The sequence below is a fragment of the Thermus kawarayensis JCM 12314 genome, from assembly GCF_055393575.1.
Window position 1 is genome coordinate 1,016,221 of the sequence record NZ_AP043756.1, and the last position, 53,809, is coordinate 1,070,029.

General features: G+C 69.1%; 56 protein-coding genes and 1 pseudogene (1 of these 57 cut by a window edge). 24 read left to right on the top strand and 33 right to left on the bottom strand.

Annotated features, from left to right (window positions below; all coding sequences use genetic code 11):
- Positions 1–694 carry the 3' portion of a PIG-L deacetylase family protein gene (locus ACZ5RK_RS05860; RefSeq protein WP_464910024.1) on the top strand. 386 nt of this gene lie to the left of the window's left edge, so only the last 694 of its 1,080 coding nucleotides appear in the window; its start codon lies off the left edge, out of view; it ends in the stop codon at positions 692–694.
- Here the strand turns inward: ACZ5RK_RS05860 and scpB are convergent.
- Both scpB and ACZ5RK_RS05870 read right to left on the bottom strand, forming a co-directional pair.
- Entirely contained in the window at positions 641–1,168 is a 528-nt protein-coding gene (scpB, locus tag ACZ5RK_RS05865; RefSeq protein WP_464910025.1) for an SMC-Scp complex subunit ScpB, read from the bottom strand. The genes ACZ5RK_RS05860 and scpB overlap by 54 nt on opposite strands.
- 3 nt (positions 1,169–1,171) lie before the next feature.
- Positions 1,172–1,759: an L-threonylcarbamoyladenylate synthase gene (locus ACZ5RK_RS05870; protein ID WP_464910026.1), complete on the bottom strand. Its 588-nt coding sequence runs from the start codon at positions 1,757–1,759 to the stop codon at positions 1,172–1,174.
- Between ACZ5RK_RS05870 and pilC the strand changes: the two genes are divergently transcribed.
- A complete protein-coding gene (gene pilC / locus ACZ5RK_RS05875) occupies positions 1,758–2,978 on the top strand; it encodes a type IV pilus assembly protein PilC (RefSeq protein ID WP_054647603.1) in 1,221 nt (406 codons plus the stop codon). The genes ACZ5RK_RS05870 and pilC overlap by 2 nt on opposite strands.
- Here pilC and ACZ5RK_RS05880 read toward each other — a convergent pair.
- Positions 2,953–3,405: an EVE domain-containing protein gene (locus ACZ5RK_RS05880; RefSeq protein WP_464910027.1), complete on the bottom strand. Its 453-nt coding sequence runs from the start codon at positions 3,403–3,405 to the stop codon at positions 2,953–2,955. The genes pilC and ACZ5RK_RS05880 overlap by 26 nt on opposite strands.
- Positions 3,406–3,474: 69 nt before the next feature.
- On the opposite strand from ACZ5RK_RS05880, the gene ACZ5RK_RS05885 reads away from it, so the two are divergent.
- The 3 genes and pseudogenes from ACZ5RK_RS05885 (at position 3,475) to ACZ5RK_RS05895 (ending at position 6,316) form a co-directional block, all read left to right on the top strand.
- Positions 3,475–3,939: a hypothetical protein gene (locus ACZ5RK_RS05885; RefSeq protein ID WP_464910028.1), complete on the top strand. Its 465-nt coding sequence runs from the start codon at positions 3,475–3,477 to the stop codon at positions 3,937–3,939.
- A gap of 20 nt (positions 3,940–3,959) precedes the next feature.
- Positions 3,960–5,321 carry an FAD-binding oxidoreductase gene (locus tag ACZ5RK_RS05890; RefSeq protein ID WP_464910029.1) on the top strand — a complete coding sequence of 454 codons (1,362 nt, stop codon included), beginning with the start codon at positions 3,960–3,962 and terminating at the stop codon, positions 5,319–5,321.
- Positions 5,322–5,368: 47 nt separating this feature from the next.
- A pseudogene (locus tag ACZ5RK_RS05895) lies at positions 5,369–6,316 on the top strand (GGDEF domain-containing protein).
- Here ACZ5RK_RS05895 and ACZ5RK_RS05900 read toward each other — a convergent pair.
- From ACZ5RK_RS05900 to ACZ5RK_RS05940, 9 genes are all read right to left on the bottom strand, one after another.
- Positions 6,308–7,387 carry a prephenate dehydrogenase/arogenate dehydrogenase family protein gene (locus tag ACZ5RK_RS05900; RefSeq protein ID WP_464910030.1) on the bottom strand — a complete coding sequence of 360 codons (1,080 nt, stop codon included), beginning with the start codon at positions 7,385–7,387 and terminating at the stop codon, positions 6,308–6,310. The pseudogene ACZ5RK_RS05895 and the gene ACZ5RK_RS05900 overlap by 9 nt on opposite strands.
- Complete coding sequence (aroF, locus tag ACZ5RK_RS05905) at positions 7,384–8,418, bottom strand: 3-deoxy-7-phosphoheptulonate synthase (RefSeq protein ID WP_464910031.1); 1,035 nt, start codon at positions 8,416–8,418, stop codon at positions 7,384–7,386. The genes ACZ5RK_RS05900 and aroF overlap by 4 nt, the downstream gene beginning before the upstream one ends.
- A 133-nt stretch (positions 8,419–8,551) precedes the next feature.
- Positions 8,552–9,334 (bottom strand): VOC family protein, encoded by a 783-nt coding sequence (locus ACZ5RK_RS05910; RefSeq protein ID WP_464910032.1) that lies wholly within the window; start codon positions 9,332–9,334, stop codon positions 8,552–8,554.
- Positions 9,331–9,867: a YceI family protein gene (locus ACZ5RK_RS05915; protein ID WP_464910033.1), complete on the bottom strand. Its 537-nt coding sequence runs from the start codon at positions 9,865–9,867 to the stop codon at positions 9,331–9,333. The genes ACZ5RK_RS05910 and ACZ5RK_RS05915 overlap by 4 nt, the downstream gene beginning before the upstream one ends.
- A gap of 65 nt (positions 9,868–9,932) precedes the next feature.
- A complete protein-coding gene (locus ACZ5RK_RS05920; protein ID WP_464910034.1) occupies positions 9,933–10,748 on the bottom strand; it encodes a menaquinone biosynthetic enzyme MqnA/MqnD family protein in 816 nt (271 codons plus the stop codon).
- Positions 10,749–10,788: 40 nt separating this feature from the next.
- Positions 10,789–11,895 carry an aminofutalosine synthase MqnE gene (mqnE, locus tag ACZ5RK_RS05925; RefSeq protein ID WP_464910035.1) on the bottom strand — a complete coding sequence of 369 codons (1,107 nt, stop codon included), beginning with the start codon at positions 11,893–11,895 and terminating at the stop codon, positions 10,789–10,791.
- Between the two features lie 10 nt (positions 11,896–11,905).
- Positions 11,906–12,571 carry a hypothetical protein gene (locus tag ACZ5RK_RS05930; protein ID WP_464910036.1) on the bottom strand — a complete coding sequence of 222 codons (666 nt, stop codon included), beginning with the start codon at positions 12,569–12,571 and terminating at the stop codon, positions 11,906–11,908.
- Positions 12,572–13,018, bottom strand: coding sequence for a YqhA family protein (locus ACZ5RK_RS05935; protein ID WP_054647239.1), 447 nt, complete (start codon positions 13,016–13,018; stop codon positions 12,572–12,574).
- A 9-nt stretch (positions 13,019–13,027) separates the two neighbouring features.
- Positions 13,028–14,062, bottom strand: coding sequence for a substrate-binding domain-containing protein (locus ACZ5RK_RS05940; protein WP_464910037.1), 1,035 nt, complete (start codon positions 14,060–14,062; stop codon positions 13,028–13,030).
- A gap of 75 nt (positions 14,063–14,137) precedes the next feature.
- On the opposite strand from ACZ5RK_RS05940, the gene ACZ5RK_RS05945 reads away from it, so the two are divergent.
- Genes ACZ5RK_RS05945 through purD form a run of 5 tightly spaced genes read left to right on the top strand, consistent with a single transcriptional unit; the run spans position 14,138 to position 18,512 of the window.
- On the top strand, positions 14,138–14,671 hold the full coding sequence (locus ACZ5RK_RS05945) for a glycerol-3-phosphate acyltransferase (RefSeq protein WP_054647240.1): 534 nt from the start codon (positions 14,138–14,140) through the stop codon (positions 14,669–14,671).
- Between the two features lie 9 nt (positions 14,672–14,680).
- The gene (locus ACZ5RK_RS05950; RefSeq protein ID WP_464910038.1) at positions 14,681–15,475 is read left to right on the top strand and encodes a fumarylacetoacetate hydrolase family protein; all 795 of its coding nucleotides are present in this window, start codon (positions 14,681–14,683) and stop codon (positions 15,473–15,475) included.
- Positions 15,469–16,368, top strand: a complete 900-nt coding sequence (locus tag ACZ5RK_RS05955; RefSeq protein WP_464910039.1) for an MBL fold metallo-hydrolase — start codon at positions 15,469–15,471, stop codon at positions 16,366–16,368. The genes ACZ5RK_RS05950 and ACZ5RK_RS05955 overlap by 7 nt, the downstream gene beginning before the upstream one ends.
- Positions 16,369–17,262: a phosphoribosylglycinamide formyltransferase gene (purN, locus tag ACZ5RK_RS05960; RefSeq protein WP_464910040.1), complete on the top strand. Its 894-nt coding sequence runs from the start codon at positions 16,369–16,371 to the stop codon at positions 17,260–17,262.
- A complete protein-coding gene (gene purD, locus ACZ5RK_RS05965) occupies positions 17,259–18,512 on the top strand; it encodes a phosphoribosylamine--glycine ligase (RefSeq protein WP_464910041.1) in 1,254 nt (417 codons plus the stop codon). The genes purN and purD overlap by 4 nt, the downstream gene beginning before the upstream one ends.
- On the opposite strand, the gene ACZ5RK_RS05970 is transcribed toward purD, so the two are convergent.
- The 10 genes from ACZ5RK_RS05970 to ACZ5RK_RS06015 form a co-directional block, all read right to left on the bottom strand.
- On the bottom strand, positions 18,502–20,388 hold the full coding sequence (locus tag ACZ5RK_RS05970) for a 3'-5' exonuclease (RefSeq protein ID WP_464910042.1): 1,887 nt from the start codon (positions 20,386–20,388) through the stop codon (positions 18,502–18,504). The two genes, purD and ACZ5RK_RS05970, sit on opposite strands and share 11 nt — an antisense overlap.
- A complete protein-coding gene (locus tag ACZ5RK_RS05975; protein ID WP_054647787.1) occupies positions 20,385–20,738 on the bottom strand; it encodes a response regulator transcription factor in 354 nt (117 codons plus the stop codon). The genes ACZ5RK_RS05970 and ACZ5RK_RS05975 overlap by 4 nt, the downstream gene beginning before the upstream one ends.
- The gene (locus ACZ5RK_RS05980; protein WP_464910043.1) at positions 20,713–23,199 is read right to left on the bottom strand and encodes an ATP-binding protein; all 2,487 of its coding nucleotides are present in this window, start codon (positions 23,197–23,199) and stop codon (positions 20,713–20,715) included. The genes ACZ5RK_RS05975 and ACZ5RK_RS05980 overlap by 26 nt, the downstream gene beginning before the upstream one ends.
- Positions 23,196–23,372 (bottom strand): hypothetical protein, encoded by a 177-nt coding sequence (locus ACZ5RK_RS05985; protein ID WP_464908423.1) that lies wholly within the window; start codon positions 23,370–23,372, stop codon positions 23,196–23,198. The genes ACZ5RK_RS05980 and ACZ5RK_RS05985 overlap by 4 nt, the downstream gene beginning before the upstream one ends.
- Positions 23,369–25,114: a DUF294 nucleotidyltransferase-like domain-containing protein gene (locus tag ACZ5RK_RS05990; RefSeq protein WP_464908424.1), complete on the bottom strand. Its 1,746-nt coding sequence runs from the start codon at positions 25,112–25,114 to the stop codon at positions 23,369–23,371. The genes ACZ5RK_RS05985 and ACZ5RK_RS05990 overlap by 4 nt, the downstream gene beginning before the upstream one ends.
- Positions 25,074–25,439, bottom strand: coding sequence for a hypothetical protein (locus ACZ5RK_RS05995; RefSeq protein ID WP_464908425.1), 366 nt, complete (start codon positions 25,437–25,439; stop codon positions 25,074–25,076). The genes ACZ5RK_RS05990 and ACZ5RK_RS05995 overlap by 41 nt, the downstream gene beginning before the upstream one ends.
- 58 nt (positions 25,440–25,497) lie before the next feature.
- A complete protein-coding gene (locus tag ACZ5RK_RS06000; protein WP_464908426.1) occupies positions 25,498–27,240 on the bottom strand; it encodes a sodium:solute symporter family protein in 1,743 nt (580 codons plus the stop codon).
- A 9-nt stretch (positions 27,241–27,249) separates the two neighbouring features.
- Positions 27,250–27,498, bottom strand: a complete 249-nt coding sequence (locus ACZ5RK_RS06005) for a DUF4212 domain-containing protein (RefSeq protein WP_464908427.1) — start codon at positions 27,496–27,498, stop codon at positions 27,250–27,252.
- 291 nt (positions 27,499–27,789) lie between these two features.
- Positions 27,790–29,673 (bottom strand): acetate--CoA ligase, encoded by a 1,884-nt coding sequence (locus tag ACZ5RK_RS06010; RefSeq protein ID WP_464908428.1) that lies wholly within the window; start codon positions 29,671–29,673, stop codon positions 27,790–27,792.
- Complete coding sequence (locus ACZ5RK_RS06015) at positions 29,651–32,182, bottom strand: AMP-binding protein (protein ID WP_464908429.1); 2,532 nt, start codon at positions 32,180–32,182, stop codon at positions 29,651–29,653. The genes ACZ5RK_RS06010 and ACZ5RK_RS06015 overlap by 23 nt, the downstream gene beginning before the upstream one ends.
- A 128-nt stretch (positions 32,183–32,310) precedes the next feature.
- Here ACZ5RK_RS06015 and acs point away from each other — a divergent pair, with 128 nt between their 5' ends.
- The gene (gene acs / locus ACZ5RK_RS06020) at positions 32,311–34,257 is read left to right on the top strand and encodes an acetate--CoA ligase (protein ID WP_464908430.1); all 1,947 of its coding nucleotides are present in this window, start codon (positions 32,311–32,313) and stop codon (positions 34,255–34,257) included.
- 32 nt (positions 34,258–34,289) lie between these two features.
- On the opposite strand, the gene ACZ5RK_RS06025 is transcribed toward acs, so the two are convergent.
- The 3 genes from ACZ5RK_RS06025 to ACZ5RK_RS06035 are packed head-to-tail and all read right to left on the bottom strand — an operon-like array spanning position 34,290 to position 36,371.
- Entirely contained in the window at positions 34,290–34,676 is a 387-nt protein-coding gene (locus ACZ5RK_RS06025; RefSeq protein WP_464908431.1) for a nuclear transport factor 2 family protein, read from the bottom strand.
- Between the two features lie 3 nt (positions 34,677–34,679).
- The gene (locus ACZ5RK_RS06030) at positions 34,680–36,224 is read right to left on the bottom strand and encodes an acyl-CoA mutase large subunit family protein (RefSeq protein ID WP_464908432.1); all 1,545 of its coding nucleotides are present in this window, start codon (positions 36,222–36,224) and stop codon (positions 34,680–34,682) included.
- Positions 36,225–36,233: 9 nt separating this feature from the next.
- Positions 36,234–36,371: a hypothetical protein gene (locus ACZ5RK_RS06035; protein ID WP_464908433.1), complete on the bottom strand. Its 138-nt coding sequence runs from the start codon at positions 36,369–36,371 to the stop codon at positions 36,234–36,236.
- 82 nt (positions 36,372–36,453) lie between these two features.
- On the opposite strand from ACZ5RK_RS06035, the gene ACZ5RK_RS06040 reads away from it, so the two are divergent.
- The 9 genes from ACZ5RK_RS06040 to ACZ5RK_RS06080 are packed head-to-tail and all read left to right on the top strand — an operon-like array spanning position 36,454 to position 43,072.
- Positions 36,454–36,759, top strand: coding sequence for a winged helix-turn-helix transcriptional regulator (locus tag ACZ5RK_RS06040; RefSeq protein WP_464908434.1), 306 nt, complete (start codon positions 36,454–36,456; stop codon positions 36,757–36,759).
- Complete coding sequence (minD, locus tag ACZ5RK_RS06045) at positions 36,756–37,568, top strand: septum site-determining protein MinD (RefSeq protein ID WP_464908435.1); 813 nt, start codon at positions 36,756–36,758, stop codon at positions 37,566–37,568. The genes ACZ5RK_RS06040 and minD overlap by 4 nt, the downstream gene beginning before the upstream one ends.
- The gene (minE, locus tag ACZ5RK_RS06050; RefSeq protein ID WP_054647054.1) at positions 37,568–37,789 is read left to right on the top strand and encodes a cell division topological specificity factor MinE; all 222 of its coding nucleotides are present in this window, start codon (positions 37,568–37,570) and stop codon (positions 37,787–37,789) included. Before minD ends, minE begins: the two co-directional genes overlap by 1 nt.
- 10 nt (positions 37,790–37,799) lie before the next feature.
- Positions 37,800–38,879, top strand: a complete 1,080-nt coding sequence (rodA, locus tag ACZ5RK_RS06055; protein ID WP_464908436.1) for a rod shape-determining protein RodA — start codon at positions 37,800–37,802, stop codon at positions 38,877–38,879.
- Positions 38,880–38,907: 28 nt separating this feature from the next.
- Positions 38,908–39,978: an ABC transporter ATP-binding protein gene (locus tag ACZ5RK_RS06060; protein WP_464908437.1), complete on the top strand. Its 1,071-nt coding sequence runs from the start codon at positions 38,908–38,910 to the stop codon at positions 39,976–39,978.
- Positions 39,971–40,831 (top strand): ABC transporter permease, encoded by an 861-nt coding sequence (locus ACZ5RK_RS06065; protein WP_464908438.1) that lies wholly within the window; start codon positions 39,971–39,973, stop codon positions 40,829–40,831. Before ACZ5RK_RS06060 ends, ACZ5RK_RS06065 begins: the two co-directional genes overlap by 8 nt.
- A complete protein-coding gene (locus ACZ5RK_RS06070; protein WP_054647055.1) occupies positions 40,828–41,607 on the top strand; it encodes an ABC transporter permease in 780 nt (259 codons plus the stop codon). The genes ACZ5RK_RS06065 and ACZ5RK_RS06070 overlap by 4 nt, the downstream gene beginning before the upstream one ends.
- Positions 41,604–42,659, top strand: a complete 1,056-nt coding sequence (locus tag ACZ5RK_RS06075) for a polyamine ABC transporter substrate-binding protein (protein WP_464908439.1) — start codon at positions 41,604–41,606, stop codon at positions 42,657–42,659. Before ACZ5RK_RS06070 ends, ACZ5RK_RS06075 begins: the two co-directional genes overlap by 4 nt.
- A 35-nt stretch (positions 42,660–42,694) precedes the next feature.
- Positions 42,695–43,072, top strand: a complete 378-nt coding sequence (locus ACZ5RK_RS06080) for a c-type cytochrome (protein ID WP_464908440.1) — start codon at positions 42,695–42,697, stop codon at positions 43,070–43,072.
- Here the strand turns inward: ACZ5RK_RS06080 and ilvD are convergent.
- Genes ilvD through leuC form a run of 7 tightly spaced genes read right to left on the bottom strand, consistent with a single transcriptional unit; the run spans position 43,069 to position 49,591 of the window.
- Complete coding sequence (gene ilvD, locus ACZ5RK_RS06085; protein ID WP_464908441.1) at positions 43,069–44,736, bottom strand: dihydroxy-acid dehydratase; 1,668 nt, start codon at positions 44,734–44,736, stop codon at positions 43,069–43,071. The two genes, ACZ5RK_RS06080 and ilvD, sit on opposite strands and share 4 nt — an antisense overlap.
- Positions 44,733–45,467, bottom strand: coding sequence for an SDR family NAD(P)-dependent oxidoreductase (locus ACZ5RK_RS06090; RefSeq protein ID WP_464908442.1), 735 nt, complete (start codon positions 45,465–45,467; stop codon positions 44,733–44,735). The genes ilvD and ACZ5RK_RS06090 overlap by 4 nt, the downstream gene beginning before the upstream one ends.
- The gene (locus ACZ5RK_RS06095; RefSeq protein ID WP_054647391.1) at positions 45,464–45,997 is read right to left on the bottom strand and encodes a Uma2 family endonuclease; all 534 of its coding nucleotides are present in this window, start codon (positions 45,995–45,997) and stop codon (positions 45,464–45,466) included. Before ACZ5RK_RS06095 ends, ACZ5RK_RS06090 begins: the two co-directional genes overlap by 4 nt.
- Positions 45,994–46,527 carry a Uma2 family endonuclease gene (locus ACZ5RK_RS06100; protein WP_054647392.1) on the bottom strand — a complete coding sequence of 178 codons (534 nt, stop codon included), beginning with the start codon at positions 46,525–46,527 and terminating at the stop codon, positions 45,994–45,996. Before ACZ5RK_RS06100 ends, ACZ5RK_RS06095 begins: the two co-directional genes overlap by 4 nt.
- A gap of 9 nt (positions 46,528–46,536) precedes the next feature.
- The gene (gene leuB / locus ACZ5RK_RS06105; RefSeq protein ID WP_464908443.1) at positions 46,537–47,574 is read right to left on the bottom strand and encodes a 3-isopropylmalate dehydrogenase; all 1,038 of its coding nucleotides are present in this window, start codon (positions 47,572–47,574) and stop codon (positions 46,537–46,539) included.
- Positions 47,571–48,176 carry a 3-isopropylmalate dehydratase small subunit gene (gene leuD, locus ACZ5RK_RS06110; RefSeq protein WP_054647393.1) on the bottom strand — a complete coding sequence of 202 codons (606 nt, stop codon included), beginning with the start codon at positions 48,174–48,176 and terminating at the stop codon, positions 47,571–47,573. Before leuD ends, leuB begins: the two co-directional genes overlap by 4 nt.
- A 2-nt stretch (positions 48,177–48,178) precedes the next feature.
- Positions 48,179–49,591 carry a 3-isopropylmalate dehydratase large subunit gene (gene leuC, locus ACZ5RK_RS06115; RefSeq protein WP_464908444.1) on the bottom strand — a complete coding sequence of 471 codons (1,413 nt, stop codon included), beginning with the start codon at positions 49,589–49,591 and terminating at the stop codon, positions 48,179–48,181.
- Positions 49,592–49,758: 167 nt separating this feature from the next.
- On the opposite strand from leuC, the gene ACZ5RK_RS06120 reads away from it, so the two are divergent.
- Genes ACZ5RK_RS06120 through greA form a run of 3 tightly spaced genes read left to right on the top strand, consistent with a single transcriptional unit; the run spans position 49,759 to position 52,879 of the window.
- Entirely contained in the window at positions 49,759–51,609 is a 1,851-nt protein-coding gene (locus tag ACZ5RK_RS06120; protein WP_464908445.1) for a chorismate-binding protein, read from the top strand.
- Complete coding sequence (locus ACZ5RK_RS06125; protein ID WP_464908446.1) at positions 51,606–52,352, top strand: aminotransferase class IV; 747 nt, start codon at positions 51,606–51,608, stop codon at positions 52,350–52,352. Before ACZ5RK_RS06120 ends, ACZ5RK_RS06125 begins: the two co-directional genes overlap by 4 nt.
- Positions 52,353–52,408: 56 nt before the next feature.
- Positions 52,409–52,879 carry a transcription elongation factor GreA gene (gene greA, locus ACZ5RK_RS06130; RefSeq protein WP_054647781.1) on the top strand — a complete coding sequence of 157 codons (471 nt, stop codon included), beginning with the start codon at positions 52,409–52,411 and terminating at the stop codon, positions 52,877–52,879.
- On the opposite strand, the gene recO is transcribed toward greA, so the two are convergent.
- Positions 52,866–53,531 carry a DNA repair protein RecO gene (gene recO, locus ACZ5RK_RS06135; protein ID WP_464908447.1) on the bottom strand — a complete coding sequence of 222 codons (666 nt, stop codon included), beginning with the start codon at positions 53,529–53,531 and terminating at the stop codon, positions 52,866–52,868. The two genes, greA and recO, sit on opposite strands and share 14 nt — an antisense overlap.
- A gap of 20 nt (positions 53,532–53,551) precedes the next feature.
- Between recO and ACZ5RK_RS06140 the strand changes: the two genes are divergently transcribed.
- Complete coding sequence (locus ACZ5RK_RS06140; RefSeq protein WP_464908448.1) at positions 53,552–53,779, top strand: hypothetical protein; 228 nt, start codon at positions 53,552–53,554, stop codon at positions 53,777–53,779.
- Positions 53,780–53,809: the final 30 nt, after the last annotated feature.

The window sequence follows — 53,809 nt, forward strand, 5'->3', positions numbered from 1 at the left end:
GCCCTCCCGGGAGGCCATGCGCCGCTTGGCCCTTAGGCGGATGGTGGAGGCCTGGCGGGGATTGGAGGCCCTGGGCCTTCCCCGGGAGAGCGCCTATTTCCTGGGCTTCCCCGACCAGGGCCTCTTTCACCTCTTCACCACCCACTACTACCTGGCCTACGAGAGCCCCTACACGAGCCTCAGGGCCGTGGCCTACCCGGGGTGCTACCGCCCGGGGCTTCCCTACACGGGAAAGGCCTTGGAGGCCACCTTGGTGGAGCTTCTAGAGCGCCTAGACCCCACCCGGATTCTCCTGCCAAGCCCCCTGGACGCCCACCGGGACCACCAGGCCACGGCCTACTTCGGCATGCAGGCGGCGGCTTCTTTGGGCCTCGAGGGCCGCCTGGAGTACTACCTCATCCACGGGGGCTACCAGTACCCCTTGCCCAAGGGCCTCCACCCCAGGCTGCCCCTCTACCCCCCGCCCAGGGGGAGGGGGCTTCCCTGGCAGCGCTTTCCCCTGAGCGAGGAGGAGGTGCGCCTCAAGGAGAAGGCCATCCGCGCCCACAAAAGCCAGATGCGGCTTCTCTCCCGTTTCCTCCTGGCCTTCGTGCGGCAGAACGAGCTCTACAGCCCCCTTCCCGTTCCCGCCAAGGAGGCCCTAGCCCCGGAGGAGGAGGGGTGGGCCATCTTTGAGGGGCGGGAGCTCCTCTAGGCTTTCCAGGCCGAAAACCTCCAGGAAGCGCTGGGTGGTGCCGTAGAGCTTGGGCCTTCCCGGGGCCTCCTTCTCCCCCACCACCCGGATGAACCCCCGTTCCAGAAGGCTTTCCAGAACCCCCTCGGCGCTTTTCCCCCGCATGGCCTCGAGCTCCGCCCGGGTGAGGGGCTGGTGGTAGGCGATGAGGGCCAGGACCTCCAGGGCCGCCTTGGAGAGGCGGGGCGGGGTGGGCTTGAGGACCTTCTCCACCGCCGGGAGGACCTTTTCGTGCACCAAAAGCCGCCACCCCCCCGCCACCCGCTCCAGGGCCACCCCCAGGTGGCCCTCCCGGAGGTCGGCCTCCAGAGCTTTGAGGGCCCTTAGGATGGCCTCTTCCGGGTGGCCCAGGGCCCTGAGCTCCTTTAGGGAAACGGGCCTCCCTGCGGCGAAGAGCACCGCCAGGATTTCCGCCTTCAAGCCGGGCCCTTCCATGGGCTAGGCGAGGTAAGGGAGGAGGGCCTCCTTGGGAATGGCCCCTTCCCGCAGGACCTCCCCCGTGCGCAGGTCCACCACGCTGGAGGCGAGCCCCCCCGCCTCCCCCGGAAAGACGAAGTCCACGGCGAAGGCCCGGGCCTCGGCCTCGGTGCGCACCGGGGGTTCCCCGCTCCGGTTTAGGCTGGTGGCGGCGGCGTGCCCCCCCACGAGCCGGAGAAGCCCCCGCAGGAGGTCATGGGCCGGCATCCTGAGGCCCACGGAGCCGTCCTTGCTGATCCAGGGGGGAATGCCCCTACCCGGCACCACCACGGTAAGCCCCCCGGGCCAGAAGGCCTCGGCCAGGCGGAGGAACCTCTCCTCCAAAGGGCCCAGGTCCGCAAGCCGGAGGGCGCTTTCCAGGTCCGCTACCAGCACCTGGAGGGGCTTGTCCTCCTGCCTGCCCTTTAGGGCGTAGATCCTCTTGCAGGCGGCCTCGTTCTCCATGGGGGCCAGCACCCCCCAGACCGTGTCGGTGGGGAAGGCCACCAAACCCCCTTCCTTAAGGGTCTTCGCCGCCTCGGTGAGCTCCTTCTGGTATACTTCTACCATGCCAGTCTACCAGTATAAGGCCCGCGACCGCCAGGGCCGCCTGGTGGAGGCCACCATTGAGGCCGAGGACCTGCGCACCGCCGCCAGGCTTCTCCGCGACCGGGGTCTTTTCGTGGCCGAGATCAAGGAGCCGGGGCGGGGCCTCCAGGCCGAGGTGCGCCTTCCCGTTTTGGAGAGGGGCCCCGGCCTCCGGGACCTCGCCATCTTCTCCCGGCAGCTCGCCACCATGCTGGGGGCGGGCCTCACCCTCCTCCAGTCCCTGGCCATCCTGGAGCGCCAGACGGAGAACAAGAAGTTCCGGGAGATCCTCAAGGAGGTGCGCGCGGACATAGAAGGGGGCATGGCTTTCTCCGAAGCCCTGGCCAAGCACAAGCTCTTCTCCCGCCTCTACGTGAACCTGGTGCGGGCCGGGGAGACCTCCGGGGGCCTGGATGTCATCCTGGACCGCCTGGCCACCTTCTTGGAGAAGGACCTGGAGCTCAGGGGCAAGATCCGGAGCGCCATGACCTACCCGGTCATCGTCTTCGTCTTCGCCGTGGGCGTGGCCTACTTCCTCCTCACGGGGATCGTGCCCCAGTTCGCCCAGATCCTCACCGACCTGGGCTCGGAGCTTCCCCTCCTCACCCGCTTCCTCATCGCCGTCTCCAACTTCCTGCGGGCGGCCACCCTGCCGCTTCTCCTCCTCTTCGTGCTCCTCTTCTTCGCCTACCGCTGGTACTACCGCACCCCCCAGGGGCGCAGGGTGATTGACCGCATCAAGCTCAGGGTGCCGGTGTTCGGCAACCTCAACCGCAAGACCGCCGTGGCCCGCTTTTCCCGCACCCTGGCCCTCCTCCTCACTAGCGGCGTGAACATCGTGGAATCCCTGGACATCACCAAGGGTACGGCGGGCAACAGCGTGGTGGAGGAGATCGTGGAAGGGGCCAAGCTCAGGATCCAGCAGGGGGATCCCCTGAACCTCACCCTGGCCCAGCACCCCTTCGTCTTCCCCCCCATGGTGAGCTCCATGGTGGCCATCGGCGAGGAGACGGGGGCTTTGGACACCCTGCTTTCCAAGATCGCCGACTTTTACGAGCGGGAGGTGGACGAGGCGGTGGCCAGCCTCACCGCGGCCATAGAGCCCCTCATGATCATCTTCCTGGGCGTCATCGTGGGCATGATCGTGGCTGGGATGTTCCTGCCCCTCTTCAAGATCATCGGGACCCTCTCCGCGCAATAAGCCCCTCCGCCACCTCCGGGGGGACCGGCATCACGGAAAGCCGGTTCCCCCTCTTTACCAGGGGGTGGTCTGGGGGGAAGAGGGCCTTGAGCTCGGCGAGGGGGATGAGGGGCCACCGTTCCAGGAAGGCTACCTCCACCGTGTACCAGCGGGGCTTCTCGGGGGTGGCCTTGGGGTCGTAATAGGGGCTTTCCGGGTCAAACTGGGTGGGGTCGGGGACGAGGGTTCGCACCACCCGGCAAAGCCCGGCGATCCCCGGGGGGGTTGCGCCGGAGTGGTAGAAGAAGCAGAGGTCGCCCTCTTCCATCCGCATCAGGTAGTTCCGGGCCTGGTAGTTCCGGACCCCGTCCCAGACCGCCCTTCCTTCCCGCTTCAGGTCCTCAATGCTGTAGACCTCGGGCTCGGACTTCAAGATCCAGTAGGCCACGCCCCAAGTCTAAAGGGGGGTTTAGCCTGGCGTCATGGGTCCGGGCGGGCTAGGGAGGAAGATGGGGGCATGGGTTCCCTGGTTCCCCTCTTGGCCCTGGCCCTCGCGGCCTGCACGGTGACCGTTTCCTTCGTTCCTCCTACCATCCAGAACCTCTGGACCCAGGACCGCTACTGTACCTACAAAACCACGCGGGTGGACTTCAGCTTTGACTTCTCCGGGGTCCTCACCCGTCTGGACGTCTACCTCCTGGACGACGGCCAGACCCCCCACCAGGCCCGCCCCGGGCAAAAGGTGGCGAGCCTTTCCACCTTTACCGCGGGCCAGGGCCGGGCTACGGGTTACGTGGACGTGGCCCCGAGCCAGATCCAGCAGGGCCTGAGCCCCCAGGGGATCATCGTGGAGCCGGTGGGGAACAAGCGCCTCTGGGTGCAGGGCTTCAACGTGAACGCGCCCTCGGAGTTCGTGAGGAGTTCCGTGGTCATGGTCCCCGACAGCACGGGGGCCTGCGACCCCCTGAACACGGCCCCCTGAACCTCTGCTACCCTGAGGGCGTGCCGGTCCGGCCTGGCCTAACCCGGGAGCTTGCCTCCGAGCTCAAGGCCCTTTTCGGCGGGAGGGTCCTCCTTGCTCCGGCGGAGAGGGCCCCCTACCGCTACGATGCCATCCTGGTGGGGGAGGCCCCCCTGGCCGTGGTCCTGCCCGAAACCCGGGAGGAGGTCCAGGCCCTGGTGCGCCTGGCCCGGGAGCACGGGGTACCCCTGGTTCCCCGGGGGGCGGGAAGCGGCCTCTCGGGAGGGTCGGTGCCCTTAGGGGAGGCCATCGCCGTGGCCTTCACCCGCATGACCCGCCTGCAGGTGGATCCCGTGGCCCAGACCGCCTGGGCCGAGCCCGGGGTCACCACCGCCCGGATCTCCGAGGCGGCGAGGCCCCTTGGCCTCTTCTACCCCCCAGACCCCGCCTCCTACCGCACCAGCACCCTGGGGGGAAACCTGGCGGAAAACGCCGGGGGGCCCCTCTGCTTCAAGTACGGGGTCACGGGGGACTACCTTTTGACGCTGGAGTGGGTGGACGCTTGGGGGGAGGTCCACCTTCTGGACCGCAGGGCCTACGACCTCCCGGGGCTTCTCATCGGCTCCGAGGGCACCTTGGGCCTCATCACCGGGGCCAGGGTGCGGCTTCTTCCCCTGCCCCGGTACCGGGCCACGCTGATGGCGGTCTTTCCCGGGGTGGAGCCCCTGGCCGAGGCGGTTTCCCAGGCGGTGGCCCTGGGGGCCGTCCCGGCCCGCATGGAGTTTCTGGACCCGGTCTGCGCGGGCGCCGTGGAGGACTACCTGAGAATGGGCCTTCCCCGGGACCGGGCCCTTCTCCTGGTGGAGACGGACGGGGACGAGCCGGAGCTTGTGGAGGAGGAGCTTTCCCTGGTGGAGGAAAGCGCCCGGCGCCACGGGGCCCAGGTGGTCCGCGCGGGAAGCGAGGCGGAGGCCGAGGCCCTCTGGCGGGCCAGGCGGGCGGTGAGCCCGGCTTTGGGCCGCATCCGCCCCAAGCGGGTGAACGAGGACATCGCCGTGCCCCGCTCCGCCCTGCCCCAGGTGGTGCGGGAGATCCGGGCCCTGGGGGAGGCCTTTGGCCTCATCGTGGCCCAGTTCGGCCACATCGGGGACGGGAACCTCCACCCCAACATCCTCTTTGACCCCAGAAGGGAGAGCGAGGAGAAGGTCTGGGAGCTCGCCCACGAGATCGCCCGGGTGGCCTTGCGGCACGGGGGGGTGCTTTCCGGGGAGCACGGCATCGGTCTGATGAAGCGGGACTTCCTGCGGGAGGCCTTGGACCCGGAGACCCTCGAGGCCCTGCGCTGGGCGAAGGAGGCCATGGACCCCGTGGGCCTCTTCAACCCGGGCAAGGTCCTTCCCTGAGGTCGGTTTTCACACGGGCTTCACCGCCTGGGGCAGAGAATGGGATCGTGGAAGGGCTTTACCGGGCCCTTTACCTCCTCGCCTGGATAGGCCTTCCCCTGGGCGTGGGTCTTCAGCTCCTGGCCCGCCCTCCTAGGGGCTGGTAGGACTGGGCCTATCCCCTTTTCGGCCTCCTCTTTCTGGCGGCCCTCAGGCAGGGGCCCAAGAGGGCGCCCCGCCTCCTGGTCCACACCCTGGGGGCCTACCTCCTCTTTGAAGCGGCGCGAGCCCGAGAGGCTTGGTGGGTGGTGGGCTTCTGGTCGCCCTCTTTGTACCTGCTTTCCGCCTTCGCCTATCCTCTGCCCTGGGCCCTCCTTGCGGGCGCTTTTTGGGGAGGGGCTTTGGCCCTCTTCCCCCTCTGGGTGGGCCAGGGGCCGGGCCTGGCGTACGGCCATTTCGCCTTGGCCCAGCCTGTACTTCTGGCCCTCACGCTCCTCCTCGCCCGCTTCCGGGAGCTTTACGGCCAGGTGCGCTTCTGGCGGGAACAGGCCCTCACCGACACCCTCACCGGCCTACCCAACCGCCGGGCCCTGGAGATGGCCCTGGAGCGGGAGGCAGCCCGGGTGGAGCGCGGAGAGGAGCCCTTTAGCCTGGTGCTTCTGGACCTGGACGACTTCAAGAAGGTGAACGACGAGAAGGGCCACCCGGAGGGGGACAGGCTTCTTAGGGAGGTGGGGCGTTACCTGGTGGCCCACGTGCGCAAGGGGGACCTGGTGGGGCGGTGGGGGGGCGAGGAGTTCGCCCTCCTCTTGCCCAAAACCCCTGGGGGGCAGGCGGTCCACCTGGTGGGAAGGCTTCGGGAAGGCCTAAGGAAGCTGGGGGTCACGGCGAGCTTCGGGGTGGCCACCTACCGGGGGGACCTTTCGGACCTCTACCGCCGGGCGGACCAGGCCCTCTACCGGGCCAAGGAGAAGGGCAAGGACCAGGTGGCCCGCTCCACGCTGGAGCTAGGGTAGGCGGTAGCCCGCCCCCTTGAGCACCGCCTTCGCCCGCTCCTTTTCCTCCCGGGTGGCGAAGGAAAGCCGGAGGGCCCCCGCCGCCTCCCGGATGGTGAGGACCTCGATGTCCTTGATGTTGACCCCGGCCTCGCCGAGGGCGGTGGCGATCCTGGCGATCTCCCCGGGGCGGTCCGGCACCTGGACCACCAGGTCGTGCATCTCGGGGAGGAGGCTCCGCCGCACGATGGGGAGGCTGTCCCGGGTGCGCTTGGCCTCCTCCGCCGCCTCAAGAAGCCCCTCGGGGTCGTCCAGCAGGCCTTCCAGCTCAAGGAGGACGCCCCGGAGCTCCTCTATGGCCTCCTTCAGGGCCTCCTTGTTCTCCACCACCATGTCCCGGCTCATCCTCGGGGACCCGGAGGCTACCCGGGTGAGGTCGCGAAACCCTCCCGCCGCCAGGAACATGAGGAGGTCCCGGTGGGGGTTTCGCCCCACCATGCGGTTTAGGGCGAGGGCCAGGAGGTAGGGGAGGTGGGAGATGCGGGCCACCAGCTCGTCGTGGAGGAGGGGGGGGACCTCCAGGGGGTAGGCCCCCAGGGCCTCCACCAGCTGGCGCACCCCTTCCTTGGCCCTGGGGCTCGTCCTCTCCGTGGGGGTGAGGACCCAGACGGCGTTCTCCAGGAGCCCGGCGTGGGCGTTTTCCACCCCCGCCCGTTCGCTTCCCGCCATGGGATGCCCCCCCAGGTAGTGGGGGAGGAGGCCTTCCAGCAGGGCCACCACCTTCCCCTTCACGCTTCCCACGTCGGTCCAGAGGCTTTCCGGGTGGGCCAGGGGGGAGAGGGCCTCCCCCAGGGCGGGCAGGGCCCCCACGGGGGCCGCCAGGACCCCTAGGGAAAGCCCCTCTACCCAGGGACCGAGCTCGGTGTGCACCCGGTCCACCGCTCCCAGGAAGAGGGCCTTCTCCAGGGCCACGGGGTCCTGGTCGTAGGCGTGGACCTCCTCGGCCAGGAAGCGCTCCTTGAGCCCCAGGGCCACGCTCCCTCCCAGAAGGCCCACGCCGAAGACGCCCACCTTGCCGAAGAGGGGCCTCATCCCAGGACAGGGGCGGCCAGGGTCTTGTCCAGGGCCGCGGCGAGACGGCGCACCTGGTCCATGAGCCTGGCGAACTCGTGCTCGTGGAGTTGCTGGGCGGCGTCGGAGAGGGCCTTCTCCGGCTCGGGGTGGGTCTCCACGATGAGGCCGTCGGCTCCCGCGGCGAGCCCCGCCAGGGCCAGGGGGAGGACCCACTCCCTCTTGCCCGCCGGGTGGGAGGGGTCCACCCAGACGGGGAGGTGGGTCCAGCTCTTGAGGACGGGCACCGCCGAGACGTCCAGGGTGAAGCGGGTGGCCTTCTCAAAGGTGCGGATGCCCCGCTCCACCAGGATGACCCGCATGTTGCCCCGGGAGAGGATGTACTCTGCGCTCATGAGGAACTCCTCCAGGGCCATGCTCATCCCCCGCTTGAGGAGGACGGGCTTGCCCGCTTCCCCCACCGCCTGGAGGAGGGGAAAGTTCTGAGCGTTTCTGGCCCCGATCTGGAGGACGTCGGCGTACTCGGCCACGAGCTCCACCTGGTCCGGGGAGAGGACCTCGGTGACCACGGGAAGACCGGTCTCCCTCCTGGCCTCGGCCAGGATCTTTAGGCCCTCCACCCCCAGGCCTTGGAAGGCGTAGGGGCTGGTGCGGGGCTTGAAGGCCCCGCCCCGGAGCATGTGGGCCCCGTGGGCCTTCACGTAGCGGGCGGCCCTTAGGGTCTGCTCATGGGACTCCACCCCACAGGGGCCCGCCGCCACCATCACGTGGTCCCCCCCGGTCCGGCCCGTGGGGAAGTCCAAGACGGTGGGGAAGGGTTGGACCTCGAGGCTCGCCAGCTTCCAGGGCTTGGAGATGGGGATGACCTCGGCCACCCCGGGCAGGGCCCGGAAGTGCTCCATGAGCTCGGGGGTGGGCCCCCGGCCGATGGCCCCCACCAGGGTGGTCTCCACTCCTTGGGAGACATGGGGCCGGTAGCCCACCTTCTCAATCTCCCGGACCACCTCCCGAAGCTCTTCCTCCGTGTACCCCCGCTTCATCACGATCAGCATGGCTTCCCTCCCAAAGACTTCGGGCGCCCCCTTTTTGGGGGCGCCCTGGGTGCGGTGAAGACCTACGCGGACCGCAGGGCGCCCCCGGCGGGATAATAAAAGCCGAACTGGCGCCCTAGGGTCCGCATAGTTGCTAAAAGCTTAGGCCAGATGGGCCCCTTTCGTCAAGCACCTCCAGGCTGGCCCCGGTGGGGTCCCGGTAGGCGCCCCGCTCCACGCCCTGGGGGGCGAGGAGGGCGTAGGCCACAAGCCCCGTGGCCCCCGGGGGCGCCCTGCGCCTCCCGGCCCAGGTGTTGGCGCCCACATGGTGGTGGTAGCGGTCCCAGGCGAAGAAGAGGGCCCCGGGGTAGGTGCGGAGGGTCACCTCCATGCCGAGCCTCCCGGCGAAGAAGGCCTCCGCCTCCCGGAGGTCTTCCACGTGCAGGTGGAGGTGCCCGAGGAGGGTTTCCGGGGGGAGGGGGGTGGGCTTGGGGTTCTCGGCGAGGAGCTTTTCCAGGCTCAAAGGCGCCGTGAACATGAGGGGGCCTTTGGGCCACTCCCCTTGCGGGCGGTCCCGGTAGAGCTCGAGGCCGTTGCCCTCGGGGTCGCAAAAATAAAGGGCCTCGGAGACCCCGTGGTCCGCCGCGCCCTCAAAGTGGACCCCCGCCTCCAGCGCCCTGCGGAAGACCCCGGCGAGGGCTTTGCGGTCCGGAAGGAGGAGGGCGAAGTGGTAGAGGCCCACCGAGGGGTGGGGCCTTAGGGGGGCCTGAAGATCGTGGATTAAATCCAAAAAGAAGCCCCGGCCCTCGGGGAAGAGGCGGTAGCGGGGCGGGTCCGCTTCCACCCGTAGTCCCAGGAGGTCCCGGTAGAAGGCCAGGGCGGCTCCCAGGTCCTTGACCCTGAGGCTCAAGGAGAGGAGCCGCCCTTGGGGCTTCATGCGCCCACCCTCTCCTTGGCCGCCACCAGCTCCGTGTCCACGCTGAAGCGCACCTCCTCGCCCACGAGAAGCCCCCCGGCCTCCAGGGGCATGTTCCAGGTGAGGCCGAAGTCCTTGCGGTTCAGCTTCCCCCCAAAGTGGGCCGCCAGGCGCTCGTTGCCCCAGGGGTCCTTCACGGGGCCAGAGGTTTCCACCTCAAAGGCCATGGGCCGGGTCACGCCCCGGAGGGTGAGCTCCCCTTCCACCTGGTAGCGGCCCTCCCCCAGGGGCGTGATTTTCTCGCTTTTGAAGACGATTTCCGGATAGTTCGCCACGTCCAGGAAGTCCGGGGAGCGGAGGTGGTTGTCCCGGTCGGCCACGCCGGTGTGGATGCTCGCCGCGTCCAGGCGGGCCTCCACCTGGATGGGCTTCCCGCTTGGATCGGTCTCCACGTAGCCTTCCTTGAGGTTGAGGGTGCCTTTTACCGTGGCGATCACCATATGCCTCACCGCAAACTCCACGCTGGTGTGGGTGGGGTCAAGGTTCCAACGCATGGGCTTGCCTCCTTGGGCCTAGGGCCCAAGGCTACGCTACCTCAATCGCTATAAAATGTCAAGCGCTATTCGGGATAGTAGGAGGGCCGGAAGGGAAGCCCCAGGGCTTCGGCGAAGGCCTGAAGGCCCAGGCGGTCGGGCTCTTCCAGGTGGTAGCGGAAGTTCCAGAGGTAGTGCTCCATGAGGGCGGGGTGGACCCCAAGCCTCTCGGCCTCCCGCCCGGCCACCTCCCCCAACCGGGCCAGGCCCTCCCGCCTGGCCCGCCTCAGGGCCTGGACCAGGGCCTTGGGGGGCGGGTTCTCCTTCCGGTAGGCCCAGACGGCGAAGACGAAGGGGAGGCGGGTCTTTTGGAACCAAAGGACGGAGAGGTCGGTGACCTGGACCCCGCCCAGGCTTGTGGGGAGGGCGTGGGGGGTTTCGGGGAGCCCCGGGAGGAGGGCGGCGTAGGCCTTTATGGCCTGGTCGCCGATGAGGAGCACCGCATCGTAGGCGGAAAGGAGCTCGAGGCCCCCCCTAGCCTCCTCGTAGCGGGGGTGAATGCCCTGCCTTTCAAGAAGGAACTTGAGGAGGGCCACGCTGGTGGCGCTTTCCGTGGTGAGGGCCACCCGCTTTAGGTCCCTTAGGGGCAGGCGGTGGAAGAGGTTCACGGAGTAGACGGGCCCGAGGACCGCCACGGAAAAGTCCGGCAGGAGGCCCAGGGCCTCCTGGTGCCGGAGGTAGGCGTAGCTGGAGGCCAGGGAAAGGTCCAGCCTTCCCTCCAGAAGCCAGGCGTTGAGGGCGGTGGGGGGGGCGTGGACCACCGAGAACCCCTCCGGCCTTAGGAAGTGGACCAAGGGGGCCACGTTGGCGTAGGGAGGAAAACCCACCCGTAGGGCCCTCATACCCTGTTTCTCCCGAGGCCTACCCCGGGCTGGGGTGGGATCAGGCCCAAAGGCGCACCTCCCGGTAGAGGGCGTCCCGCTCCACGGGGATCCGGCCCGCCATGAGGATGATGCGGGCGAGCTCCCTCTTGGAAAGCCCCTGGGGCGTGGGGCTTCCCGCCATGTGGACGATGCGCTCCTCAATGAGGGTGCCGTCTATGTCCGTCACGCCCCAGTCCAGGGAGACCTGGGCGAGCTCGGGGGTTAAGGTGGCCCAGTAGCCCTTGATGTGGGGGAAGTTGTCCAAATAGAGCCGGGCCACCGCCAGGTTCCTGAGGTCGTCCAGCCCCGTGGTGAACTCCCTCTTGCCGAGCTCCCGGGCGAGCTGGTTCCCGTCGGGCTGGAAGGCCAGGGGGATGAAGCTCATGAACCCCCCCGTCTCGTCCTGGAGGCGGCGCAGGCGGTCCATGTGGTCCAGACGCTCCTCCAGGGTCTCTATGTGCCCGTAGAGCATGGTGGCGTTGGTGGGGATGCCCAGCTCGTGGGCGGTGCGGTGGACCGCAAGCCACCCCTCCGCCGAGACCTTGGCCCGGGCGATCTTCTTGCGCACCCTCTCGGCGAAGATCTCCGCCCCGCCTCCCGGCATGGCGTCCAGGCCCGCTTCCTTCAGGGCCTCTAGAACCTCCCGGTAGGGCAGGCGGGCGATCTTGGAGAAGTGGTGGATCTCCGCCGCCGTCCAGGCCTTGACCTGGACCCCGGGGAAGCTCTCCTTGAGGGCCCGCACCAGGTCCAGGTAGTAGGAGAAGGGCCTCTTGGGGTGGTGGCCTGCGGTCATGTGGATCTCGGTGAGCCCGGGCTGGTAGCGCTCCCTTACCCAGGCCACCACCTCTTCCACCTCCCAGTCCCAGGCCCCCTCCTCGCCAAAGCGCCTCTGGAAGGCGCAGAAGGTGCACCCCACGTAGCAGATGTTGGTCTGGGAGACGCGGATGGAGTGGACGAAGTAGGTCTTGTGCCCGTGCTTCCGCTCCCGCACCAGGTTGGCGAGGCGCATGAGGGTGGGAAGGTCCTTGGTCTCGTAGAGCACGAGGCCGTCCTCAAAGGAAAGCCGCTTCCCCGCAAGCACCTTCTCGGCGATGGGGAGGAGGCGGGGGTCCCGGATCCCTCTCACGCCCTGGAGTCTACTCCCCTTGGAGGCGCCGGACCAGGGCTTCCACCTCCCTTCGCCTTCCCCCCACGCTCCTCTCCGGCAGGAGGTTCCTCAGGTAGCGGTCGGTGAGGAGGAGGTCCACGTAGGGGTAGACCGTGGCCGCCATGACCGCGTCCAGGAGGTCCGAGGGGCGGGGCTTGCGGTGGGGATCGGAGGCCATGCGGGCCAGGAGGTGGGCGAGAAGCCTTACCAAGGGCACTTCCTTAAGCCCGGTGCGCGCCCGCACCTCCCTTAGGGCCAGGGCGTGGGCCTCCCCGTAGGGAAGCCCGCGGAGGGCCTCGGGGAGCCCCTGGAAGGGGGAGAGGTCCGCCGGGACCTCCCAGCTTCCCTCCTCGGAGAGGAGGTCTTCCCGGTAAAGCCCCCTCTCCTGCCTTACCGCCACCTCCGGCCAGGGCCGGACCCAGTAGCCTCCCGAGAGGGCGGTGAAGACCTCCTTGAGGGCGGGAAGCAGGTAGCCCGCCTTCTCCTCAGGACCCCGCTGGGGGTAGAGGGTTTCCAGGACGTGGAAGGGGCTCGGGGGGGCAAGGGCTTTCCCCCTCAGAGCCTGGAAGAGCCTGCCGAAGGCCTCGTGCCCCCTCTGGCCCAGGAGGTGCTTGGCCATGCGGCTGGCGTGGTTTTGGTCCAGGTAGACCAGCACCTACTCCTTGGCCCGCGCCAGCCACAAGGCGGCGCTTAGGAGGGCCACCCCCCCGGCGAAGAGGAGGAAGTCCAGGGCCTCCTGGGGTTTGAAGGCCAGGGCCTTTTCAAAGAACTTCACCACCAGGATCATGACGATCACCTGGCCCAGCTTGTTCTTGAGGTCGGCCAGGCTTTCCACCGCCAGGACGTTGTCCAAGGGCACCTCCAGCTTGCCGATAAAGAGCTCAAAAAGGCCCACGCCGAAGATGAGGAAGACGGCGGAGAGGAGGGCCAGATCCACGGCCCCCACCAGGGCGGGGAGGGCGGCCTCGAGGCCCTGCCCCAGGGCAGAACCGGCCTCCAGGAGGGCGTGCCAGGCGAAGTAGAGGGCCCCGAGGAGGAGGCCCGCCACCGGCAGGACCATGACCCAGCGCACCAGGTTGGTCAGGGCGTCAAAGAGGCCCATGGGAGGATTCTAGGGCACGTAGGGGGCGGGGCCCGGGGTCAGGGTGGAGGTCCTTTCCACCAGGGTGGGCTCAAAGCGCACCTCCCGGGGGGCCCCCGCGTAGCCCTGCATCCTCTCCAGGAGGAGCTGGGCCGCCCGGGCCCCCATGGCCTCCACCGGCTGGGCGATGGTGGAAAGCCCCACCTCCTCGGCGAAGGGGTGCCCGTCAAAGCCCAGGACCCGCACGTCCCGCCCCGGGGTGAGGCCGAGCCTCTGGGCCTCCTCCAGGACCCCCAGGGCCACCTGGTCCGCCCCGGCGAAGACATTGAGGGGCGGGGAGGCCTTTTCCAGGAAGTGGCGGAGGGCGAGGCGCCCCCCCTCCTGGGAGAGGCGGGTGACGTAGAGGTGGTCCTCCGGGAAGGGGCGGCCCGCCTCCTTCAGGGCCTCCCGGAAGCCCGCCATGCGCTCGGCGAAGACGGTGTGGCGGAAGGCCCGGTCGGGCTCCTCCTCCACCTTGATGGCGAAGACGGCCCCGGGGAAGCGGGCGAGGTAGGCCCCGGCGAGCCTGCCCCCCAGGAAGTTGTCCAGGTAGACTGAGTCGTACCGGGGGTTCTTGGCGTCCACCAGGACCACGGGGCGGTCGGTGGGGAGGCGGCCCTCCTCAAAGTGCTCCGTGAGGTCGTAGGAGGCGAGGATGAGGCCATCGGTGAGGTAGGCCAGGGTGGAGCTCTCCAGGTAGCGCTTGAGCCGGGCCTGGGAGAGGATGGGGAAGAGGGCCAGGTCGTAGCGCTTTTCCAGGAGGACCCCCTCGAGGCCTTCTATGAGCCTGCGGTAAAACTCCGTGGCCACGAAGGGCAGGAGGACGCTCACCGTGTAGCTCCGCCCCCCGGCGATGCGGCGGGCGTGGGGGTTGGGGGTGTAGCCCAGCTCCTCCATGGCCCTGAGGACCCGGGCCCGGGTCTCGGGGCGCACCGCGGGGTGGTTGTTGAGGACCCGGCTCACCGTGCCCAGGCCCACCCCGGCCCGGGCGGCCACCTCGTGGATGGTGGGTTGCTTCTTCTTCATGGCGTGTGGAAGCGCTTCATGGAAACTTCCATCTTAAGGATACCCCAAGGTCCCGGCCTTTGCAAGAATGGGGGCATGGCCTACCTCCTCCTGGCCTACCTCCTGGGCTCCTTGGTGGGGGGGCTCCTCTTCTTCCCCGAGGTGCGGGAGAGGGACCTTCCCGGGGGCTCGGGGGTCTTCCGCCGCAAAGGTCCCTGGGCCGCCCTGGTGGTGGTCCTCTTTGACCTGGGGAAGGGGGTTTTGGCGGCCCTCCTCACCCCTCCTGAGCTTCGCCCCTTTGCGGGGGCGGCCTTGGTGGCCGGCCACAACTGGCCCCTTTGCTTCCGCTTCCGGGGAGGCGGGGGGATCGCCCCCTCCTTGGGCTTCTTCCTGGCCTGGCTTCCCGAAGAGACCCTCTGGGCTGCGGCCCTGGGCCTTGGGGTGGCGGGGGCGTACCACCTCCTCTACTGGGGGCGAAGGCGGAAGGGGGTGTATCCCATCCCCTTCGGGGCCATGTTCGGCTACCTGGCCCTCTTCCTCCTGGCCCCGCCCGAGGGCCGGCTGGGGGCGCTTTGGGTGGCGGGGGTGGTGGCCTTGAGGGGCCTGCAAATCCTTAGGGGAAGATGGTAGCTTTAGGGCATGAAGATCCTGCGCTTCAACGAGGGTCGCTGGGGGATTCTGGAAGGGGAGCTGGTCTTGGAGACGGACGCCCCCGGGGGCAACCCCACGGGCAGGCGGTACGACCTGGCCTCGGTGCGCCTTCTGGTGCCCGCCACCCCCAGCAAGATCGTCTGCGTGGGGCGGAACTACAAGGAGCACATCCGGGAGATGGGGCACGACTTCGGGGAGGACCTGCCCAAGGAGCCGGGCCTTTTCCTGAAGGCACCCAACGCCCTGGCCCACCCCGCCAACCCCAGGGACCCCGGGAACACGGGGGACGCCGTGCCCTACCCCTTCTTCACCCAGGAGCTCCACTACGAGGGGGAGCTTGCGGTGGTGGTGGGGGACCGGATGCGGGACGTCCCCCCCGAAAAGGCCCTGGACCACGTCCTGGGCTACACCATCGCCGTGGACATCACCGCCCGGGACGCCCAGAAGAAGGACCTGCAGTGGGTCCGGGCCAAGAGCGCCGACAAGTTCCTCCCCTTGGGCCCTTGGATTGAGACCGACCTGGATCCCCAGGACACCTGGGTGCGCACCTACGTCAATGGGGAGCTCCGCCAGGAGGGGCACACCTCCCAGATGATCTTCAGCGTGGCGGAGATCCTCTCCCACATCTCCGGCTTCATGACCCTCGAGCCCCTGGACGTGGTCCTCACCGGCACCCCTTCCGGGGTGGGGGCGCTAGGCCCCGGGGACCGGATAGAGGTGGCGGTGGAGGGCATCGGCACCCTCCACACCCGCATCGGCCCCAAGGAGGAGAGGCCGTGGTAGAGGTCTTGGATCTCGGCTTTCAGGGAGCGGAACGGGTCATCGCCAGCTTCCTCCTCAGGACCGAGGAAGGCCCCCTCCTCATAGAGACGGGCCCTGAGAGCACCTATCCCCGCCTGGTTTCCGCCCTCAGGGAGCGGGGAGTGGCCCCCGAGGAGGTGCGCCACGTCTTCGTGACCCACATCCACCTGGACCACGCCGGGGCCGCTTGGCGCCTGGCGGAGCTCGGGGCCACGGTCTACGTCCACCCCAAGGGGGCCCCCCATCTGGTGGACCCCTCGAGGCTTCTGGCCTCCGCCGAGCGCATCTACGGGGCCATGCTCAGGCCCCTCTGGGGGGAGCTTAGGGGCATTCCCCCGGAAAGGGTCCGGGTCCTGGCCGATGGGGAGAGGGTGGAGGTGGGTGGGGTCAGGGTGCAGGCCCTGGAGACCCTGGGCCACGCCAGCCACCACCACGCCTACTTGGTGGAGGGCCTCCTCTTCGCCGGGGACATCGCCGGGGTGCGCATCGCCCCGGGACCCGTCCTTCCCCCCACGCCGCCCCCGGACATCCACCTGGAGAGCTGGTACGCCTCCTTGGACCGTCTCCTGGCCTTGCGCCCCGAGGCCCTTTACCTCACCCACTTCGGGGCCTATGGGGACGTGGAGGCCCACCTCCAGGCCCTGAGGGAAACCCTGGAGGCCTGGGCGGGCTGGGTGCTCCACCGCCTAAAGGAGGGGCTCTCCCAGGAGGAGATGACCCGGCGCTTTGAGGCCTACTGGCGGGAGGGCTTGGGAAGGGCGGGGGTAGAGGAGGCGGGCATGCGCCTTTATGAGCTCGCCGACCCCCCCTATATGAACCTCCAGGGTTTGGTGCGCTACTGGCAGAAGCACCACCCCGAGGCCTTGGAGGGGTAGATGGTCTGGCCTTTTCCCCTGGGCCGGAGGGCCCGGATGGCCGTCTTCGCCTCCGGGAGGGGGACGAACCTCGAGGCCCTCCTCCAGGCCTTCCCCCAGGGGCACCCCTTGGGGGAGGTGGTCCTGGTGGTCTCGGACAACCCCTCCGCCTTGGCCCTGGAGCGGGCAAAAAGGCGAGGGATAGAGGCCCAGGCCCTCCCCTGGCGGGGGCGGAGGGCCTTTGAGGGGGAGGCTTTGGGGCTTCTGGAGGAACGGAGGGTGGACCTCGTCCTCCTCGCCGGATTCATGCGCCTCCTCTCCCCCGCCTTCGTGGAGGCCTGGTACGGCCGCCTCCTCAACATCCATCCCTCCCTCCTTCCCGACTACCCGGGGCTTGACGTCCACCGGAGGGTCCTGGAGGCCGGGGAGAGGGAGACCGGCTCCACGGTGCACTTCGTGGACCAGGGGATGGACACCGGGCCCATCCTCCTCCAGGGGCGGGTGCCCGTCCTGCCCGGGGACACGGAGGCGGTCCTCGAGGCCCGCGTCCTACACCTGGAGCACCGCCTCCACCCCCGGGCCGTGGCCCTCCTCCTCCTGGGCCTCGCCTTTCCCCCGCCCGAGGGGCTTGAGGGCCTCCTGGGAGAGGAGGCGGCGCGGGCCTTCCAGGCCCTCTCCCCGCGGGAGAAGCCCCTCTACCTCCGGGCCTGGGCCCTCCTCAGGGCCTGGGGGAGGGAGGCCTTGGCGAGCCCGGCCTTCTTGGGCCGGGGAGGGGAGTGGGGCAGGGGGGCCTTCCTCGCCGCCCACCTCCTGGCCCAGGACCACCCGGCCCTGAGGGCCGAGGTAGCCTCCCTCCCGGAGGCGGTGCGCCGGGAGGTGGAGGCGAGCCTCCACCGGGTAGAATCCTCCCTATGAGGGTTCTGGTGGTGGGAGGCGGGGGGCGGGAGCACGCCCTCCTCTGGAAGGCGGCGCAGAGCCCCCGGGTGGAGAGGCTCTACGCCGCCCCCGGCAACGCCGGCATGGAGGCCCTGGCCGAGCTCGTCCCCTGGAACGGGGACGTGGAGGCCCTGGCGGACTGGGCCCTGGCGGAGGGGATAGACCTCACCCTGGTGGGCCCCGAGGCGCCCCTGGTGGAGGGCATCGCCGACGCCTTCCAGGCCCGGGGCCTCCTGGTCTTCGGCCCCACCCAGAAGGCGGCCATGATTGAGGGCTCCAAGGCCTTCGCCAAGAGCCTCATGGAGCGCTACGGCATCCCCACGGCGCGCTACCGGGTCTTCCAGGAGCCCCTGGAGGCCCTGGAGTACCTGGAGGAGGTGGGGGCGCCCATCGTGGTCAAGGACTCGGGGCTCGCGGCGGGGAAGGGGGTCACGGTGGCCCTTGACCTGCACCAGGCCAAGCAGGCGGTGATCAACCTCCTCTCCGGTCCCGAAGGAGGGGAGGTGGTGGTAGAGGAGTACCTGGAGGGGGAGGAGGCCACGGTCCTGGCCCTCACCGACGGGGAGACCGTCCTGCCCCTCCTCCCTTCCCAGGACCACAAGCGCCTCCTGGACGGGGACCAAGGCCCCATGACCGGGGGGATGGGGGCGGTGGCCCCTTACCCCATGGACGAGGCCACCCTGAGGCGGGTGGAGGAGGAGATCCTCTGGCCCCTGGTCCGGGGCCTCCGGGCCGAGGGGGTGGTCTACCGGGGGGTGGTCTACGCTGGGCTCATGCTCACCCGTGAGGGCCCCAAGGTCCTGGAGTTCAACGCCCGCTTCGGCGACCCCGAGGCCCAGGCGGTCCTCCCCCTTCTGGAGAACGACCTGGTGGACCTGGCCCTCAAGGTGGCCGAGGGGCGGCTTGCGGGGACGAGGCTTTCCTGGAGGGAAGGGGCGGCGGCCTCTGTGGTCCTGGCCGCCCCGGGCTACCCCGAAAACCCCAGGAAGGGGATCCCCCTCCACCTCCCCGAGCCCCCGGAAGGGGTTTTGGTCTTCCACGCCGGGACCCGGAGGGAAGGGGGCCGCCTGGTGAGCGCCGGGGGGCGGGTCCTGAACGTGGTGGGCCTGGGGAGGGACCTGGGAGAGGCCCTGGAGCGGGCCTACGCCTTCGTGCCCCGGGTGGGCTTTCCCGGGGCGGTGTACCGGCGGGACATCGGCCGGAGGGCCCTGGCCCGCCTCAGTACCTGAGCCTGGCCAAAGGGAGCCTCCCGCAGGCGCGGAGCACCGCCCCCAGGGTGCGGAGCCCCCTCTCCTTTAGGAGGGGGACCATCCGGACGAAGACCTCGGCGGTCATGAGGGCGTCCCCCAGGGCGGTGTGCCTTCCCAAGACGGGCACCCCGAAGCGCTCCGCCAGGGTTTCCAGGCGGTGGTCCTCGAGGTCGGGGAAGAGGAGGTGGGCGAGGAGGAGGGTATCCACCAGGGGAGGGTGGTCTATCCCCGCCCGCTTGAGGAAGGCCACGTCAAAGGCCCCGTTGTGGGCGAGGAGGACGGTGTCCTCTATGAAGGCCTGGAAGGCGGGCAGCACCTCCTCCAGCCGGGGCTTTCCCCGGAGCATCTCCCAGGTGAGGCCGTGGACCTCCTGGGAGGCCTTGGGGATGGGGCGGCCCGGGTCCACCAGGGCCTCGTACACCTCGTGGCGGAGGACCCTGGTCCCCAGGACGTGCACCCCCCCGAGGGCGAGGATGGCGTCTTTGGCCGGGTCCAGCCCCGTGGTCTCCAGGTCAAAAGCGGTGTAGAGGAGGCCCTCCAAGGGGGCTTCCTCCAGCGCCTCGGGGACCTGGAGGAGAGAGAGGTCAAAGACCTCGGCCCGGGGCGGGGGGCCTTCGGGCAGGGAGAGCCTCGGGGCCTTGCGGGCGGGGAGGAGGAGGTGGAGGCGGCTTCCCTCGGCCCAAAGGCTTCCCCCGCCCTTCTCCACCGCCTCCTTGAGGAGGGGGTGGGGTGGGGGAGCGGGGTGGGGGAAGGCGAGGGTGAGGTGGAGGAGGCCGCCCTCCCCCTCCGCCCCCAGGAAGACCTCCTCGTTTTCTTTCAGGGTGGCGGCCAGGCCCCGGGCCAGGGCGTAGGTGTCCGCCCGGACCAGGAGGGTCCGGGCCTCCTCCCCCAGGGCCAGGCCGGGGTGGACCCCCGCCTCCCGCTCCAGGGCTTGGGAGAGGAGGGCCAGGAGGTCCTCCGCCAGGACCTCCGCCGCCCCCGAGGGGGGCTTGAGGTTCTGGAGGAGCCGGGCCAGCTCCAGGGCCGCTTCCCGGGCGGCTTGGGCCAGGGGGCGGGCCTCCTGGGCCTCGGCCTCCAGGAGCTCCACCAGGGCCTTTAGCCCGGCCAGTTTGTCCTTCAGGCGGTGGAGGGCGGCCTCCTCCAGGCCCCCTTCCCCCGGGGGCTCTTCCAGGATCACCAAAAAGCCCTCCTCTCCCTGGAGGGGCAGGGCCCTAAGGGCCAGGGGCCCTGCCCGGGTCTGGGTGAGGAAGCGCTCCCCGGGAAGCCCCAGGGCGTGGACCAAAAGCCCCCGGTCCAGGAGGGCGAAGAGGCTCTTCCCCACCCCCAGGCCCTCCCCCAGAAGCCGCCGCGCCGGAGGGTTGTAGAGCATGACCTGGCCCTTGGAGTTGGCCAGGACCACCCCTTGGGGCAGGTGGCCGATGAGGGCGGAAAGCACGCCCCGCTCCCGTTCCAGGAGGGCCTTGGCTTCGGCCACCCTGGCGGCCACCTCCTTTTCCAAGGCGGCCCTCTCCTCGGCCAGGCGCTGGATGAGGCGGGCCAGGGCCTGAAGCTCCAGGGGGCCTCTTAGGGATAGGCGGTGGCCGGGGTTGGCCAGAAGGGCCAGGGCCTCCTGCCCCAGGGCCCGGGTGGCCACCAGGTAGCCCAGGAAAAGGGGGTGGAGCAGGGCGGCCAGGACCATGAGGAAGAGGAGGAGGGCGAAGAGGAGAAGGGGAAGCCTCTCCCGGGCCAGGCGGGAAAGCTCCCGGGCCAGGGCCTCCTCCCCCTGGAGGAGGAGAAAGAGGCCTAGCCCCACGGCGCCTCCCAGGAGCAAAAGCCCCAGGAGCAGGGCCCCGAGGAAGCGGAGGGCGTTTCTCATCCTAGAAGCTCCTCCACCTTGCTCAGGAGTTCCTGGATGCCGAAGGGTTTGGCCATGAAGGCCTCGGCTCCCAGGGCCTTGGCCTTGGCCCGGTCGGCCTCCCGGTTCCTGGCGGTGAGGATGAGGACCTTGGGCCTACGGGAAAGCCTTTGGATGCGTTCCAGGACGTCAAAGCCGTCCAGGCCGGGGAGCATGAGGTCCAGGACCACCAGGTCCGGGGGGAGGGCCTCCAGGTGGGCCAGGGCTTCCTCCCCCGTGCGGGCCAGGGCCACCTCATGCCCCGCCCTCTTCAGGAGAAACTCCAGAGGGATCAGGATGCTTTCCTCATCGTCCACCACCAGGATCCGCACGCTCCACCTCCAAGGGCAGGGCGAAGGCGAAGACGGCCCCCTCCCCTTCCTCCAGCCAGATCCGCCCTCCCAGGGCCTCCACGAGCCTCCGGGCCAGGAAGAGCCCGAGCCCCGCGCCCCCGGCGAAGCTCCGGAAGGGCTCAAAGATGCGGGGCCGCAAGGCCTCGGGCACCCCGGGGCCGTCGTCTCCCACCCGGAAGAGGGCCTCCCCCGCCTTCTGGCCAAGCTCCAGGCGCACCCGGCTTCGGGCGTGGCGTAGGGCGTTGTGGAGGAGGTTCAGGAGGACCTGGAGCACCCGGTCCCGGTCGGTGAGGGCCCGGACCTCCTCCAGGTGGACCTCCATTGTAACCCCCTTTTCCCGGGCCAGGGGCTCGGCCAGGGCCAGGGCCTCCCCGGCCAGGGCCTTCAGGTCCGTGGGCTCCAGGCGGAGGGGCAGGCCCCCTTGGAGGCGGGTGTAGGCCAGGACCTCCTCCACCAGGCGGGAGAGGCGGAGGGCTTCCTTGGCCAAAAGCTCCGTGAAGCGGCGGCGCTCCTCCTCGGGGAGGTCGGGGTGGGCCTTGAGGATCTCCGCCAGGGCCCGCACCGAGGTCAGGGGGGTCTTGAACTCGTGGGCCACGGCCCAAAGGAGCTCGTCCTTGGCCTGGTCCAGGGCCTGGAGCCGCTCGTAGGCCTCGGAAAGCTCCCTCCTGGCCTCCTCCAAGGCCTTGGCGTAGGCCCGCACCTCCTTGGACTCCCGGGCCGCCTCCAGCAAGGCCTCCGATGGGGCCTCCCGGGTGGCGGAGAGGAGGAGGAGCCGGGCCGTGGCCGGCCCCACCGCCCCCGCCAGGAGGGCCTCGGCCCGGGCCGCCGCCTCCGGGCCGGAAAGGCCTTGGGCCTGCCGGCGGAAGGCCTCCTCCGCCTCGAGGCCCAGCACCCGCCGGAGGAGGGCGGCCAGCTCCTCCACCTCTCCCGTGCGCCCCTCCTTGGGGGCGGCCCCCCGGGTGAGGAGGGAGACCCCCAGGGTCAGGCCCAGGTTCAGGAGGAGGCTGGCCAGGAAGCCGTGGGTGATGGGGTCCAACCCCCTCACCCCCAGAAGCCCCTCGGGGTGGAGGAGGGGGTGGGGGCCCTGGAGGAAGGCCTGGGGGAGCCAGCCCGAACGGGCCAGGGCGGGGAGGAAGAGGGTGTAGGCCCAGAGGGCCATGCCCCCCAGGAGGCCCGCCAGGGCCCCTTGGGCCGTGGCCCCTTTCCAGTAGAGGCCCAGGAGGGCGGGAGGGGCGAGCTGGGCCACCGCCGCGAAGGAGAGGAGGCCCATCCCCACCAGGGCGTAGGCCTCCCCCGCCAAACGGAAGTAGAGGTAGGCCAGGAGCATCACCGCGAAGATGGTGAGCCTGCGCCAGAAGAGGAGGCTTCCCAGGGCGCGGAAGCGGAGGAGCAGGGGGGAGAGCAGGTGGTTGGAGACGAGGATGGAAAGGGCCAGGCCCTCCACCACCACCATGGCCGTGGCGGCGGAGACCCCGCCCAGGAAGGCCAGGAGGGCCAGGGAGGGTCCCACCTCCAGGGCCAGCCCCAGGACGTAGAGGTCGGGGTCTTCCTGGGGAAGGGAAAGCCGTCCCCAAAGGGCCAGGGGCACCACCGGCAGGTTGATGAGGAAAAGGTAGAGGGGAAAGGCCCAGGCGGCGTGGGGAAGATGCCGGGGGTCCACGTTCTCCACCACGCTCACGTGGAACTGCCGGGGCAGGAACAAAAAGGCCAGGCCCGAGAGGACCACCAGGGCTCCCCAGGCCAGGTGGCCGGAAACCCCCTCCGGGGGGAGGAGCAGGGGGAGGAGGTCGGGCCGGGAGAGGGCCTTGGGGAAGGGGTTTCCCAGGAGAAGGAGGACCGCGGCCCCCACCAGGAGGAAGGCCAGGAGCTTCACCAGGGACTCAAAGGCCACCGCCAGCACCAGGCCCTGGTGCCGCTCGGAGGGGTCCAGGCGGCGGGTGCCGAAGAGGACGGCGAAGAGGGCGAGGAGGAGGGCCGTGGGCAGGGCCACGTCCTGCAAGGGGGCCTTTTCCCCGCTCAGGAAGAGGAAGGCCTGGGCGATGGCCTTGAGCTGGAGGGCGAGGTAGGGGAGGAGCCCCACCGCCAGAAAGCCCGCCGCCAGGCTTCCCAAGAGGGGGTGGCCGTAGCGGAGGAACAGGTAGTCCGCCCAGGAGGTGAGGCGGTGGGCCCGGGCCAGCTCCAAGAGCCTGCCGTGGAGGAAAGGCCAGAGGAGGAGGACCAGGGTGGGACCCAGGTAGATGGGCAGGAAGCCCGCCCCTTGGGTGGCCGCCCGGCCCACGCTCCCGAAAAAGGTCCAGGCGGTGGCGTAGACCGCCAGGGAGAGGGCGTAGACCCAGGGCCCTTGGGCCCGGGCCCGGCCCCACCCCTCCCCCCACAGGGCCACCAGGAAGAGGAAGCCCAGGTAGAGGAAGAGGCTGAGGAGGAGAAGGGGAGGGCTCATGGCCTGCGGAAGAGGAGGTAGGCCAGAAGGACCACCAGGCCCCAGGCCCCGAAGAGGTAGAGGTAGAGGGGAGGAAGCCCCGAGGGGCCTTGGGGTCTCGGGAAGAAAAGCTCTAGGGGCAGGAGGAAGAGCAAAAGGGCCAACAGGAAGAGGGCGAAGGCCTTTTCCTTCATCGCAGCTGGAAGCGGCTCGCGGTGCTTTCTTGGATCTCTTGGATGGTCCGGAAGCCCTCCAGGGCCTGCCGCTTTTCCCCAGGGCTTAGGGCGGCCCAGAGCACCCGGTTGCCCACGGCCTCGCCCTTCTGCCAGGCGAGGAGCTGGTGCTTAAGCCTTAGGTGGAAGAAGAAGCGGAAGGCCTCGGCCAGGCGCCCGGCCCCCTCCTGGCTCAGGGTGGCCCCGCCCGCCGCCTTGAGCCTCTCCAGGGTGCCCCGGGCGGGGCTTCCCGCCAGGAGGGCGTAGAGCCGGGCCAAGGAGACGATGGGGGCAAGGGCGTGGCGCTTGAGGTCCAAAAAGCCCTCCTCCGTGCGCACCCGGCCGAAAAGGCCCAGAGGCGGGCGGAAGGCCAGGGCCGCCTGGGCCAGGTGGTAGAGGAAGACCCCTCTTTGGCTGCCCTCCAGGACCGCCTTCTCCAGGGGCCTTAGGGAAAGCTCCCCCGCCACCCCCCGGAAGTCAAAGAAGATCTGGGTTTCCAGGAGGGCCTGGGGCTCGGGGGCCTCCATCCACTTGCGGAAGGTTTCCAGCCACGTGGGGAGGGGAAGGCGCCAGCGGGTGGCCATGTACCCCCCCTTGCACTCGGGGATGCCCGCCCTGAGGAGCCCCCCCACCACCCGCTCCGCCAGGGCCTGGAAGTAGGCCTCGTGGCCCCCTTCCCCCAGGGCCAGGGCGTTGTCCTGGTCGGTGAGGAGGGCCTGCTCCCTCCGCCCTTCCGAGCCGAAGACCATGAAGCTGTAGGCCACGGGGGGCGGCCCCAGGGCGGCCTCGGCTTCCTTCAATAGGCGGCGGATGAGGGCATCGTTCAAGGAGGCCACCACCCGGCCGATCTCCACCCCCTCGAGGCCCCGCCCGAAGAGCCCCTCCACCAGCCGGGCCACCTCCTCGGCGTAGCGCGCAAGCTCCAGGCGCTCTATGCGCCTTAGGAGCAGGAGGGGGCTTTGGGCCTGGTGGAGGACCAGGTCGGTGTGGGTGACCACGCCCACCACCCTTTCCCCTTCCAGGAGGGGCAGGTGGTGGATCCCCCGTTCCACCATGGCCGCCACCGCCTCGTAGATGGGGGTGTCGGCGGGAAGGGCGAAGAGGGGCGCGGTCCTCACCTCGGCCACGGGGGTGGTGGGGGGAAGGCCCTCGGCCAGCACCCGGTTCCTCAGGTCCCGGTCGGTGAGGATGCCCAAGGGGCTTCCCTCCACCAGCAGACTGGAAACCCCTTCCGCCCGCATCCTTAAGGCCGCCTCCTGGACGCTGGCCGAAGGGCTTATGAAGACGGGCGGGCGCTTGACCAGCCTGCCCACCGGGCTGAAGAGGGAGAGGTCGGGGGCCGCCCGGAGCCGCACCCTGTCCGCCAGGCCCTGGCCGAAGAAGCGGGCGGCCTCGGGGAAAAGGAGAAGCCTCCGGAAGGCCCCCTCGGGGAAGACGAGGAGCCGCACCGGGGTCTTGGCCACCACGCTGAAGGCGGGGGGTTCCCCGGAGAGGAGGGAGGGGAAGCCGAAAAACTCCCCGGCCTCGAGGGTCCCCACCTCCTCTTCCCCGTCCAGGAGGGCCACCTGCCCCTCCAGCACCAGGTAGAGGGCCGGGGCCAAAGCCCCCTCCTGCTCCAGGAAGCGGGTCCCCTGGGGGTGGGCCTCTTCCCGGGCCTCCCGGAGGAGGGCCTCCCGCTCCCCTTCAGGAAGGGCGCTCAGGGGCGGTACCGTCCGGGGGTCCATAGGCGGGGGTGAGCCAGGCCAGGAGGGGGACGAGGAGGTGCAGGGCCACCTGGGCCTGGAGCAGGATGAGAAGCCCTATCCCCAGCATGAAGGCCGGGGGCAGGAGGACGAAAAGCCGCACCACCCGGCCGAGCCCCGGGGGCGGGAGGGGCCAGAGGCGGTGGTAAAGCACCCCAAGCCCCACCCCCAGCCCGGCTCCCAAGGCGATGTGAAAGAGGGTCCTGGGGGTGGGGAAGGCAAGGCCTAGGAGGTAGTGGCCGGTCAGGTAAAAGCCGAAGAGGAGGAGGAGGCTTCCCAGATAAAACCTAAGGTAAAGAAGGGCCATGGGCTCCTTCAGGATAGCGGCTGGAGGGGAAGCCGGGGGGCTTTTGCCCCCCCTCTTCTCAGTGCTCCGCCGCCTCGCCCGCTCCTTTAGGGATGCGGACCTCCTCCACCAGGTGCTGGATGTGCTCCGGGGGCGGGGGCGTGGCCCGGGAGACCAGGTAGGCCACCAGGAAGTTGAGGAGCATGCCGATGACCCCCACGCCCTCGGCGCTGATGCCGAAGAGGTTGGGGATCACCGGGGCGGGAGCCCCGAAGATCTGGGGAGCCCGCATCATCCCGATCATGGTGGCGGTGAAGATGAGCCCCACCAGGATGCCGGCGATGGCCCCCTCGCGGTTCATGCGCTTGTCAAAGATGCCCAACAGGATGGCGGGAAAGAGGCTGGAGGCTGCCAGGCCGAAGGCGAAGGCCACCACCTGGGCCACGAAGCCCGGCGGGTTGACGCCGAAGTAGCCCGCCAGGATCACCGCCAGGAGGATGACGATGCGGCCCGCCAGCAGGCGCTGGGCCTCGGTGGCGTTGGGCTGGAAGATGCGGTAGTAGATGTCGTGGGAGATGGCGCTGGACATGGCCAGGAGCAGGCCGGCCGCCGTGGAAAGGGCCGCTGCCAGAGCGCCTGCCGCCACCAGGGCGATCACCCAGGGGGCCAGGCGGGCCACCTCCGGGGTGGAGAGGACGATGATGTCGTTGTCAATGTAGACCTCGTTCCTGCTCTTCTCGTCAGGGGTGTTGAAGTCGGGCCGGCCCCCCTTGAGGGCGAAGGCCCGCCCCGGGGCGATGGTCACCTTGCCGTCCCCATCCTTGTCCACGAAGGCCAGGAGCTTGGTCTTTTCCCACTTGGCCACCCAGTCAATCTGGCGCACCTCCTCCAGGGTCTTCCCGTTCAGGGTGGAGATCAGGTTGTAGCGGGCGAAGGCCGCCAGGGCGGGGGCGGTGGTGTAGAGGAGGGCGATGAAGAGAAGGGCCCACCCCGCCGAGTAGCGGGCCGAGCGCACGTCGGGCACGGTGTAGAAGCGGATGATCACGTGGGGGAGGCCGGCGGTGCCCACCATCAGGGCCAGGGTGATGGCCAGGATGTCAATCATGGGCTTGCCCTGGAAGGGCTTGGTGTACTCGGTGAAGCCCAGGTCCACCTGGATCTGGTTCAGGCGCTGGACCAGATCGCTGAAGGTGAAGGCCAGCTGGGGGATGGGGTTGCCCGTGAGGACGTTGGCGATGGCGATGGCCGGGATCAGGTAGGCGATGATCAGCACCGTGTACTGGGCCACCTGGGTCCAGGTGATGCCCTTCATGCCCCCCAGCACGGCGAAGAAGGCCACCACCGCCACCCCGATGATGACCCCGGTGGCGATGTCCACCTGCAGGAAGCGGCTGAAGACGATGCCCACACCCCGCATCTGCCCCGCCACGTAGGTGAGGGAGATGAAGATGGTGGCGATGGCGGCCACCGCCCGGGCGGTGTTGGAGTAGTAGCGGTCTCCGATGAAGTCGGGCACGGTGTACTTGCCGTACTTCCTGAGGTAGGGGGCAAGGAGGAGGGCCAGAAGGACGTAACCGCCCGTCCAGCCCATGAGGTAGACCGCCCCGTCGTACCCCATGGAGGAGATGAGGCCCGCCATGGAGATGAAGCTGGCGGCGGACATCCAGTCGGCGGCGGTGGCGGCCCCGTTGGCGATGGCGGGCACCCCCCGGCCGGCCACGTAAAACCCGGCGGTCTCCCGCACCCTCGAGGCGTAACCGATGTAGATGTAGAGGGCGAAGGTGAGGCCTACAAGGAGATAGGTCCAAGCTTCAACGCTCACGGTTGCCTCCTATTCGTGCACGTCGTACTGACGGTCCAGCTGGTCCATCTTCCAGGCGTAGTAGAAGATGAGGACCACGAAGACGTAGATGCTCCCCTGCTGGGCGAACCAGAAACCCAAGGGAAGCCCTCCCAGGCGGATCCCGTTCAAGGGCTCCACCAGGAGGATGCCAAAGACGTAGGAAACCAGGGCCCATGCGATGAGGAGATTTCGGATCAGGGACGTGTTGGCCTTCCAGTATGCCTCCAGCTTCTCCATAACTCCCTCCCCCGCGCGGGAAACGCCCGAAGGCTTCCCAGAGACGGTTTCCCTCGCGGTTGGCGGCTATCTTAGGGAAGCATGAGGGGCCTGTCAAGAAACCTTGGCTTTGCGGGCATGCGCAAAAGGAGGGGTTTTCCCTAAAGGCCCTGGGCCGCAAAGAGGCCCCCGCCCGCGGCCCAAACCCGGGCGGGGAGGGTCACACCCTTGCTTCCGGTTTCCTCCGCCCTGCCGGCCCGGGGAAGCCCCAAAGGAACCTCCCGCCGGGACCCCCGCCAGCATGGGGTGGGATCACTCCTCCAAGGTGGAGAGGTCCCCGGGGTCTTTGCCCAGCTCCTTCGCCTTGAGAAGCCGCCTCAGGATCTTCCCGGAGCGGGTCTTGGGGAGCTTGTCCAAGAAGACCACCTCCTGAGGCGTGGCGATGGGGCCGAGCTCCCGGCGCACGTGCTGGATGAGGCCCTCCTTGAGTTCCTCGGAGGGCGTCTTTCCGAGCCTTAGGACCACGAAGGCCTTGATGGCCTCCCCCTTCAAGGGGTCGGGGATGCCGATGACGGCGGCCTCGGCCACGGCGGGGTGGGAGACTAGGGCGCTTTCCACGTCGGCGGTGCCGATGCGGTGGCTCGCCACGTTCAGGACGTCGTCCGCCCGGCCGAGGACGCTAAAGTAGCCCTCCTCGTCCCGGCTTGCCACGTCCCCGGCGGCGTAGACCCCTCCCGGGACCTCCCGCCAGTACCGGAGGTAGCGCTCGTGGTCCCCCCAGACGGTGCGCATCATGTGGGGGAAGGGCCTTTTGAGGACCAGGAGCCCGCCCTTCCCCGGGGGCACCGGCCTTCCCTCCTCGTCCACCACCTCCGCCTCCACCCCCGGCAGGGCCACCCCGGCGTATCCCGGCTTGGCGGGGAGGGTGAGGGGGGTTCCCAGGGTGGGGCCGCCGAGCTCCGTCTGCCACCAGTTGTCGGCCACGAACCCCCGCCTGCCCCCTCCCGCCAGGTGCTCGTAGGCCCACCGCAGGGCCTCGGGGTTTAAGGGCTCCCCGGCCACGGCCACGAGGCGTAAGGAGGAGAGGTCGTGCTTCTTGGGCCACTCGGGGCCAAACCGCATGAACATGCGCACCGCCGTGGGGGCGGTGAACATCACGTTCACCCGGTACCGCTCCACCGCCTGCCAGAAGGCCCCGGGGTCGGGGTAGTCGGGGGCGCCTTCCCTGAGGAGGCTGGTCACCCCTTCCAGGAGGGGGGCGTAGACGATGTAGGAGTGGCCCACGATCCAGCCGATGTCGCTCGTGGCCCAGAAGACGTCCTCGTCCTTGACGTCAAAGAAGGCGCGGAGGTGGTAGGTGGTGCCCACCATGTACCCCCCGTGGACGTGGACCACCCCCTTGGGCTTCCCCGTGGAGCCCGAGGTGTAGAGGATGAAGAGGGGGTGCTCGGCCTCCACCATCTCCGCCCGGGCCTCGGGGGGGCTATCCCAAAGGAGCTCCTCAAAGTCGTGGTGGCCCGGGGGAAGCTCCGCCTTGTACGCCCGCTGGAACCAGACCACCTGGAGGGGGAGGTCCCGGATGGCCTCCTCGGCGATGCTCCGGAGGTCCACCCCCTTGCCCCGGCGGAAGCCCACGTCCCCGGCGATGAGGAGTTTGGCCCCGGCGTCCAGGATGCGCTCCCGGAGGGCCGAAACCCCGAGCCCGGCGTAGACCACGCTGTGGATGGCCCCCAGGTAGGCCGTGGCCAGCATGGCCAGGACCCCTTCCAGGGTGAGGGGCATGTAGATGACCACCCGGTCCCCCTTGCCCACCCCAAGCCGCTTAAGCCCCGTGGCCAGGCGGCGCACCCGGTCCAGAAGCTCCCCGTAGGTGAGCTTCCGCTCGCCGCCGTCCTCGGCGAGGTAGAGGAGGGCCACCTTGTTCCTCAGGCCCCTTTCCACGTTGCGCTCCAGGGCGTTGTAGACGGCGTTGGTGGTGCCACCCAGGAACCAGCGGTGCTCAGGGGGGTTCCACTCCAGGACCTTCTCAAAGGGCCTTTCCCAGTAAAAGCGCCTCGCCCACGCTCCCCAGAAGCCCTCGGGGTCCTCGAGGCTTCGCCGGTACTCCGCCCAGAAGTCCTCGAGGTTGGCCCCTTGCCGCAGGGCCTCGGGGGCCCAAAGCCGTTCCTCGCCCTTAAGGAGCTTTTCCACCGCCATATCCTTCCTCCAGTCCCGAGGTGTCCCCCGGGTCCATGCCCAAAAGCTCGGCCTTCAGAAGCCGCCTGAGGATCTTGCCGCTCCGGGTGCGGGGGAGGCTTTCGGTGAAGAAGACCCTGGGGGGTGGCAAGGGTCCCAGGTGGCGGAGGAGGTGGGCCTTGAGCTTTTCCGCCAGGAGGGGCTTGAGCTCCTCGGGCACCTCTTTCCTCGGCACCACGAAGACGGCGATCTCCTCCCCCTCCTCCCCCGGCACCCCCACGGCCGCCGCCTCCGCCACATGGAGGTGGGTGAGGAGGGCGGCCTCCACCTCGGCGGTGCCGAGCCTGGCCTCCCCCACCTTGATGACCTCGTCGCTGCGGCCCAGGATGCGGAAATACCCCTCCTCGTCCATGGCGGCCAGGTCCCCCGTCCAGTAGAGCCCCCCTTTCCAAGGGCTTTCCCCGCCCAAAAGGCCCACCATCTGCGCCGGTCCCGTGCGCAGGAGGACCAGATGCCCCTTCTCCCCGGGGGGCAGGATCCGGCCTTCCCCGTCCACCACCCGGGCCTCCACCCCCGGCAGGGGCACCCCCACGTACCCCGGCTTGGCGGGGAGGGGGAGGGGGGTGGCCAGGGCCGGGGCCCCCAGCTCCGTCTGCCACCAGTTGTCCAGGGGCCAGGCCAGGTGCTCCCGGGTCCAGCGCCACACCTCGGGGGCCAGGGCCTCCCCCACGCTCCCCACCAGGCGGAGCTCCGTGGGCCTGGCCTCCCCGTGGCGGCGGAGGGTGCGGAGGAGGGTGGGGGAGGTGAGGAGGAGGCCCACCCCCAGGCGCTTTAGGCGCTCGTAGAAGGCGGCGGGGCTTGGGTGGTCGGGGCGGTCCTCCAGGAGGAGGCTGGTTCCCCCGAGGAAGAGGGGGGCATAGAGGCCAAAGGAGTGCCCCACCACCCAGAAGAGGTCGGCGGTGGTGTGGAAGACCTCCCCGGGCTTCAAGTCAAAGAGGTGGCGCAGGGCCCAGGCCACCCCCACCATGTACCCCCCGTGGCCGTGGAGGACCCCCTTGGGGGTGCCGGTGGAGCCGGAGGTGTAGAGAAGGAAGAGGGGGTGGTCCGAGGGGACGGGATGGGCCTCCTCGGGCCTGCCCTCCGTGGCCCGTTCCAGGAACTCCGTGGTGCCCCGAAGGTGCCAGAGGACGGGCAGGTGCAGCCCGAAGAGGGCCGCCTCCACCACGGGGCGCAAGGGGACGAGTTGCCCCCGGCGGTAGTGGCCGTCGGCGGCGATCAAAAGCCGGGCCTGGCAGGCGAGGAGGCGGGCCCTCAGGGCCTCGGGGCCCAGGCCCACGGGCAGGGCCACGTGCACCGCCCCCAGGCGGGCCAGGGCCAGGAGGCTTAGGGCGGCCTCGAGGCCCGTGGGCAGGTACAGGGCCACCCGGTCCCCCGGGCCCACCCCCAGGGCCTTCAGGACCCCGGCCAGGCGGGCGGAGAGGTCCCAAAGCTCCCGGTAGGTCCACTTGGCCAGGGTGCCCTCCCCGTCCAGGGTGAGGAGGGCCACCTGCTGGGCCCTCTCCGGCAGGTGGCGGTCCAGGGCGTTTAGGGCGGCGTTGGTGAGCCCGCCTACGAACCAGGCGCGCCCCTCGGGGTCGTAGGCCCGGTCCCAGGGCTTCTCCCAGGCGAAGGCCCGGGCCCATTCCCCGAAGAAGGCCTCGGGGTCCTCGAGGCTTTGCCGGTAGGCCTCCTGGAAATCCCTCAGGTTGGCCTGGGCCACCAGGGTCGGAGGGGCCTCCACTGCCTCCTGAGGGGCGTGGACCTCCACCGGGGGCGGCAGGGGGGGAGGCTCCGGGGGGGGCAGGTGGGGGGAGACCTGGGCCACCTCCGCCAGGGCCCGGGCCAGGCGGCTGAAGGCGAAGGGGAAGCGCCGTGCGGGCACCACCACCCCCAGGGCCCCGAGGAGCTCCCCCTTGGGGCCGAAGAGGGGGGCGGCCAGGGCGGAAAGCCCCGGGGCGTACTCCTCCATCTCCACCGCCAGGCCCGACTCCCGCACCCGCTTGAGCTCCTCCTCCAGGGCCAGGGGCTCGGTGAGGGTGTAGGGGGTGCGGGGGCACAAGGGGGGAAGGGGCAGGGCCCCGTGGGCCAGGAAGACCTTACCCAGGGCCAAGGCGTGGGCTTCCTCGGGCAGGACCTCCCCCAGGGGATGGGGCTGGCCCTGCCGCCCCCGGGTCTTGAGCCGCACCCCCTCGGGGGTGATGAGGGCCAGGTAGCACCGCTCCCGGGTGCGCAGGTAGAGCTCCTCCAGGGCTTCCTCCAACGGGGGGGCCTGGGCCGGGACGGGCTTGGCCTTGCCCGGCCGGTAGCCCCGCTCCGTCTTCACGGCGAAGCCCTCCTCGGCGAGGCTGTTGAGGAGGGCGTAAGCGCTGGAGAGGCTTTTCCCCAGGAGGCGGGCCACCTCCTTGACCTCCACCCCCTCGGGGTGCTCGGCCAGGTAGGCGAGGATGCGCAAGGCGGCCTGGACCGTGGAAAGGCTCCGCTTCCTGGCCATTTGGGCCCATCTTCCGTGAGGGCCGCCCCCCCTGTCAAGAAACGGGGGGTTTGGCACATGGTGAAAAACCCCCGGTTTCTTGACCCCAGGGGAAGGTCCCTTCTATCCTCAGGGGCAAAGGAGGGGGTATGGACCGGATTGAAGGCGTTCTTAAGGAAGAGCGGGTGTTCTACCCCAGCGAGGCCTTCCGGAAGCAGGCCCACATGGGAAGCGAGGAGGAGTACGAGAGGCTCTACCGGGAAAGCCTCGAGGACCCCGAGGGCTTCTGGGGACGGGTGGCCTCGGAGCTCCACTGGTTTGCGCCCTGGCAGAAGGTCCTGGAAGGGGACCTGCCCCACCCCAAGTGGTTCGTGGGGGGGAAGACCAACCTGGCCTTTAACGCCCTGGACCGCCACGTGAAGACCTGGCGCCGCAACAAGGCGGCCCTCGTCTGGGAGGGGGAGCCGGGGGAGGAAAGGGTCCTCACCTATTACGACCTCTGGCGCGAGGTGCAGAAGTTCGCCAACGTCCTCAAGGGCCTGGGGGTAAAGAAGGGGGACCGGGTCACCATCTACCTCCCCATGGTCCCCGAGGCGGCCATCGCCATGCTGGCCTGCGCCCGCATCGGGGCGGTGCACTCCGTGGTCTTCGGGGGCTTCTCCGCCAACGCCCTGGCCGAGCGCATCAAGGACGCCGAGGCCAAGGTGCTCATCACCGCCGACGGGGGTTACCGCCGGGGCGGGATCGTCCCCCTCAAGCAGAACGCCGACGAGGCCCTGAAGGACGCCAGGAGCGTGGAGCACGTGGTGGTGGTGCGCCGCACCGGGGAGGAGGTGCCCTGGATTCCGGGGCGGGACCACTGGTGGCACGAGCTCATGGAGGCCGCCTCGGACCGGTGCGAGGCGGAGCCCATGGAGGCGGAGGAGCCCCTTTTCATCCTCTACACCTCCGGCTCCACCGGCAAGCCCAAGGGCGTCCTGCACACCCTGGGCGGCTACATGACCTACGTCTACTACACCACCAAGCTGGTCTTTGACCTCAAGGACGAGGACGTCTACTGGTGCACCGCCGACGTGGGCTGGATCACCGGGCACTCCTACGTGGTCTACGGGCCCCTCTTGAACGGGGCCACCACGGTGATGTACGAGGGGGCCCCCAACTGGCCCGAGCCCGACCGCTTCTGGCAGGTGGTGGACAAGTACGGGGTCACCATCCTCTACACCGCCCCCACCGCCATCCGCAGCTTCATGAAGTGGGGGGAAGGGTGGCCCCTCAAGCACCGCCTGGACTCCTTAAGACTCCTCGGCACCGTGGGCGAGCCCATCAACCCCGAGGCCTGGCTCTGGTACTACAACGTCATCGGCAAGGGCCGCTGCCCCATCGTGGACACCTGGTGGCAGACGGAGACGGGGGGCATCATGATCACCACCCTGCCCGGGGTCCATCCCATGAGGCCGGGGCACGCCGGGAAGCCCTTCTTCGGGGTGAAGCCGGAGATCCTGGACGGCCAGCACCGCCCCGTGGAAAACCCCGAGGAGGGCGGCCACCTCTGCATCACCCGCCCCTGGCCCAGCATGCTCCGCACCGTATGGGGCGACCCTGACCGCTTCCTGCAACAGTACTTCAGCCAGCACCCCGGGGTCTACTTCACCGGGGACGGGGCCAGGCGGGACAAGGACGGCTACTACCTGATCCAGGGCCGGGTGGACGACGTTCTGAACGTGGCCGGGCACCGCCTGGGCACCATGGAGATCGAGTCGGCCCTGGTGGCCCATCCCGCCGTGGCCGAGGCGGCGGTGGTGGGGAGGCCCGACCCCGTGAAGGGGGAAGCCATCGTGGCCTTCGTGACCCTGAAGGAGGGGTACGCTCCCTCGGAGGCCTTACGGGACGAGCTCAAGGCCCACGTGGCCAAGGTTATCGGCCCCATTGCCCGCCCCGACGAGGTGCGCTTCACCGACGCCCTGCCCAAGACCCGCTCGGGCAAGATCATGCGCCGCCTCCTGCGGCAGATCGCCGCCGGGGAGCAGGAGATCAAGGGGGACACCTCCACCCTGGAGGACCGCTCCGTGGTGGAGCGCCTGAAGCAGGGCTCCTAAGCCCCACGGACGCCGCCCGTGGCGGGGTGGCCTCACCCCGCCGGGCTTTTGTGGACGTGCACCACCTTCCACCCCTCGGGGAAGCGCACCGCCACCCGGCTCTCGTTCACCGCCCGGTGCCTTAGCCCCTCCTCTTCCTCCACGGTGAGGAGGAGGGTGTAGCTGAAGATGGCCACGTCCCCGTAGCGCTGAAGCCTTCTCTCCAGGAGGTCCAGGCGGTAGGGCCTTCCCCGGGTGGCCCAGCGCCTTTCCGTCATGAAGAGGTGGAAGGGAAGGCCGTCTAAGCGGTGAGGGGCCACGAACCACTCGTAGAGGGAGAGGTCCTCGTGGGTGGTGGCCCGGTAGCCCTCGGGGTCCCCCTCGTAGATGCTCCTGAGGTGCCGCTCCAAGAAGTCCCAGAGCTCGGCCTCGCCTTCCATCCTCTACCTCCCGGGCTGGTACTCCCCCCACTCCTCCCTTAAGACCCCGCAGACCTCCCCCAGGGTGGCCCGGCGGCGGAAGGCCTCGAGGACGTAGGGGAAGAGGTTCTCCTGGCCCCTTGCCGCCTCCCTTAGCCTTTCCAGGCCGACCCTTACGCTCTCCCCGTCCCGCCCCGCCTTGAAGGCGGCCACCTCCCGCTTGCGCCTCTCGTGGAGCCCGGGGTCAATGCGCTGCACGGGGACGGGCTCGTTCAGGGGGCTTTGCGGGTCAACGAAGCGGTTCACCCCCACGATGACCCGCTTTCCCTCTTCCACCTCCTTCTGGAACTGCCAGGCGGACTCCTCGATGGCCCGTTGGAAGTAACCCGCCTCCACGGCGGCCACCGCGCCCCCCAGGGCGTCAATCTCCCGGATGAGCCTTTCCGCCTCCTTCTCCAGGGCCTCGGTGAGGTGCTCCACGTAAAAACTCCCCCCCAAGGGGTCCACGGCCCGGGTCACCCCGCTTTCATGGGCCAGGATCTGCTGGGTCCTTAGGGCGAGGAGGGCGCTCTTCTCCGTGGGGAGGCCCAGGGCCTCGTCGTAGGCGTTGGTGTGGAGGCTCTGCGTGCCCCCGAGCACCGCCGCCAGGGCCTGGTAGGCGGTGCGCACCACGTTGTTCAAGGGTTCCTGGGCCGTGAGGGTGGAGCCCCCGGTCTGGGTGTGGAAGCGGAGCATCCAGCTTCTGGGGTCCTTGGCCCCAAACTCCTCCCGCATGATCCGGGCCCAGAGGCGCCGCGCTGCCCGGAACTTGGCCGCCTCTTCAAAGATGTCCCCGTGGGCGGCGAAGAAGAAGGAGAGCCTGGGGGCGAAGCGGTCCACCTCCAACCCCCGCTCCAGGGCGGCCCGCACGTACGCCTTGCCGTCCGCCAGGGTGAAGGCGATCTCCTGGGCGGCGGTGGCCCCGGCCTCGCGGATGTGGTAGCCGGAGATGCTGATGGTGTTCCACTTGGGGACGCGCTCGGCGCAGAACTCGAAGATGTCGGTCACGAGGCGCATGGAGGGCCCAGGGGGGTAGATGTAGGTGCCCCGGGCGAAGTACTCCTTGAGGATGTCGTTTTGCACCGTGCCCGAGACCTTGTCCCAAGGCACCCCCTGCTCCTCGGCCACCAGGAGGTAGAGGGCGAGGAGCATCATGGCCGGGGCGTTGATGGTCATGCTGGTGGAGACCCGGTCCAGGGGAATCCCGTCAAAGAGCCTCCTCATGTCCTCCAGGGTGGCGATGGACACCCCCACCCGCCCCACCTCCCCCACGCTCATGGGGTGGTCGGGGTCTAGGCCGAGCTGGGTGGGGAGGTCAAAGGCCACGGATAGCCCTGTCTGGCCCTGGGAGAGGAGGTAGCGGTAGCGGGCGTTGGACTCCTCGGCGGTGGAGAAGCCCGCGTACTGGCGCATGGTCCAGGGCCTTTCCAGGTACATCCGGGGGTAGATGCCCCGGGTGAAGGGGTACTCCCCCGGACGGCCCAGCTTCTCCCGGTAGCCTTCCGGCAAGGACTCAAAAAGACCTTCCATGCCTTAGTTTTACAGTAAAAGCCGGAGGAGAAGGAGAAAGGCGAAGAGGACCCCCAGGAGGAGGAAGAGGGGAGGGAGGAGGAGGCTGTAGGCCGCCAGGACCAGGGCCAGGAAGTCCTTCCAGTCGGGCTTGGGCTCCCCCTTCACGCTCCACAGGATAGACCACCCCGCCTTCCGGGGCAACGCTTCCTACTTCCCCTCTTTCTAGCCCTTTTGATAGCATTGGCCCATGGCCCTCTCCAAAAACGCCCGGAAGGTGCTCAAGGTCATGGCCCGCCGGGGGGCCCCAGAGGTCCTCTTCGCCCTGGGTCGGGGGCCTTCCCGCTTTTCCGACCTCCAGGCCGTTTTGCTCCTCTCCCCCCGTACCCTGGCGGAGAGGCTCAGGGAGTTCCACACCCTGGGCTTCGTGGAGCGGCGGGCCTTTCCCGAGGTGCCCCCTCGGGTAGAATACACCTTGACGGCCAAGGGGAAGCGAGTCTTGGAGTTCTTTCGGGATTTGGAGGCGATATTGGACGCACAGGAGGTAAAGCGGTGAAAGCGCGCGCCATCGTGGTGACTTCGGGTAAAGGGGGGGTGGGCAAGACCACCACCACCGCCAACCTGGGGGCGGCCCTGGCCAAGCTGGGGGAGAAGGTGGCGGTGATAGACGTGGACGTGGGCCTCCGCAACCTGGACGTGGTCATGGGCCTCGAGGGCCGCGTGGTCTTTGACCTCATCGACGTCCTGGAGGGCAGGGCCAAGCCCCGCCAGGCCCTCATCCGGGACAAGCGGGTGGAGAACCTCTACCTCCTCCCGGCCTCCCAGACCAAGGACAAGGAGGCCCTGGACCCCGAGCGTTTCCGAAACCTCGTCCAGCACCTCCTTGCCGAGGAGGGGTTTGACCGGGTGCTCATAGACTCCCCGGCGGGCATAGAAAAAGGCTTCCAGACGGCGGCCACCCCGGCGGAAGGGGCCCTTGTGGTGGTGAACCCGGAGGTCTCTAGCGTCCGGGACGCCGACCGCATCATCGGCCTTCTGGAAGCCCGGGAGATCCGGGAGAACTACCTCGTCATCAACCGCCTGCGGCCCAGGATGGTGGCCCGGGGGGACATGCTCTCCGTGGAGGACGTGGTGGAGATCCTGGGCCTGAAGCCCATCGGCATCATCCCCGAGGACGAGCAGGTCCTCGTCTCCACCAACCAGGGGGAGCCCTTGGTGCTCAAAGGGAGTGGCCCCGCCGCCCAGGCCTTCATGGACACCGCCCGGCGCCTCCTGGGGGAGGAGGTGCCCTTCCGCGCCCCGGGGTCCGACTTGGACGCCCAGGGCCTCCTGGGGGTGTTGAAGAGGCTCTTCGGAGGTCGCTGATGTGGTGGCGTAAGAAGAGCAAGGAAAAGGCGAAGGAGCGCTTGAAGCTCGTCTTAGCCTACGACCGGGCCAAGCTCTCCCCGGGCCTGGTGGAAAACCTCAAGAAGGACCTCCTGGAGGTCCTGCGCCGCTACTTCCCCGCCCAGGAGGAGGGCCTTTCCGTGGCCTTGGAGGAGCGGGGGGAGAAGATGGTCCTGGTGGCCGACATCCCCCTCAAGTGAGGCGCCCAAGGTGATCCTGCGGCGGCCCAACCTCCTGGCCTACGACTGGGGCTTCGTCCTCCTGGCCCTGACCCTTGTGGCCTTGGGCCTGTTTAACCTGCGAAGCGCCGCCCCGGACCCCGGCCTCCTCCCTCGGCAGGGGATGGCCTTTCTCCTGGGGATGGTCCTGGCGGTGGGGGTGCAGTTCCTCTCCCGCCGCACGGTCTTCGCCCTGGCCTACCCCCTCTACGCCCTCTCCTTGGCCCTTCTGGTCCTGGTCCTCCTGGTGGGCCGGGAGATCAACGGGGCCAAGGCGTGGTTTGTCCTGGGGCCTTTGCAGTTCCAGCCCTTGGAGGTGGCCAAGCTGGGGCTGGTTCTGGCCCTGGCCCGCCTTTTGGAGAACCGCCCTGTCCTACGGGTTTGGGACTACCTCCTTCCCGGCCTCCTCACCCTGCCCGTGGTGGCGCTTCTCCTGCTCCAGCCCGACCTGGGGGGCACTCTGGTGGTGCTCTTCGGGGCCTTTGCGGTCCTTTGGGTCCGGGGGTTGCCCTGGAGGCACCTTCTGGTGGGGGTCTTGGCCCTGGTCCTCCTGGTGCCCACCGTGGTCTGGCCCAACCTCAAGCCCTACCAGCGGGAGCGGGTGCTCATCGTCTTGGACCCTTACCGGGACCCCTTGGGCCAGGGGTTTCAGGTGATCCAGTCCACCATCGCCATCGGTTCGGGGGGGGTTTTGGGCAAGGGCTACGGCCAGGGCACCCAGACCCAGCTGGGCTTTGTGCCCTTCCGCCACACCGATTTCGTCTTCGCCGTCTGGGCGGAGGAGTGGGGTTTCGTGGGGGCGGTGGCCCTCCTCGGCCTTTACGCCCTCTTCCTCCTGCGCCTCTTCGCCTTGGCCCTGGAGTGCCCTCGCCTGGCCGACCGGCTCTTCCTCGCCGGGGTGGGGGGAATGCTGGGCTTCCAGGTGGTGGTGAACCTGGGGGTGGCCCTAGGGGTGATGCCCGTGACCGGCCTGACCCTGCCCCTCTTCTCCTACGGGGGGTCCAGCCTCATGGCCACCCTCTTCTCCCTGGGCCTGGTGCTCTTGGTCCACCGGGACCGGGCCGTTCCCTAGAGGCCCGGGGTTGGATAAACTGGGCCCCGTGGCCGGGGACGTTTTGGTGCGCCTTCAGGGGGTGCGGAAGGCCTACGGCGGGGTGGTGGCCTTGGACGGGGTGGACCTCGAGGTCCACCGGGGAGAGTTTTTCAGCCTCCTGGGGCCCTCGGGCTGCGGCAAGACCACCCTCCTCAGGCTCCTCGCGGGCTTTGAGACCCCGGACGCTGGCCGCATAGAGATCGGCGGCAGGGACATGGCTGGGGTGCCGCCTTACCGCCGCCCGGTGAACACGGTGTTCCAGAACTACGCCCTTTTCCCCCACATGACCGTGGAGGCCAACGTGGCCTTTGGCCTGCGCATGAAGGGCCTGCCCCAGGAGGCCGTGCGGCGGAAGGTGGCCTGGGTCCTGGAGCTGGTGGACCTTCTGGGCCTGGAGAAGCGCTACCCCCGAGAGCTTTCCGGGGGGCAGAAGCAGCGGGTGGCCCTGGCCCGGGCTTTGGTGCTGGAGCCGGAGGTGCTCCTCCTGGACGAGCCCCTTTCCGCCCTGGACCTCAAGCTTCGCCAGGAGCTACGCGTGGAGCTGATGCAACTCCAGAGGCGGCTTGGCACCACCTTCATCTTCGTCACCCACGACCAGGAGGAGGCCCTGGTGATGTCGGACCGCATCGCCGTCATGCGGGCGGGGCGCATCGTGCAGGTGGGCCTTCCCGAGGAGGTCTACGAGCGCCCTGAGAACCGCTTCGTGGCCGAGTTCCTGGGCCGCTTCAACTTTCTTCCCGCAAGGCCCCACCCTCTGGGGGCGGAGACCCCCTTGGGACCCCTGCGCCTCCAAGGCCCCCTGGAGGGGGAGGCCCTTTTGGGGATCCGCCCGGAGAAGATCCGCCTCTACCCGGTGGGAAACGGCCTTCCCGCCCGGGAAAACCTGGTGCGGGCGGTGGTGGAGGAGATCGTCTACACCGGAGCGGAGAACCAGTACTACCTGCGGGCGGAGGGGGTGCGCCTTCTGGCCTACACCCTGAACCAGGACCTCCAGGAGCCGGGGGCCGAGGAGTTCGGGTACGGGGAGGAGGTCTTCTGCTACCTTCCCCCGGAGAACCTGGTGGTGCTCCATGAATGAGGCGGCTACCCCCTTCCAGCGCTTCTTCCGGGTGCTGGTCACCGTGGGCCCGGGGGGGCTTTGGCTCTTCCTCTTCGTCCTCCTTCCCACCCTCCTGGTCCTCCTGGCCTCCTTTATGAGCCGGGGGCCTTACGGGGAGCTCCAGGGGCCCCTGACCTTCAGGAACTACCTGAGGCTCCTGGAGCCCCCTTACCTCGAGGCCTTCGCCCAGAGCCTCTGGGTGGGGGCGCTGGCCACCCTCCTCTCCGCCCTGCTGGGCTATCCCCTGGCCTTTTACATCGCCCGCCACCCCAGGCGGGACCTCCTGCTCCTTTTCCTCCTCCTGCCCTTCTTCACCAACTTCCTCATCCGGGTCTACGCCTGGCTGGTCCTCCTGCAACGGGAGGGGGTGGTCAACGCCCTTCTCCAGGCCTTCGGCCTAGGCCCCTTCGCCCTTTACCCCTCCTTCCTGGCGGTGCTCCTGGCCACGGTCTACACCTTTCTGCCCTTTTTCGTGCTCCCGGTTTACGCCAGCGTGGAACGGATCGACTGGCAGCTTCTGGAGGCGGCCTACGACCTGGGGGCGAGGCCCTTAAGGGCCTTTTTCCACGCCGTCCTTCCCCAGACCTACCCCGGCCTCTTCGCGGGAAGCGTCCTCGTCTTTATCCCGGCCATGGGCACCTTCGTGGTGGCGGACCTTCTGGGGGCGGGGCGGGTGGTGCTCATGGGCAACCTCATCCAGCAGCAGTTCGGCCTCACCCGGGACTGGGCCTTCGGGGCGGCCTTGAGTCTCTTCCTCATGGGGTTTGTGCTCCTCGCCCTCTACCTTTACGCCCGCCTCCAGGGAGAAAGGGGGCTTGACGAGCTGGTATGAGGCGGCTCCTTACCCTCCACGCCCTTTTGGTCTACGCCTTCCTTTACCTGCCTATCCTGGTCATCGTGGCCCTCTCCTTCAACGAGAGCCGCCGGGGGGTCCACTTCACGGGCTTCACCCTGAAGTGGTACCAGGACCTCTTCCAGGACCCGAGGGTTCTGGAGTACTTCCTGAACACCCTGGTGGTGGCCACGGTTTCCACCCTGGTCTCCACGGTCCTCGGGACCCTCCTCGCCTTGGGCTTGGTGCGCTACCGCTTCCCCGGGAAGGGCCTATTGCGCTACCTCCTCTACATCCCCGTGGTGGTGCCCGACGTGGTCATGGGGGTTTCCCTGCTCCTCCTCTTCGCCTTTTCCCGGGAGCTTCTGGGCTTTCCCCGGCTCTCCCTCCTCACGGTGATCCTGGGGCACATCACCTTCCAGGTGGCCTTCGTGACCCTGGTGGTGCGCTCCAGGCTCCTCCTCCTGGACCCCGCCCTGGAGGAGGCCGCCCGGGACCTGGGGGCGAGGGGCTTCCAGACCTTCCTCCACGTGACCCTGCCCCTGGCCTGGCCGGGGGTGGCGGCGGGGACCCTTCTCGCCCTCACCCTCTCCCTGGACGACTTCGTGGTGACCTTCTTCACCGCGGGGCCGGGGGCCACCACCCTGCCCCTCTACATCTACTCCAGCGTGAAGCTGGGGGTGAACCCCAAGGTCCACGCCCTCTCCACCCTCATCGTGGGGCTCAGCGCCTTCTTCCTGGCCTTGGGGTATGCTCTCAGCCGGAGGAGGGTATGAGGCGGATCGGTGGTTTGTTGGTCCTCGCTCTCTTGGCCCTGGTGGGGTGGTTCCTGCTTCGCCCCAAGGCCCCCGAGGGCGCAGGCACCCTTTACTTCCTCAACTGGGCGGACTACATCCCCGAGGGGCTTCTCAGAAAGTTTGAGCGGGAGGCGGGGGCCAAGGTGGTCCTGGACACCTTTGAGTCCCCCGAGGCCATGCTGGCCAAGCTGAAGGCGGGGGCGGACCGGGAGTTCTCCTTGGTGGTGGCCCCCGACTACTACGTCCTGCAGATGGCCCGGGAAGGGCTTCTGGCCTCCCTGGACCGGGGAAGGCTCAAAAACCTCGCCCACCTGGACCCCTTCTTTCTGGACCCCCCATATGACCCCGGCCTCCGGTACTCCGTGCCCTACCTCTGGGGCACCACGGGCATCGCCTACCGGGAGGACCGGGTGACGGGCCCCGTGGACTCCTACGCGGCGTTCTTTGACCCGGCCCGCCAGGTGGGCCCCTTCTTGCTCCTGGACGAGATGCGGGAGACCATCGGGGCCGCCCTTAGGTACCTGGGCTACTCGGTGAACACCACCGACCCCAAGGCTCTGGAGAAGGCCAAGGAGCTCCTCCTCGCCGCAAAGAAGCGCTCCGTGGGCTTCGCCGGGGGGGTGGAGGCCTTGAACCGGATCCTGGCGGGGGACGCGGCCCTTTCCCTCGCCTACTCCGGGGACGTCCTCCAGGCGAGGCAGGAGGACGGGAGGCTCCGCTACACCCTGGCCAAGGAGGGGGGCACCCTCTGGACCGACGCCATGGTGGTGCTCAAGCGGGGCCCGGCCCAGGACCTGGCCTACCGCTTCATAGACTTCCTCCTGGAGCCGGAAAACGCCGCGGAGCTCGCCACCTACACCCGCTACGCCACCCCCGTGGCCCAGGCCCTCCCCCTCCTTCCCCAGGAGATGCGCCAAGACCCCACCGTGTTCCCGCCGGAGGAGGCGCGGGCGAGGCTGGAGTACCTCAAGGACCTGGGGCCGGACATCGCCCTTTACGACCGGGTCTGGACCGAGGTGAAGGCCCGCTAAAGGGGGCCTGGGCACAAAGGGCCTATACTGAGGCCATGAAGCGGGCCCTCCTTCTCCTCTTCTTGGGGCTTTCTGCCCTTGCCCAAGGGGTGGAGGGGCTCTGGGCCAGGACCTGCGCCCAGTGCCACGGGGATAAGGCCCAAGGGGTAAAGCCCTATCCCGGCCTCCAGGGAGCCCTTCCCCTTTTCGCCACCCCGGAGGGGCGGCGCTACCTGGTCCTGGTGGTCCTTTACGGGAAGAAGGGGGAGGCGGGCCTCATGCCCGGCTTCGCCCAGCTCAAGGATGAGGAACTCGCCGCCCTCCTCAACCACCTCCAGGCCCTTCTTAAGGCCAAGGGAGAGGCCTTCAAGCCCGAGGACATAAGGAAAGAACGGGGCCAGAACCTGGCCCCGGACCGGATCCAAAGGCCCTAGAAGGGGTCCTCCAGCACCGCCCCCTCGTCCGCCTGGCGCACCAGGGCGGCGTAGCGGGCGAAGAGGCCGTGGGTGAAGGACGGGGGGCGCGGTTGCCAGCGGGCCTTCCGCTTTTCCAGCTCCTCCCCGGGGAGGAGGACCTCGAGGAGGCGGTTTTCCACGTCAATCCGGATGCGGTCGCCCTCTTCCAAAAGGGCGATAGGCCCGCCCACAAAGGCCTCGGGGGCGATGTGGCCGATCATGAGGCCCCGGGTGCCTCCGGAGAAGCGGCCGTCGGTGAGGAGGGCCACCTCCGGCCCCAGGCCTTCCCCCACGATGGCGCTCGTCACCGAGAGCATCTCGGGCATGCCGGGGGCGCCCTTGGGCCCCACGTAGCGGATGACCACCACGTCCCCGGGGCGAATCTCCCCCTTTAGGACCTTCTCCATGGCCGCCTCCTCCGAGTCAAAGACCCGGGCCGGCCCCTCAAAGCGGGTGCGCTCGGTGCCGGCGAGCTTCAAGACCGCCCCCTTGGGGGCGAGGTTCCCCTTGAGGACCACGAGCCCCCCGTGGGGCTTCAGGGCCTTTTCCACGGGGAAGACCACCTTCTGCCCCTCGGCCTCCCGGTAGGCTCCCTCCACCTCCTCTTCCAGGGTGCGGCCGGTGAGGGTCTTTTCCTCCCCAAAGAGGAGGCCCGCCTCCAGGAGGCGCTTGAAGACGAGGGCCGTCCCCCCGGCTTCATACAGCTCCCAGGCGGTGTAGGTGCCCCAGGGGCGGAGGTCGGCGATCACCGGGGTCTTGCGGGAGACCCGGTCAAAGTCCTCCAGGCTGAGGTCCACCCCCGCCTCCTTGGCCATGGCGAGGAGGTGGAGGACGGCGTTGGTGCTTCCCCCCGTGGCGGCCACGGTGGCGATGGCGTTGAGGAAGCTTTTCCGGGTGAGGAAGTCCTTGGGCTTCCAGTCGTGGGCGATGGCCCGGGCGAGGATCCTTCCCGCCTCCCGGGTGGCCCGTTCCTTCTCGGGGTGGACGGCGGGGATGGCGTTGTAGCCCACGGGGGAGAGGCCCAAGGCCTCGAGGGCCATGGCCATGGTGTTGGCGGTGTACTGCCCCCCGCAGGCCCCGGGGCCGGGGATGGCCCTTTTTTCTATCTCCAAGAGCTCCTCCTCGGAGATCTTTCCCGCCGCCCTCTGCCCCACGGCCTCAAAGACCTCCACGATGGTGAGCTTCCGGCCCCTCCACTCCCCGGGGGCGATGGTCCCCCCGTAGAGGACCATGCCGGGGACGCCGCTCCTCATCACCCCCATGGCCCCCCCGGGGATGGTCTTGTCGCAGGCGGAGAGGGCCACCATGCCGTCGTAGAGGTAGCCCTGGGCGATGAGCTCCACGCTGTCGGCGATGACCTCGCGGCTTACGAGGCTGGCCCGCATGCCCGGGGTGCCCATGCTGATGCCGTCGGAGATGGCGGGGGCCCCGAACTCAAAGGGGAAAAGCCCCGCCTCCTTGAGCCCGGCCTTGAGGTGAAGGGCCAGGGCGCGCAGGTGGAAGTTGCAGGGCATCCCGTCGGTGAAGGTGTTCACCACCCCCACGAAGGGCCTCCCGAAGTCCTCGTCCCCCACCCCCACCGCCCGCAGCATGCTACGGGCAGGGGCCTGCTGCAGTCCTTTCTTGATGCGGTCCGACCTCATGCGTCCCTCCAAGTGGCGATCTTCCCGTGGAAGCTCCTGGCCCTGGGGAGAAGCCGCACCAGGGCCCTCGCGGCCTCTTCCGGCGCGAGGAGGAGCCCCTCCTCCTTGTAGCCCCTAAAGATCTGGTGGAGCACGCCCGCGGCGCTCCCCTGGGCCTCCCGGGCCTGGCGCTGCATCTCCGTCTCCACCACGCCGGGGCGGAAGACGAAGCAGGCGACCTCCGGCGCCTCGGCGGCAAGCTGCCTGGCCAAGTGCTCCTCCGCCGCCTTGGCCACGGCGTAGGCCCCGATGCCCGGGAGGTTGCTCTCCGCTGCCCCCGAGCCCACGTACACCGCGAGGCCCTCCCCTTTGCGCCGGAGGACGGGGTAGGCGAAGCGGGCCAGCTGGTAGCCGGCGAGGAGGTTGGCCTCGAGGACCTCCATGAAGAGGTCCTCGGCGAGCTCAAAGAGGAGAGGCCCGGGGTGGAGGACCCCGGCGTTGTGGATGTAGCCCGCCAAGTTTCCCAGGGCCTCGGCCCGCTCCACCAGGGCCCGGGCCACCTCGGCCTTCCCGGCGCTGCCCGCCACCCACTCGGCCCTCGCTCCCAGGGCGCGCACCTCCTCCGCCACCCCCTTCAAGGGGCCTTCCGAGCGGGCGTTCAGCACCAGGTCAAAGCCCGCCCTGGCGAGCTCCAGGGCCAGGGCCCTCCCGATGCCCCGGCTCGCTCCCGTGAGGATCAGGGTCTTTCTCATAGAAGCTCCTCCAGAGGGATTTCCACGTTCAGGAAGGAGAGCCTCCTCCCCGGTCCCAGGGCCTCCACCTCCCGGTAACCCTCCCCCTCGGGATGGCGGTGGACCAGGACCTTCTGGCCCAGGAGGTCCACCACAAAGACCTCGGGCACCCCGGCTTGAGCGTAGAGGGGGAGCTTCACCTGGAGGTCGTAGCGGAGGGAGGTGTCGGCTACCTCCACCACCAGGAGGGCGTCCCCCCCCTGGGGCAGCTCCTCCTCATAGAAGTCGGGCCGGGGCTTAAGGAGGGCGAGGTCGGGGTAAAGCTCCGACTCCCCCACCACCAGGGGGCTTTGCACGAAGAGGATGGCCTGATGGGGCACAAGGGGGCCGAAGAGGGCGGTGAGCCTGGCCACCTTGGCGGCATGGCGTTTCCCAATGGGGCTCATTTCTACGAGCTCTCCTTCCACGAGCTCCAGCCTCAGGTCCTCCGGGAAGACCCCAGCCTCCACCATGCGGTGGAACTCCTCCAGGGAGACCTTGTGGCGGGTCACGGCAGGACCTCCTTGACCGGCACCTTAAGGCCCAGGACCGAAAGCTCCCCGTCCTCGAGGGCTTGGGCCTCCCCGTACCCTTCCCCTTGGGGCTTGCGGAAGACGTGCACCCTCTCCCGCACCAGGTCCACCACAAGGACCTCGGGTATCCCGGCTTGGGCGTAGAGGGGGAGCTTCACCTTTAGGTCGTGGTCCAGGCTGGTCTCGGCCACCTCCACTATCAGGAGGGCGTCCTTGGCCTCGGGCAGGCGGTCCCGGTACCGGGTTCGCGGGGGCTGGAGGAGGGCGAGGTCCGGATAAACCTCGGTGTCCGGGGAAAGCAGGAGGGGGTTTTGCACCGAAAGCAAGGCCTTTCCCCGTAGAGGGGCCAAGAGGTCCACCAGAGCGTTGAGGACGTAAGCGTGCCGCTTGCCGATAGGGCTCAGCTCCACCACCTCCCCCCGGATGAGCTCCACCCGGTCGTCCTCCCCCAGGATCCCCGCCTCGGCCATGCGGTGGAAGTCCTCGGCGCTGAAGCGGTGCCGGATCATACCCCCATCTTAGGCCAGGTGGCGGAGGACCTCCCGCGTGAAGGCCTCCGTCCCCGCACTGCCCCCCAGGTCCGGGGGCGGGGTTTCCAGGAGGGCCTTGGCCACGGCGTCCTCCACCTTGCGGGCCAGGGCCACCAGGCCGAAGGCGTGCTCCAGCATCATGGCCGCGGAGAGGATGGCCGCCGTGGGGTTGGCGATCCCCTTGCCGGCGATGTCGGGGGCGGAGCCGTGCACGGGCTCAAAGACCGGGGTCCCCCTTCCCAGGGAGGCGGAGGGGAGGAGGCCCAGGGAGCCCGGGAGGACGCTGGCCAGGTCCGAGAGGATGTCCCCGAAGATGTTCCCGGTGACCACCACGTCAAAGCGGGCCGGGCTTCGCACCAGGTGCATGGCCATGGCGTCCACGTACTGGTGCTCCAGGGCGATGTCGGGGTAGGCCCGCCCCACCTCCTCCACGGTCTTGCGCCAGAACTCCCCCACCTCGAGGACGTTCGCCTTGTCCACGCTCACCACGCGCTTCCTGCGCTTCCTCGCCGCCTCAAAGGCCACCTTGGCCACCCGTTCCACCTCGGGCTTGCTGTAGCGCTCCGTGTTCCAGGCCTCGGCCTCCGACATCCCCCGGGGCTCCCCGAAGTAGATCCCCCCGGTGAGCTCCCGCACGATGAGGAGGTCCACCCCCCGGGCGATCTCCTCCTTCAGCGGGGAAAGCCTTTCCAGCCCGGGGAAGACCCTGGCGGGGCGGAGGTTGGCGAAGAGGTCCTGGCTTTTCCTTAGGGCGAGGAGACCCGTCTCCGGGCGGATCCTGCGGGGGAGGGGGTCCCACTTGGGCCCCCCCACGCTGCCCAAAAGCACCGCCTCCGCCGCCTCCACCCCCTTGCGGGTGGGCTCGGGGAAGGGCTCCCCGAACCGGTCAATGGCCGCCCCGCCGAAGGGGAGGACCTCGTAGGCGAGGCCCAGGCCCTCGGCCTCGTCCAGGGCCTTGAGGACCTTCAGGGCGGCCTCGGTGACCTCGGGGCCGATCCCGTCCCCGGGCAGGACCGCCACCTTCATTCCGCCCTCCTGGGGTAGGGGAGCCTCCGGTCAAACTCCTCCAGGAGCGCCCCGGCCTCCAGGAGCTCCCCGATGGGGTCCCAAAGCCCCTCCACCAGGGCTTCCCGGGCCTCCTCCCGGATGGCAAGGGGGGCGGTGCGGTCCCCGAAGCGCACCTCCTTCTGCACCAGGTCTATCTCCACCTCCAGTTCCGGGTTCTCCTCCACCCTCTTATAGAGGAGAGCCAGGTCCTCGGGGGCCAGGCTTACGCAGGGGAGGCCGATGGCGGTGGCGTTCCCGAAGAAGATCTCGGCGAAGCTCTCCCCGATGATGGCCCTGAAGCCCGCCCGCTTGATGGCCTGAGGGGCGTGCTCGCGGCTAGAGCCGGAGCCGAAGCCCGACTCCACCAGAAGGATGGTGGCCCCCCGGTAGCGGGGGTCGTTCAAGGGGTGGGGCTTGGGGTTTCCCCGCTCGTCAAAGCGCTCGTCGTAGAAGAGGTACTGGCCCAGGCCCTCAAAGGTGAGGGCCTTCATGAAGCGGGCGGGGATGATCCGGTCGGTGTCGATGTCCTCGCCCCTCAAGGGCACGGCCCTTCCGCGGATCACGGTGAACTTTTCCAGCATGGTTACCTCCCGATTCCGAAGACTTCCCGGGCGTCGGCGATCTCCCCCGCCACCGCCACCGCCGCCACCATGAGGGGGCTCATGAGGACGGTGCGGCCCCTGGGGCTTCCCATGCGCCCCTTGTAGTTGCGGTTGGAGCTACTGGCGGCGAGCTCGTCCCCTTCCAGGCGGTCCGGGTTCATGGCCAGGCACATGGAGCAGCCGGGCATCCGCCACTCAAACCCCGCCTCGCGGAAGACTTCGGCGATCCCCTCCTCCTCGGCCTTCCTCGCCACCCACTCCGAGCCCGGCACCACCAGGGCCCGCACCCCCTTTTTCACCTTGTGCCCCTTGAGGTGGCGGGCCACCTCCCGGAGGTCGGAGAGCCTGGCGTTGGTGCAGCTACCGATGAAGGCCACCTGGATGGGCACCCCCTTGATGGCCTGGCCCGGCCTGAAGCCCATGTAGGCCAGGGCCTCCTCGGCCACGGGGCGCTCCTCGGGCGGGAGCTCCTCCAGGAGGGGGATCCTCCCGTCAATGGGGATGGCCTGGCCCGGGGTGATGCCCCAGGTCACCGTGGGGGCGATCTCCTCGGCCCGGAAGGTGACCACGTTGTCGTAACGAGCGTCGGGGTCGGAGCGGAAGGCGAGCCACCTCCTCTTGGCCTCCTCCCACTCGGGCCCCTTGGGGGCGTAGGGGCGGCCCTCGAGGTATCGGAAGGTGGTCTCGTCGGGGTTCACGTAGCCGATGCGGGCTCCCCCCTCAATGGACATGTTGCAGAGGGTCATGCGGCTTTCCATGTCCATGGCCTCCACGGCGCTTCCCCCGTATTCGTAGGCGTAGCCCAGGCCCCCCTTGACCCCCAGGTGGCGGATGATGTGCAGGATCACGTCCTTGGCGTAGACCCCGGGGGCGAGGCTTCCTTCCACGTTGATCCGCCGCACCTTGAGCCTCTGGGCGGCCAGGGTCTGGGTGGCGAGGACATCCCGCACCTGGCTGGTGCCGATGCCGAAGGCCACCGCCCCGAAGGCCCCGTGGGTGGAGGTGTGGGAGTCGCCGCAGGCGATGGTCATGCCGGGCTGGGTGAGGCCAAGCTGGGGCCCGATGACGTGGACGATGCCCTGGTCCCCGCTTCCCAGGTCAAAGAAGGCGATGCCGTGCTCCTTGGTGTTCTCCCTGAGGGCCTCCAGCATGCTCTGGGCCAGGGGGTCCTGGAAGGGCTCGGTGCGGTCGTGGGTGGGGACGATGTGGTCCACGGTGGCGAAGGTGCGGTGGGGAAACCGTACCTTGAGGCCCAGGTCCCTGAGCATCCCGAAGGCCTGGGGGCTGGTGACCTCGTGGAGAAGGTGGAGGTCGATGAAGAGCTGGCTTTGCCCGTTTCGGAGCCTCCTCACCTCGTGGGCTTCCCAGACCTTCTCGTAGAGCGTCTTTCCCATTCTCTCCCTCCCTGTGAAAAACCCCCCGGGTTTGGGGCCCGGGGGTAGGCGGCAAAGCCTTTCCCTAAACCGGGCCTGCCCGGCTTAGGCGTAGTAGGGCGCTCCGCCGCATTGGACCTTAGCCTAAGGGGAAGCGCCCTTTCGGTCAAGGCCCCTATACTGCTAACGTGCTTGGCCTTTACCACGCGGCCCGGGCCCTGGGGCTAAAACCCGCCCTCCTGGAGTCCTTGGGACCAGGGACCCCCTTTTCCCGGCTTTCCCTTCTGGGCCTCGGGCCCAGGCACCGCCTCGAGGTCCTGGAGGGCAGGCTTTACCTGGACGGAAGGCGGGTGGGGGAGGCCTTGGAGGTCTTCTCCTACCTGGAAAAGGGCCTGGGCAGGGGCTTCTTCCCCGCCTGGATGGGGTTTTTCGCCTACGAGTTCGCCCGCCACCTGGGCCTTCCCACAAGGGAGCCCCTTCCCGGCCTCCCCGAGGCGGCCTTCTGCTACTACCCCGAGGGCTTCGCCCTCCTCTCGGGGAGGCTCGTGGAAAGGCCCTCCTTTCCTTTGCGGCCTAAGCCCTACCCTCTTCCTCCCTTGCCCCCTCACCCCCTGGTTTCCGACTTCCCCCAGGAGGCCTTCCTCGGGGGCGTGGAGGAGGTGCGGGAGCGGATCCGGGCCGGGGTGGTCTACCAGGTGAACCTCTCCCACCGCTTCCGCCTCCTGGGGGCGGTGGACCCCCTGGCCCTTTACGCCCGGATTCGCGCCCTAAACCCTTCCCCCTTCATGGGGCTCTTGGAGGGGGAGGGGTGGGCGGTGGTCTCGGGAAGCCCCGAGCGCCTCTTAAAGAAGGTGGGGAGTAGGCTCCTGGCCCGGCCCATCGCCGGCACCAGGCCGAGGGGGGGAACCCCGGAGGAGGACCTCCTCCTGGAGGGGGAGCTCCTCTCCTCCCCCAAGGAGCGGGCCGAGCACGCCATGCTGGTGGACCTGGTGCGCAACGACCTGGCCCGGGTGGCCAGGCCCGGCAGCGTGCGGGTGCGGGAGCTTTACACGGTGGAGCGCTACGCCCACGTGATGCACCTGGTTTCCGAGGTGGAGGCCTACGCTAAAGTTCCCCTGGGGAAGGCCTTCGCCGCCCTCTTCCCCGGGGGGACCATCACTGGGGCCCCCAAGGGAACGGCCATGGAGGCCATCCGGGACCTCGAGCCCGTCCCCCGTGGGGCCTACACGGGAAGCCTGGGGTACGTCTCGGGGAGGGGGGCGGACTTCAACCTCCTCATCCGCTCCTTCCAGAAGGTGGGGGAGGAGGTGCTCTTCTCCGCCGGGGCGGGTGTGGTCATGGCCTCGGACCCAAGGCGGGAGTACGAGGAAACCCTCCACAAGGCGCAGAGCCTCCTCCTGGCCTTGGAAAGGGGGAGGCCCGGCCAACCCCCCGCCCCGCCCAAAAGGCGGACCTCCTGGAACCCTCCCCCTCCCCCCTTGCGCCGGAGGGCGCGGGTCTTATTCCTGGAGAACCGGGACTCCTTCAGCTACAACCTGGTGGACTACCTGAAAAGCCTGGGGGCGGAGGTGGAGGTGGTGGACCAGGAGGAGGCCCCCCGCTTTTCCGGCTTCACCCACCTGGTGGTGGGGCCTGGGCCCAAGGACCCCTTCACCGCCGGGCGGGTGCTGGAGTGGACGGAAAGGGCCCTGGGGGAGGGGCTTCCCTTCCTGGGGGTCTGCCTGGGCCACCAGGCCCTGGGGGTGGTTCTGGGGGCGGAGCTCTACCGGGAGGACCCGGTCCACGGGGAGGGGCACGCCATTTTCCACACCGGGGAGGCTCTCTTCGCCGGGATCCCCAGCCCGGCCCCCTTCGCCCGCTACCACTCCCTGGCCCTAAGGCGTCTTCCCCCGGAGGTGCGGCTTCTCGCCTGGACGGAAGGCGGCGTGCCCATGGCCCTTTGGGACGGGAGGCGGGCCTTTGGGGTGCAGTTCCACCCGGAAAGCCTCCTTTCCCCCTGGGGGATGCGCCTTCTGGCCAACTTCCTGGAGATGGGATGAAGCGGGTCTTGCGCGACGGCCTTCCCTTCGCCGAGCCCCTGCCCGAGGGGTTCCTCTACCACGGGGCCAGCGTCTTCACCACCCTGCGGGTGGAGAGGGGGAAACCCCTTTGGCTGGAGGCGCACCTTCGCCGCCTCCGCCGCCACGCCCTGGCCCTGGGGCTTCCCTACCCTGGGGACGAGGCCTTCGCCCGGGACGTGAAGGCCCTCCTCGCCGCCTTCCCCCAGGCGCCCTGCCTCCGCCTCCGCCTCACCGTGGGGGAGGGGGTACGGCTCGCCGAGGCCAGATCCTACACCCCCTTGCCCCTCTCCCTTTACCGGGAGGGGGTGCGGGTCAGGCTCACCTCCTTCCGCGTCCACCCCGACCTCGCCCGCTACAAGACCGGGAACTACCTCCCCTACCGCCTGGCCTTGGAGGAGGCCCGGAAGGCGGGGGCCTTTGAGGGGCTTCTCCTGGACGCTTCGGGGCACGTGGTGGACGGGAGCCGCACCAGCCCCCTCCTCTTCCGGGAGGGCACCCTGTACCTTTTGGAGGGGGGCCTAGAAGGCCTCACCCGGGAGAAGGTGGCGGAGGCCGCCCTGGCCATGGGCTTCCGGGTGGAGCGGGTCTTCCTTGGGCCGAGGGCCCTGGAGGGCACCCTGCTCCTTGCGGGAAGCGGGGTGGGCCTCCTTCCCGTGGGAAAGCCTTCCCGGGAGCTCCTCCCCCTCATAGAGCGCTTCCTCCCCGCCTGCTATACTGAATAGCGGTACCGCCAGCCCAAGGCCTTTGGGCTGGTGTCCCCTTTTACGCAGGAGGAGGCATGAAAAAGCCCGTCTACTTGACCCCAGAAGGCTACCGGCGCCTTCAGGAGGAGCTCCACCACCTCAAGACCACCAAGCGGCAGGAAATCTCCGCCGACTTTGAGCAGGCCCTGGAGGAGGGCGACCTCCGGGAGAACGCCGGCTACGACGAGGCCCGGCGGGCCATGTGGCAGAACGAGGCCCGCATCGCCCAGCTGGAGGACCTCCTCTCCCGGGCGGTGGTGGTGGAGGGCAACGGCTCCTACGACCAGGTGGCCCTAGGCTGCCAGGTGGAGCTGGAGACCGAGTCGGGGGAGAGGCTTTCCTTGGCCATCGTGGGCAGCCACGAGGCCGACATCTTCAGCGGGAAGATCTCCGACGAATCCCCCCTGGGCCAGGCCCTCCTGGGCAGGAAGGTGGGGGACGTGGTGGAGATCAAGGGCAAAAAGGGAGCCCAGGTCTACACCATCCTGGAGATCAAGCCCCTATAACCTCCGCCGAGGAGAGAGGCCCCAGGGCCTCCCGGGCGTGGGCCTTCAAGGCTTGCAAAAGCCTTTCCAGGGGGGCTTCTTCCAGGTAAGGCAGGGCCTCTCCCCCGGGGAGGTGGAGGACGGCGCGCAGGGCCTCCACCCCCTTTTCCCCCAGGTAAACCCCTTCCTCCCCCAGGCGGCCTTGGGAGAGGAAGAGGCCCGGCCCCAGGAGGTTGGGGGCCAGCCCCCCCGCCTTCACCACCCGCCAGCCCGCCCAGACCAGGGGGAGGAGGGGGTTTGGGTGCTTGGCGATGCCCCGGAGGCCGGAGACGAAGACGGGGTAGATCCGAGGGGCGGCCTCGGGGGAGGCCAGGCGGTAGGCCAGCTCGGCGAGAAAGGAGGCGAGGAGGAAGCGGCGGGGCTCCTCCAGGCCGTGGAGGCGGCCCACCAGTTCCGCCTGGATCAGGGTGGGGAGGCCTTCCCCCTTGGCGTAGAGCTGGAAGCGCACGTGGTGGAAGAGGGAGAGCCTGCCCGCGCGCCCTGTGGGCCTTTGCCCCTTCCTGGCGAGGGCCTCGAGGCTCCCCTTGGGGGTGAGGAAGCGGAGGAGGAGGTCCCCTTGGGGGAGGGCCTTGCGGCCCACCACGATGCCCTCTTCCAGGCGGTAGCGCTCCACCTTTCTAGTATGCTTTAGACATGGGAACGTTGCGCGACCTCTTGGAGTGGGTGGTCTTGGGCCTCTTGGTGGTGGTGGGGGTGCTCCTCCTCCTTTGGGTGGGGGGCTGGGTCTTCACCTTCTTGGGCAAGGTCCTCCTCGGCCTTTCCGGGCTCGTCGCCACCCTCCTGAAGTACGCCATTCCCGTTCTGCTCCTCGCCGCCGTGGGGTATGGGGTGTTTTACCTTCTCCAGAAGCGGCAAGCTTGAGGCGGCCCTCCGGAGGGGTGGGCGTAAACC

Coding starts and splice junctions, on each gene's coding strand:
- ACZ5RK_RS06090 (WP_464908442.1), bottom strand. CDS start 45,467: ATGAGAAAGACCCTGATCCTCACGGGAGCGAGCCGGGGCATCGGGAGG.
- acs (WP_464908430.1), top strand. CDS start 32,311: ATGGACCGGATTGAAGGCGTTCTTAAGGAAGAGCGGGTGTTCTACCCC.
- ACZ5RK_RS06080 (WP_464908440.1), top strand. CDS start 42,695: ATGAAGCGGGCCCTCCTTCTCCTCTTCTTGGGGCTTTCTGCCCTTGCC.
- ACZ5RK_RS06040 (WP_464908434.1), top strand. CDS start 36,454: ATGGCCCTCTCCAAAAACGCCCGGAAGGTGCTCAAGGTCATGGCCCGC.
- ACZ5RK_RS06005 (WP_464908427.1), bottom strand. CDS start 27,498: ATGGAGAAGCTGGAGGCATACTGGAAGGCCAACACGTCCCTGATCCGA.
- ACZ5RK_RS05995 (WP_464908425.1), bottom strand. CDS start 25,439: ATGGCCCTTCTTTACCTTAGGTTTTATCTGGGAAGCCTCCTCCTCCTC.
- ACZ5RK_RS05900 (WP_464910030.1), bottom strand. CDS start 7,387: ATGAGGCCCCTCTTCGGCAAGGTGGGCGTCTTCGGCGTGGGCCTTCTG.
- ACZ5RK_RS06140 (WP_464908448.1), top strand. CDS start 53,552: ATGGGAACGTTGCGCGACCTCTTGGAGTGGGTGGTCTTGGGCCTCTTG.
- ACZ5RK_RS06125 (WP_464908446.1), top strand. CDS start 51,606: ATGAAGCGGGTCTTGCGCGACGGCCTTCCCTTCGCCGAGCCCCTGCCC.
- ACZ5RK_RS05940 (WP_464910037.1), bottom strand. CDS start 14,062: ATGAAGAAGAAGCAACCCACCATCCACGAGGTGGCCGCCCGGGCCGGG.
- ACZ5RK_RS05935 (WP_054647239.1), bottom strand. CDS start 13,018: ATGGGCCTCTTTGACGCCCTGACCAACCTGGTGCGCTGGGTCATGGTC.
- leuC (WP_464908444.1), bottom strand. CDS start 49,591: ATGGGAAAGACGCTCTACGAGAAGGTCTGGGAAGCCCACGAGGTGAGG.
- ACZ5RK_RS06030 (WP_464908432.1), bottom strand. CDS start 36,224: ATGGAAGGTCTTTTTGAGTCCTTGCCGGAAGGCTACCGGGAGAAGCTG.
- ilvD (WP_464908441.1), bottom strand. CDS start 44,736: ATGAGGTCGGACCGCATCAAGAAAGGACTGCAGCAGGCCCCTGCCCGT.
- ACZ5RK_RS06010 (WP_464908428.1), bottom strand. CDS start 29,673: ATGGCGGTGGAAAAGCTCCTTAAGGGCGAGGAACGGCTTTGGGCCCCC.
- scpB (WP_464910025.1), bottom strand. CDS start 1,168: ATGGAAGGGCCCGGCTTGAAGGCGGAAATCCTGGCGGTGCTCTTCGCC.
- ACZ5RK_RS06025 (WP_464908431.1), bottom strand. CDS start 34,676: ATGGAAGGCGAGGCCGAGCTCTGGGACTTCTTGGAGCGGCACCTCAGG.
- ACZ5RK_RS05945 (WP_054647240.1), top strand. CDS start 14,138: ATGGCCTACCTCCTCCTGGCCTACCTCCTGGGCTCCTTGGTGGGGGGG.
- purD (WP_464910041.1), top strand. CDS start 17,259: ATGAGGGTTCTGGTGGTGGGAGGCGGGGGGCGGGAGCACGCCCTCCTC.
- ACZ5RK_RS06015 (WP_464908429.1), bottom strand. CDS start 32,182: ATGGCCAGGAAGCGGAGCCTTTCCACGGTCCAGGCCGCCTTGCGCATC.
- ACZ5RK_RS05990 (WP_464908424.1), bottom strand. CDS start 25,114: ATGGACCCCCGGACGGTACCGCCCCTGAGCGCCCTTCCTGAAGGGGAG.
- ACZ5RK_RS05885 (WP_464910028.1), top strand. CDS start 3,475: ATGGGTTCCCTGGTTCCCCTCTTGGCCCTGGCCCTCGCGGCCTGCACG.
- leuD (WP_054647393.1), bottom strand. CDS start 48,176: ATGCTGGAAAAGTTCACCGTGATCCGCGGAAGGGCCGTGCCCTTGAGG.
- aroF (WP_464910031.1), bottom strand. CDS start 8,418: ATGCTGATCGTGATGAAGCGGGGGTACACGGAGGAAGAGCTTCGGGAG.
- ACZ5RK_RS06065 (WP_464908438.1), top strand. CDS start 39,971: ATGAATGAGGCGGCTACCCCCTTCCAGCGCTTCTTCCGGGTGCTGGTC.
- ACZ5RK_RS05910 (WP_464910032.1), bottom strand. CDS start 9,334: ATGAAGCCCCAAGGGCGGCTCCTCTCCTTGAGCCTCAGGGTCAAGGAC.
- greA (WP_054647781.1), top strand. CDS start 52,409: ATGAAAAAGCCCGTCTACTTGACCCCAGAAGGCTACCGGCGCCTTCAG.
- ACZ5RK_RS05915 (WP_464910033.1), bottom strand. CDS start 9,867: ATGCGTTGGAACCTTGACCCCACCCACACCAGCGTGGAGTTTGCGGTG.
- ACZ5RK_RS06100 (WP_054647392.1), bottom strand. CDS start 46,527: ATGATCCGGCACCGCTTCAGCGCCGAGGACTTCCACCGCATGGCCGAG.
- ACZ5RK_RS05985 (WP_464908423.1), bottom strand. CDS start 23,372: ATGAAGGAAAAGGCCTTCGCCCTCTTCCTGTTGGCCCTTTTGCTCTTC.
- ACZ5RK_RS06070 (WP_054647055.1), top strand. CDS start 40,828: ATGAGGCGGCTCCTTACCCTCCACGCCCTTTTGGTCTACGCCTTCCTT.
- ACZ5RK_RS05970 (WP_464910042.1), bottom strand. CDS start 20,388: ATGAGAAACGCCCTCCGCTTCCTCGGGGCCCTGCTCCTGGGGCTTTTG.
- ACZ5RK_RS05920 (WP_464910034.1), bottom strand. CDS start 10,748: ATGAGGGCCCTACGGGTGGGTTTTCCTCCCTACGCCAACGTGGCCCCC.
- purN (WP_464910040.1), top strand. CDS start 16,369: ATGGTCTGGCCTTTTCCCCTGGGCCGGAGGGCCCGGATGGCCGTCTTC.
- ACZ5RK_RS05980 (WP_464910043.1), bottom strand. CDS start 23,199: ATGAGCCCTCCCCTTCTCCTCCTCAGCCTCTTCCTCTACCTGGGCTTC.
- pilC (WP_054647603.1), top strand. CDS start 1,758: ATGCCAGTCTACCAGTATAAGGCCCGCGACCGCCAGGGCCGCCTGGTG.
- leuB (WP_464908443.1), bottom strand. CDS start 47,574: ATGAAGGTGGCGGTCCTGCCCGGGGACGGGATCGGCCCCGAGGTCACC.
- ACZ5RK_RS06075 (WP_464908439.1), top strand. CDS start 41,604: ATGAGGCGGATCGGTGGTTTGTTGGTCCTCGCTCTCTTGGCCCTGGTG.
- ACZ5RK_RS05950 (WP_464910038.1), top strand. CDS start 14,681: ATGAAGATCCTGCGCTTCAACGAGGGTCGCTGGGGGATTCTGGAAGGG.
- minE (WP_054647054.1), top strand. CDS start 37,568: ATGTGGTGGCGTAAGAAGAGCAAGGAAAAGGCGAAGGAGCGCTTGAAG.
- ACZ5RK_RS05870 (WP_464910026.1), bottom strand. CDS start 1,759: ATGGTAGAAGTATACCAGAAGGAGCTCACCGAGGCGGCGAAGACCCTT.